This is a genomic window from Nocardiopsis sp. LOL_012 (assembly GCF_048060475.1).
GTDB lineage: Bacteria > Actinomycetota > Actinomycetes > Streptosporangiales > Streptosporangiaceae > Nocardiopsis.
Window position 1 is genome coordinate 1 of record NZ_JBHMIV010000041.1, and the last position, 49676, is coordinate 49676.

Annotated in this window: 50 protein-coding genes and 2 pseudogenes; 28 read left to right on the forward strand and 24 right to left on the reverse strand. The window is 71.9% G+C overall.

The window, feature by feature from the left end; genetic code table 11:
• Together ACFHWE_RS20785 and ACFHWE_RS20790 are read right to left on the reverse strand one after the other, a co-directional pair.
• The coding region (locus tag ACFHWE_RS20785; RefSeq protein ID WP_416603425.1) for a hypothetical protein at positions 1–856 on the reverse strand (856 nt) is incomplete at its 3' end.
• Between the two features lie 599 nt (positions 857–1455).
• A complete protein-coding gene (locus ACFHWE_RS20790) occupies positions 1456–4062 on the reverse strand; it encodes a LuxR C-terminal-related transcriptional regulator (protein ID WP_416603426.1) in 2607 nt (868 codons plus the stop codon).
• A gap of 201 nt (positions 4063–4263) precedes the next feature.
• Here ACFHWE_RS20790 and ACFHWE_RS20795 point away from each other — a divergent pair, with 201 nt between their 5' ends.
• Positions 4264–4908, forward strand: coding sequence for a hypothetical protein (locus ACFHWE_RS20795; RefSeq protein ID WP_416603428.1), 645 nt, complete (start codon positions 4264–4266; stop codon positions 4906–4908).
• Between the two features lie 54 nt (positions 4909–4962).
• A complete protein-coding gene (locus ACFHWE_RS20800; RefSeq protein WP_416603429.1) occupies positions 4963–5520 on the forward strand; it encodes a hypothetical protein in 558 nt (185 codons plus the stop codon).
• A 92-nt stretch (positions 5521–5612) separates the two neighbouring features.
• Here ACFHWE_RS20800 and ACFHWE_RS20805 read toward each other — a convergent pair whose 3' ends face one another.
• Entirely contained in the window at positions 5613–6158 is a 546-nt protein-coding gene (locus ACFHWE_RS20805; RefSeq protein WP_416603430.1) for a type 1 glutamine amidotransferase domain-containing protein, read from the reverse strand.
• Positions 6159–6241: 83 nt separating this feature from the next.
• On the opposite strand from ACFHWE_RS20805, the gene ACFHWE_RS20810 reads away from it, so the two are divergent.
• The 4 genes from ACFHWE_RS20810 (at position 6242) to ACFHWE_RS20825 (ending at position 9213) form a co-directional block, all read left to right on the forward strand.
• Positions 6242–6688, forward strand: coding sequence for a hypothetical protein (locus ACFHWE_RS20810; RefSeq protein WP_416603431.1), 447 nt, complete (start codon positions 6242–6244; stop codon positions 6686–6688).
• A 136-nt stretch (positions 6689–6824) separates the two neighbouring features.
• Positions 6825–7499, forward strand: coding sequence for a haloacid dehalogenase type II (locus ACFHWE_RS20815; RefSeq protein ID WP_416603432.1), 675 nt, complete (start codon positions 6825–6827; stop codon positions 7497–7499).
• A 298-nt stretch (positions 7500–7797) separates the two neighbouring features.
• Positions 7798–8133: a hypothetical protein gene (locus tag ACFHWE_RS20820; protein ID WP_416603434.1), complete on the forward strand. Its 336-nt coding sequence runs from the start codon at positions 7798–7800 to the stop codon at positions 8131–8133.
• Between the two features lie 135 nt (positions 8134–8268).
• Entirely contained in the window at positions 8269–9213 is a 945-nt protein-coding gene (locus ACFHWE_RS20825; protein ID WP_416603435.1) for an NAD-dependent epimerase/dehydratase family protein, read from the forward strand.
• A 355-nt stretch (positions 9214–9568) separates the two neighbouring features.
• Here the strand turns inward: ACFHWE_RS20825 and ACFHWE_RS20830 are convergent, their stop codons facing one another.
• The 3 genes from ACFHWE_RS20830 to ACFHWE_RS20840 all read right to left on the reverse strand — a co-directional run bounded on the left by ACFHWE_RS20830 (position 9569) and on the right by ACFHWE_RS20840 (position 12748).
• The gene (locus ACFHWE_RS20830) at positions 9569–10447 is read right to left on the reverse strand and encodes a sulfite exporter TauE/SafE family protein (protein ID WP_416603436.1); all 879 of its coding nucleotides are present in this window, start codon (positions 10445–10447) and stop codon (positions 9569–9571) included.
• 131 nt (positions 10448–10578) lie between these two features.
• Positions 10579–11994, reverse strand: coding sequence for an MBL fold metallo-hydrolase (locus tag ACFHWE_RS20835; RefSeq protein ID WP_416603438.1), 1416 nt, complete (start codon positions 11992–11994; stop codon positions 10579–10581).
• Positions 11995–12178: 184 nt separating this feature from the next.
• On the reverse strand, positions 12179–12748 hold the full coding sequence (locus ACFHWE_RS20840; protein ID WP_416603439.1) for a rhodanese-like domain-containing protein: 570 nt from the start codon (positions 12746–12748) through the stop codon (positions 12179–12181).
• Between the two features lie 905 nt (positions 12749–13653).
• Here ACFHWE_RS20840 and ACFHWE_RS20845 point away from each other — a divergent pair.
• Complete coding sequence (locus ACFHWE_RS20845) at positions 13654–15009, forward strand: NAD-binding protein (protein ID WP_416603440.1); 1356 nt, start codon at positions 13654–13656, stop codon at positions 15007–15009.
• Positions 15010–15030: 21 nt separating this feature from the next.
• Here the strand turns inward: ACFHWE_RS20845 and ACFHWE_RS20850 are convergent, their stop codons facing one another.
• Positions 15031–15660, reverse strand: a complete 630-nt coding sequence (locus tag ACFHWE_RS20850) for a GyrI-like domain-containing protein (protein ID WP_416603442.1) — start codon at positions 15658–15660, stop codon at positions 15031–15033.
• 84 nt (positions 15661–15744) lie between these two features.
• Between ACFHWE_RS20850 and ACFHWE_RS20855 the strand changes: the two genes are divergently transcribed.
• The 3 genes from ACFHWE_RS20855 (at position 15745) to ACFHWE_RS20865 (ending at position 18483) form a co-directional block, all read left to right on the forward strand.
• Complete coding sequence (locus ACFHWE_RS20855; protein ID WP_416603443.1) at positions 15745–16215, forward strand: HIT family protein; 471 nt, start codon at positions 15745–15747, stop codon at positions 16213–16215.
• Positions 16216–16697: 482 nt separating this feature from the next.
• Entirely contained in the window at positions 16698–17375 is a 678-nt protein-coding gene (locus ACFHWE_RS20860) for a hypothetical protein (protein ID WP_416603445.1), read from the forward strand.
• 10 nt (positions 17376–17385) lie between these two features.
• Positions 17386–18483, forward strand: coding sequence for a thioester reductase domain-containing protein (locus tag ACFHWE_RS20865; RefSeq protein WP_416603446.1), 1098 nt, complete (start codon positions 17386–17388; stop codon positions 18481–18483).
• Positions 18484–18541: 58 nt separating this feature from the next.
• On the opposite strand, the gene ACFHWE_RS20870 is transcribed toward ACFHWE_RS20865, so the two are convergent.
• From ACFHWE_RS20870 to ACFHWE_RS20880, 3 genes are all read right to left on the reverse strand, one after another.
• Positions 18542–19099, reverse strand: a complete 558-nt coding sequence (locus ACFHWE_RS20870; RefSeq protein ID WP_416603448.1) for an EF-hand domain-containing protein — start codon at positions 19097–19099, stop codon at positions 18542–18544.
• A gap of 99 nt (positions 19100–19198) precedes the next feature.
• Complete coding sequence (locus ACFHWE_RS20875; RefSeq protein WP_416603450.1) at positions 19199–20011, reverse strand: sporulation protein; 813 nt, start codon at positions 20009–20011, stop codon at positions 19199–19201.
• A gap of 150 nt (positions 20012–20161) precedes the next feature.
• Entirely contained in the window at positions 20162–21106 is a 945-nt protein-coding gene (locus tag ACFHWE_RS20880) for an alpha/beta hydrolase (RefSeq protein WP_416603452.1), read from the reverse strand.
• Positions 21107–21223: 117 nt separating this feature from the next.
• Between ACFHWE_RS20880 and ACFHWE_RS20885 the strand changes: the two genes are divergently transcribed.
• Positions 21224–21805, forward strand: coding sequence for an AAA family ATPase (locus ACFHWE_RS20885; protein ID WP_416603454.1), 582 nt, complete (start codon positions 21224–21226; stop codon positions 21803–21805).
• Between the two features lie 12 nt (positions 21806–21817).
• Here ACFHWE_RS20885 and ACFHWE_RS20890 read toward each other — a convergent pair whose 3' ends face one another.
• The 5 genes from ACFHWE_RS20890 to ACFHWE_RS20910 form a co-directional block, all read right to left on the reverse strand.
• Complete coding sequence (locus ACFHWE_RS20890; RefSeq protein WP_416603455.1) at positions 21818–22630, reverse strand: ABC transporter ATP-binding protein; 813 nt, start codon at positions 22628–22630, stop codon at positions 21818–21820.
• Positions 22627–23661 (reverse strand): FecCD family ABC transporter permease, encoded by a 1035-nt coding sequence (locus ACFHWE_RS20895; protein ID WP_416603456.1) that lies wholly within the window; start codon positions 23659–23661, stop codon positions 22627–22629. Before ACFHWE_RS20895 ends, ACFHWE_RS20890 begins: the two co-directional genes overlap by 4 nt.
• Positions 23658–24701, reverse strand: a complete 1044-nt coding sequence (locus tag ACFHWE_RS20900) for a FecCD family ABC transporter permease (RefSeq protein WP_416603458.1) — start codon at positions 24699–24701, stop codon at positions 23658–23660. The genes ACFHWE_RS20895 and ACFHWE_RS20900 overlap by 4 nt, the downstream gene beginning before the upstream one ends.
• Positions 24698–25732: an iron-siderophore ABC transporter substrate-binding protein gene (locus ACFHWE_RS20905; protein ID WP_416603459.1), complete on the reverse strand. Its 1035-nt coding sequence runs from the start codon at positions 25730–25732 to the stop codon at positions 24698–24700. The genes ACFHWE_RS20900 and ACFHWE_RS20905 overlap by 4 nt, the downstream gene beginning before the upstream one ends.
• 252 nt (positions 25733–25984) lie before the next feature.
• On the reverse strand, positions 25985–26803 hold the full coding sequence (locus tag ACFHWE_RS20910) for an AraC family transcriptional regulator (protein WP_416603491.1): 819 nt from the start codon (positions 26801–26803) through the stop codon (positions 25985–25987).
• 176 nt (positions 26804–26979) lie between these two features.
• Here ACFHWE_RS20910 and ACFHWE_RS20915 point away from each other — a divergent pair, with 176 nt between their 5' ends.
• On the forward strand, positions 26980–28137 hold the full coding sequence (locus tag ACFHWE_RS20915; RefSeq protein WP_416603460.1) for a DUF3500 domain-containing protein: 1158 nt from the start codon (positions 26980–26982) through the stop codon (positions 28135–28137).
• A gap of 22 nt (positions 28138–28159) precedes the next feature.
• Here ACFHWE_RS20915 and ACFHWE_RS20920 read toward each other — a convergent pair whose 3' ends face one another.
• The 6 genes from ACFHWE_RS20920 to ACFHWE_RS20945 form a co-directional block, all read right to left on the reverse strand.
• The gene (locus ACFHWE_RS20920) at positions 28160–28627 is read right to left on the reverse strand and encodes a PPOX class F420-dependent oxidoreductase (protein WP_416603461.1); all 468 of its coding nucleotides are present in this window, start codon (positions 28625–28627) and stop codon (positions 28160–28162) included.
• A gap of 75 nt (positions 28628–28702) precedes the next feature.
• Entirely contained in the window at positions 28703–29875 is a 1173-nt protein-coding gene (locus tag ACFHWE_RS20925; RefSeq protein WP_416603463.1) for an MFS transporter, read from the reverse strand.
• A 282-nt stretch (positions 29876–30157) separates the two neighbouring features.
• Positions 30158–30364, reverse strand: a complete 207-nt coding sequence (locus ACFHWE_RS20930; RefSeq protein WP_416603464.1) for a hypothetical protein — start codon at positions 30362–30364, stop codon at positions 30158–30160.
• Positions 30361–30597, reverse strand: a complete 237-nt coding sequence (locus tag ACFHWE_RS20935) for a hypothetical protein (protein ID WP_416603466.1) — start codon at positions 30595–30597, stop codon at positions 30361–30363. The genes ACFHWE_RS20930 and ACFHWE_RS20935 overlap by 4 nt, the downstream gene beginning before the upstream one ends.
• Position 30598: 1 nt before the next feature.
• Positions 30599–30868 carry a hypothetical protein gene (locus ACFHWE_RS20940; protein ID WP_416603467.1) on the reverse strand — a complete coding sequence of 90 codons (270 nt, stop codon included), beginning with the start codon at positions 30866–30868 and terminating at the stop codon, positions 30599–30601.
• Complete coding sequence (locus ACFHWE_RS20945) at positions 30865–31050, reverse strand: hypothetical protein (protein ID WP_416603493.1); 186 nt, start codon at positions 31048–31050, stop codon at positions 30865–30867. Before ACFHWE_RS20945 ends, ACFHWE_RS20940 begins: the two co-directional genes overlap by 4 nt.
• A 212-nt stretch (positions 31051–31262) precedes the next feature.
• Between ACFHWE_RS20945 and ACFHWE_RS20950 the strand changes: the two genes are divergently transcribed.
• The 4 genes from ACFHWE_RS20950 (at position 31263) to ACFHWE_RS20965 (ending at position 33724) form a co-directional block, all read left to right on the forward strand.
• A complete protein-coding gene (locus ACFHWE_RS20950) occupies positions 31263–31547 on the forward strand; it encodes a helix-turn-helix domain-containing protein (protein ID WP_416603469.1) in 285 nt (94 codons plus the stop codon).
• A gap of 21 nt (positions 31548–31568) precedes the next feature.
• The gene (locus tag ACFHWE_RS20955) at positions 31569–32111 is read left to right on the forward strand and encodes a DUF5753 domain-containing protein (protein ID WP_416603494.1); all 543 of its coding nucleotides are present in this window, start codon (positions 31569–31571) and stop codon (positions 32109–32111) included.
• Complete coding sequence (locus ACFHWE_RS20960; protein ID WP_416603470.1) at positions 32108–32305, forward strand: DUF397 domain-containing protein; 198 nt, start codon at positions 32108–32110, stop codon at positions 32303–32305. Before ACFHWE_RS20955 ends, ACFHWE_RS20960 begins: the two co-directional genes overlap by 4 nt.
• 621 nt (positions 32306–32926) lie before the next feature.
• Positions 32927–33724, forward strand: a complete 798-nt coding sequence (locus tag ACFHWE_RS20965) for a potassium channel family protein (protein ID WP_416603471.1) — start codon at positions 32927–32929, stop codon at positions 33722–33724.
• Positions 33725–33826: 102 nt separating this feature from the next.
• Here ACFHWE_RS20965 and argG read toward each other — a convergent pair whose 3' ends face one another.
• Complete coding sequence (gene argG, locus ACFHWE_RS20970; RefSeq protein ID WP_416603472.1) at positions 33827–35278, reverse strand: argininosuccinate synthase; 1452 nt, start codon at positions 35276–35278, stop codon at positions 33827–33829.
• Between the two features lie 93 nt (positions 35279–35371).
• Entirely contained in the window at positions 35372–36541 is a 1170-nt protein-coding gene (locus tag ACFHWE_RS20975) for a UDP-N-acetylglucosamine--N-acetylmuramyl-(pentapeptide) pyrophosphoryl-undecaprenol N-acetylglucosamine transferase (protein WP_416603473.1), read from the reverse strand.
• A gap of 292 nt (positions 36542–36833) precedes the next feature.
• On the opposite strand from ACFHWE_RS20975, the gene ACFHWE_RS20980 reads away from it, so the two are divergent.
• Both ACFHWE_RS20980 and ACFHWE_RS20985 read left to right on the forward strand, forming a co-directional pair.
• On the forward strand, positions 36834–37244 hold the full coding sequence (locus tag ACFHWE_RS20980) for an ester cyclase (protein WP_416603474.1): 411 nt from the start codon (positions 36834–36836) through the stop codon (positions 37242–37244).
• A gap of 141 nt (positions 37245–37385) precedes the next feature.
• Positions 37386–39014: a glycoside hydrolase family 10 protein gene (locus tag ACFHWE_RS20985; RefSeq protein WP_416603476.1), complete on the forward strand. Its 1629-nt coding sequence runs from the start codon at positions 37386–37388 to the stop codon at positions 39012–39014.
• A gap of 9 nt (positions 39015–39023) precedes the next feature.
• Here the strand turns inward: ACFHWE_RS20985 and ACFHWE_RS20990 are convergent, their stop codons facing one another.
• Complete coding sequence (locus ACFHWE_RS20990; RefSeq protein WP_416603477.1) at positions 39024–39641, reverse strand: maleylpyruvate isomerase family mycothiol-dependent enzyme; 618 nt, start codon at positions 39639–39641, stop codon at positions 39024–39026.
• Between the two features lie 141 nt (positions 39642–39782).
• Between ACFHWE_RS20990 and ACFHWE_RS20995 the strand changes: the two genes are divergently transcribed.
• From ACFHWE_RS20995 to ACFHWE_RS21040, 10 genes and pseudogenes are all read left to right on the forward strand, one after another.
• On the forward strand, positions 39783–40166 hold the full coding sequence (locus ACFHWE_RS20995) for a MerR family transcriptional regulator (RefSeq protein ID WP_416603478.1): 384 nt from the start codon (positions 39783–39785) through the stop codon (positions 40164–40166).
• Positions 40167–40308: 142 nt separating this feature from the next.
• Positions 40309–41478, forward strand: a complete 1170-nt coding sequence (locus ACFHWE_RS21000) for an MFS transporter (RefSeq protein ID WP_416603495.1) — start codon at positions 40309–40311, stop codon at positions 41476–41478.
• A gap of 251 nt (positions 41479–41729) precedes the next feature.
• The gene (locus ACFHWE_RS21005; RefSeq protein ID WP_416603480.1) at positions 41730–43223 is read left to right on the forward strand and encodes a SulP family inorganic anion transporter; all 1494 of its coding nucleotides are present in this window, start codon (positions 41730–41732) and stop codon (positions 43221–43223) included.
• Positions 43224–43294: 71 nt separating this feature from the next.
• Entirely contained in the window at positions 43295–44098 is an 804-nt protein-coding gene (locus ACFHWE_RS21010) for an SDR family oxidoreductase (protein ID WP_416603481.1), read from the forward strand.
• A 67-nt stretch (positions 44099–44165) separates the two neighbouring features.
• A complete protein-coding gene (locus tag ACFHWE_RS21015; RefSeq protein WP_416603483.1) occupies positions 44166–45395 on the forward strand; it encodes an AAA family ATPase in 1230 nt (409 codons plus the stop codon).
• Positions 45310–45986: pseudogene (locus ACFHWE_RS21020) on the forward strand (DUF4276 family protein). Before ACFHWE_RS21015 ends, ACFHWE_RS21020 begins: the two are co-directional and overlap by 86 nt.
• A gap of 80 nt (positions 45987–46066) precedes the next feature.
• Positions 46067–46509, forward strand: a pseudogene (locus tag ACFHWE_RS21025) (VOC family protein).
• Positions 46510–46580: 71 nt separating this feature from the next.
• Entirely contained in the window at positions 46581–46937 is a 357-nt protein-coding gene (locus ACFHWE_RS21030; protein WP_416603485.1) for an antibiotic biosynthesis monooxygenase family protein, read from the forward strand.
• Between the two features lie 240 nt (positions 46938–47177).
• Positions 47178–47486, forward strand: coding sequence for a lactococcin 972 family bacteriocin (locus tag ACFHWE_RS21035; RefSeq protein WP_416603487.1), 309 nt, complete (start codon positions 47178–47180; stop codon positions 47484–47486).
• A 619-nt stretch (positions 47487–48105) separates the two neighbouring features.
• A complete protein-coding gene (locus ACFHWE_RS21040) occupies positions 48106–49659 on the forward strand; it encodes a hypothetical protein (protein ID WP_416603489.1) in 1554 nt (517 codons plus the stop codon).
• Positions 49660–49676: the final 17 nt, after the last annotated feature.

Here is a 49676-nt window from a genome sequence, read left to right on the forward strand (position 1 = left end):
CCTCCGGCCCCCCGTGCGCGCTCACCCGCAGCTTCCCCTCGGCGTCCCACACCGCCGACACGGTGAGCACGGCCACCGTGACCTCCTGGGCGGCGGAGGCCTGTCCGTTCTTGTGGACGCGCAGGCGCAGGGTGTCCTCGTTCCACATGTAGCTGGGGGGAACACTCGGGTTGAGGAACGAGCCGCCCTGCTGGAAGTCACCGATACTCGCCCACCTGCCGTCCGGCCACTGGGCTTCGAGGTAGGCGACGTCCGGTCCTCCGTGGGCGCTCACCCACAGCTTCCCCTCGAACGTCCACGCGGCCCACACCTCGGCCAGCGGGGGGCGCACCGTGACCTCCTGGTGGGGCGGGAAGGAGAGCCCCTCCCGGTGGACGCGCAGGCGCAGGGTGTCCTCGTCCCACATGTAGCTGGGCGGAACACTCGGGTTGAGGAACGAACCGCCCTGCTGGAAGTCACCGATACTCGCCCACCTGCCGTCCGGCCACTGCGCCTGGAGCCGCGCGCCCTCCGGCCCGCCGTGCGCGCTCACCCACACGCCGCCCTCGAACATCCATGCGGGCGAAATCGCGAGCGCGGGGCTCACCTCGATCTTCTGGATCTCGGAGGCCTGTCCGTTCTTGTGGACACGCAGAATCAGGAGGTCCTTCTCCCACATGTAGGTGGGGGGCACGTTCGGGTTCAGGAACGAGCCGCCCTGCTGGAAGTCACCGATACTCGCCCATGTCCCGTCCGGCCACTGCGCCTGGAGCTGCGCGCCCTCCGGTCCGCCGTGGGCGGTCACCCACAGTTTCCCTTCGGGGGTCCATTCGGCCCACACCTCATCGGCACGGGGCTGCGAACTGTCCGGGGCCATGAAGCCACCACCTTTACGCGAAGAAACACAACGGCATTGCGAAACTGCAGATCAGGCGATCTTGAAGTGCACCGCAGACAACAAAAAGAGTTCCCTGAAGCAATACATCGGAAAACCAGGAAATGAAACCACTCACGAAAGAAGGGGGACTGACAATACGCCCGAGCCCTTCCCTCCCGAGAGGAGACCCCCGAAAACAGAACCGATGAAAAGAACCCGCCGATGCGGCCGGACTGCCGACCCGACTCGAAGACTAGACCCGCCCCGGGATCGATTCAATAGAGCCGCCGAAAGTTGGTACCCGAATGAACAGGGTCCACCTGTGTTTCTCCAGTGAACCGTGATACAGCAAAGACCTTCGACAGAAAATGAAAGCGAATCCCCCACCGAAAACCGGCCAGACGTGATTATCCCCAATCAATCAGACGTTTCGTATCATCCATAACTGCTTCCATTGCCGACCTCCCCGGAGCGTGACGGCGTTCGGCGCCGGCGTGCGCTCCCCTCAGGCTGCTTTCGCGGGGTGGCGGGGAGAACGGGCAGAGGTGCCTGCGGATCCTTGGGGCGCAGAACACCGCCGGACATGCGGTGGCCCACCGTCACCCCTCCCGCGGGTCCCCCTCGGGGGCCAGGACCTCGCGCAGCCCGGCCCTGTCCCGCACGCTCAGTTTGCGGTAGGCGGCGGCGAGCTGGTTGTTGACCGTGTTGGGGGAGCTACCGAGCCGGTGGGCGATCTCCTTGGAGGTCAGACGGTGTGCCGCGAGGAAGGCGACCTCGGACTCCCTGGGGGTGAGCATCGCGGACCGGTCAGGTGCGGCCGACCAGAGGGCGGGCCCCCGCCCGATCCGTGCGGCGCGCGCGTTCCACAGGTCCGCGGTCCGCCGGTCTCCGTCCGCCGAGGACCAGCGGGCCATGGCGAGCGCGGTGTCCGCTGCGGTCGCGCGCAGGCCCAGATCGGTCGCGCGTGCGAACAGGTCCGCCGCCGCCTCGTGGTCGCGGTGCTCCACCGCCGCCGCGTGTTCCTGGATGAAGACGGCGAGGCCACCGCCCGCGGCCTCGGCGGCCTCCGCCACGAGCTTGGCCACCGGCCCGGGGTGGCCGAGTCGCACGGCGCAGTGCGCCAGCATCCCCGCCAGGAACACGTGTCGGGTGTCGATCAGGTACCGGGCGCCCTCCGCCAGGATCGCCGCGGCCTCCTCCGGCCTGCCCGCTGCGCGTTCGTGCCATGCCCGTGCCCATGTCGTCTGCATCCTCACCTTGGGGTCGGCCAGGCTCGCCTCGGCGATGCCACTCCGATGGCTTCCGGCCTGTACCGGTCTGCCCACGGCGGTGCAGGCGGCCGAGGCCAGGGCGAGCGCGGCGGGCAACAGGCCCATGGGGTCCCGCCACCTGAGGTGCCGGACCGCCGATTCGGCCAGTACGCGCGCCTGCTCGGCGTCGTCGGTGAGGAGTTCGGTGAGGCCGAGCGCGTACTCCCAGGTGCCGCGCATCTGCGGGTGCTCCAAAGCGCGGGTACGGAGCTCCTGCTCCAGCGCGGCGCGTGTGGCGATGGTGTCCCCGGTGTAGGACAGGGCCATGAACCCGGCGAGGCGCACCATTTGATCGGCCGCGGGAAGCTGTTCCCGGTGGCCGGGCAGGACCTCCTCCAGTCGCCGCAGGAGCTGCTCCACCTCCTCCAGGGGGCCCGTGATCACCGTCGCCATCACCGTAACCAGCAGGGCGTGGGCGTACGCGGTGTCCTCGGAGTCGGTGATCGGCGGGGCCAGGACGGTGTGCAGGCCGCCGACCATCCGCCACTGGAAGGCGTCGTGCTCCACCCGGACGGTCTCCACCGGATCGCTGATGCGCTCCCCCGCCTCTTGGAGGAGGTGGGCTGCGTCAGCGGCACGGTGGTGGCGTGTGGCCAGATGGTGGGCCTTGGCCCGGGCCGCCGTCGAGGTCTCCGTGTCGGTTCGCGCACGCTCCAGGGCGGAGTCGAGATGGCGGTCGGCAAGGCCGGGGTCACCCAGCGCCGAGGCGCTCCGTCCGGCCACGCTCAACAACCGGACGTCACCGGGTGCGCTCTCCAGCGCACGCGTGGCGATCCGCAGGGCGAGTTCGTGCCTCAGGAGTGCGTGGGCGTGCTCGGCGGTCGCCGCTGCCGCTTCGGCGGAGACGGGCTCGCCGGACTCCACTGCCAGGATCACGGACCGCCTGATCAGGTCGGCGGCCCGCACGGGGGTGGCCGACTCCGCCGCCGAGGCGAGCAGTGAGGCGGCCCGCCTCCGATGTCTTCGCAGGTGGGCGGCGGGGACACGGGCGCGCAGCACCTCGGCGTAGAGGGGGTGGGACAGGCGCAGCCATCCGTCGCTTTGCGCCACGATCCTCTCACCGATGAGGTGGTCCCACTCATGGGGGTCGAGCGCTGACACCGGCAGCTCGCCCGCTGCGGCGAGGACCGAGGCGAGCGCGAGGTCGGGCGCGGGCAGTTCGTGCAGGTGGGAACCGATCAACTGCGTCAGTCGGCTCGTGGGGTGGAGGGGGCCGTTCAGGTCCCACCCGTGGGGGGTGCGCACCAGGGTCCCCTCGGCACGGGAACCGCGCACGAGTTCCCTGATGTGCAGAGGGTTGCCCTCGGCGCGGGCGGCGATCGCCGCGGCGGCGCCGGGTGTGAGGTGCCCTCCCAGGAGCTGTCCGGCCATCCGTACCGACTCCGCCTCCGAGAGCGGGAGCAGTGTGTGCGCGGCCAGACTGCCGTGGTCGTAGAGGTCACGGACCGTCCCAGGGGCCTCGGTGAGCCGCCGGGTCGTGACCACCGTACGCAGGTGCGTGTCGCGGATCAGGTGGGCCGTGACGAACAGCGAGGCCGGGTCCAGTGCGTCGACGTTGTCCACGAGCAGGATCGCGACGGACCTCCGTTGGGCGAAGTACGAGATCATGCGGGCCGCGGGTGATGCCTCCCGTGTGGCCTGCGCCGCCGGGGGTTCGAGACCGGCGAATACCCCCAGGGGGATGTCGGCACCAGCGGTGGAGCCGGTGACGAGGGCAGGCACGAGGCCGACGGTTCGCAACTCCCTGGCCAGGTCGCGGAGCAAGTGGCTCTTGCCGATGCCTCCGGGTCCCTCTACCAGGTGTGCGCGGCGCGTTCCGGTTCGTGACGACAGTGCGGCGACCAGATCCCGCAGTTGGTTTTCGCGCGAGGACCGCGGCTCCGGTCTGTGAGCCATGGCCAGGGAGTTTAACAGCGCTCGCCGCCTTCCAGCTCTTCCCGCACCGGCCCGTAGTCAGGAATTGACCATGGTGGCCCCGGGGTTCGCGTCACTACCTTGTGCCTTCGGCAGGCCGGAAGCGGGAAGGCGGCTGCCCAGCCGCCGCACTCACACTCTGACGATGGAGACACCTTGTCGGCACACACGACCCCATCTCCGGTGAGGCGAGCCCTTTTCCTGCTCTCTGTGCCCTTGCTGGCCCTGGCCACCGGCTGTTTCGGCGCGGAGGAGCCCGTCGGGACGAACGCCTCGGAGGGGGGCGCTCCGTCCGAGAGTGCCGGATCCGTTTCCGGCGGCGATGACGCGGACGGCGCCGAGTCCGGTGCGGCGTTGGACGAACTGTTCGCCGACGCGCTCCACGACGTCGTCTCCGCGGAGGCGGGGACCGCCTACATCGAGGTCGACGGTACACGGTTGGAGTTCGACGAACCCTCCTGCGATCACACGGAAGCGGAGGGGGGCGAACGGCTCAGCGTGCTGGCGACAGGGAATGATGCCGGCCTCGGTCCGATCGAGTTGCGCATGACACGCGAGATCGGTCCGGACCTCGGCTGGAACTGGGAGGACGAGTTCGTCCAGCTCACCCTGATCGGCGGTACCCCTGAACGCGAACTCAACAGCATCTCGATGGTCCAGCACGGGCGCGAGCGGGGCGGTTCGCCCGAATGGCAGCGCGGGAGCGGCCCCTCTCCACTGATCCGGGCCGTGGGCCAGGAGGTGACCGCGACCGGGACCCTCGCCGACGCCCCCATGGCACAGGACCCGCTGTCGGGTGCCTTCACAGCCGCCGCCCACTGCGTTTGACCTCCACCACGGCCCCCTGTTTCCCGAGCCACCCGACAACTTCCGGAGCGCACCATGCACCACCGACGTCTGGCCCCCACCCTGCTCTCGGCCTTCGCCTTCGCTTCGGCGACGAGCGCCTGCTCAGCCTTGAGCACCGGTAGCGGAGACACCGCGTCCCAGGACGGAGAGGCCGCCGCGGAGACCTCCGTGGCGGAGGGCACTCCCGAGGACACCGACCGCGCCGCCGCCGTCCTGGGTACGGTCTCCGTGGACGGGGTGGAGTACGAGATCACCGAAGTACGCAACTGCGTCCCGTTGGAACAGGTCGGGGTGGAGCGGGAACTGGAGTTGCAGGGCCGCGGTGTCTCCAACGGCGAGACGGTCCAGATCGACGCCTACGTCCAGAAGATCGGCGGGATGTCGATGGACAGTGTCTCCTGGTCCGGCCCCGAAGGCGTGTTCGGTTCCAACCAGGGGGCGATGGGCTCAGGGCAGGAGGTGGCTCTGGAGACCTCCGGCGACCAGGTCACCGGCAGCGCCGTCCTGAACGACGCCCTGGAAGGGACCGAGACGGTCTCGGTCGAGTTCACCCTCCCGGTGCCGGGCGAGCTGATCGATTGCCACGTGTGAGCGGGCCCCGGGGCCGCGGTCGGGGCTGACCCGCCACCGACCGCGGCCCCGGGCCTTCCGGTCCCTCACCAGACCATGCGCGGACCCCGCACCTAAGCGTGCTCGATCTCCGCCACGATCCGCTCGCAGAAGGCGGGCAGGTCCCCGGGGTCGCGGCTGGTGGTCACCCCGCGGTCGGTGACGACCTCCTCGTCCACGACCACGGCCCCGGCGTTGCGCAGGTCGGTGCGCAGGCTCGGGTAGGACGTCACCGTGCGGCCCTCGGCCACCCCGGCCTCCAGCAGGGCCCACGGCCCGTGGCAGATGGCGGCGACCGGCTTGCCCCCGTCCGCGAACCCGCGCACGAAGCGCATCGCGTCGCCGTCCCTCCTCAGGTGGTCGGGGCTGACGGTCCCGCCCGGCACCACCAGGGCGTCGTAGCCGTCCGGGTCCGCCTCCGAGACCCGCCGGTCCACGGTGAAGCGGTCGGCGGGCTCGATGTCACCGTTCATCGCCTGGATGGTCCCCTCGTGCAGCGAGACCAGCTCCGTCCGTGCGCCCCTCTCCTCCAGAGCCCTCCTCGGCTCGACGAGTTCGACCTGTTCCACTCCGTCCGCCGCCAGGATCGCGACCCGGCGGCCCGTGAGCACGGCAGCCATGACCTCCCCCTCGTTTCGACTCGCGGACAGCGCGGCGGACGCCGCACAGGGAGCCCTACCCACCGCCCGGCCTCCCCCACCCGGTGGACGCGGTCGCCGCTCCCCGGAAGAGTGACCCCCTGGCCCCCTCGCCGCGTAGGACCGCGGGCACCTGTTCCTTCACAGACCTGCTCGATCCCCGAACGCTAGCGGCGACGCTCGGGGGCGCCAGCGCCAGCGCCAGCGCCGCCGAGCAGGACCTCCACCACCTGCTGCAGGGCCTGCTGGCCATGCACCTGGGCGGCCCCCAGCGGCTCGCCTGGCGCAGGTGGCGTCCGCTGCGCCCCTACGCCGAACCGGTACCAGTGCCGCTGTCCTGCGAGGTGCTCCAGGTGCGGGAACCGGCCTCCCCCAAGGAGAGCGCGCTCGGCGACGTACGCGTTATCGCCTTCCGGACGGACGCACAAACGTGGGAGATGGCCATGGTCACCGTCGACGTTCCCGTCGTCACCACCGCGCTGGCCGTGGCCGGGTCGACCGGGAACGGTTGAGGTCCGTGGCACCGGTGACGGCGCTCCGGTCGGCGGGGACCGTCCGTCCCCGCCTGGACCGTAGCCATGGATTCTTTGCCCACGGCCCCTCTATGGGAACCGATCGGAGCGGGAATCACGGTTCGAGGGAGGTCCCATGTCCACGCGCCCAAGCACCGTAGCCTTCGACGTACTCGAAACCCTGCTGGACCTGGATCCGCTCCGTGCACGGCTGGAGGAGATCGGCCGGCCCGCACGGTTGCTGGAGCCGTGGTTCATGCGCTTCCAGCGCGATTCGATGGCGCTGGCCCTCACAGGGGACTTCGGGGAGTTCGGGTCGGTGGCACGGCAGGCGCTGCGCACCGACACCGGCCACACCGCCTCCGAGGACGCCATCGACCACGTTCTGGAGGGGTTCGGCCATCTGCCCGCACACCCCGACGCCGAACCTGCGCTGCGACGGCTGTCCGAGGCCGGGCTGGGCGTCGGCTGCCTGACCGTCGGCAGTACGGAGAACACGGCGCGCTGTCTGGAGCGGGCGGGCCTGACGCGCTACGTGGACCGGGTGGTCACCGCGGAGCGGGTCGGCACCTGGAAACCCGCACCCTCCGTCTACCGCGCGGCGGCCGAGGAGCTGGGAACGCCGCCGGGTGCCATGGCGCTGGTCGCGGTGCACGCCTGGGACTGCCATGGGGCCAAACGCGCGGGCTGCCTCGCCGGTTGGTGCGCACGGCTGGAAGGCCGCTACGGCGACGTCTTCACGGCACCCGACGTGACCGGCACCGATCTCGTCCAGGTCGCCGAACGCCTGTTGGAGCTGTCCGCCGACTGACCTTCCGTCCGGCCCCGGGGGCCGCTGGCCCCTCCTCCCCGCCGACCGGTGCGGGGCCCGGTGCTCAGGGGGTGATGGGGCCGGTGGGGGCTTCCAGCTTGCGGCGGGCGACGATGTAGGCGTACTCCGGGCTCAGGCACCGGTTGCTGCGGGCCCGGGTACGGCGAGCAGGCTCGCGTCGAGGCGCTCGGCGGTGTCCGGCCGGCTCATCGCGGCCTCGAACCCGCCGGCGCTCGTCGGCGCGGCGCAGCAGCGCGATGAGCGGTCCGGGATCCGAAGCGGACGTAGACGGACTGGCGTGTTGGTCCCCGCGGCGCCGATCACGCTCGTGAACCTGTTCAAGCTCGCGGACACCGCGTGCTACCCGGACGGCTCCGCGGTCGACGGTGGGACGGCGCTTGCCCGCCACAGCGCCGCGGGCGTGTCCGTGCTCGAACGGGTCGGAGGGCGCTTCCTCCCGCTCGAACCGTCGGACGGAGGGCTGGTCGGCGCCGGGGAGGGCTGGGACCTGAACGGCTCGGTCCGGGGGACGCGCCGCCGCCGATGGGTCCGCTGGCCGCGCCGGGGGCCGGCCGTGCCGTCCGCGCCTGGGCCGCCGTGGACCGCCCCGGCCTCCTTCCACCAGCGGTCTTGAAAAACGGAACATCGCTCCGTATATTAAGAGGAGCAACGTTCCGTTTCATTCATGATGACAGACCGCCAGGTCTCGGGCCAGGGCGCGTCCCCGTCCATGGGTGAAGGGACACCCCCACGGAGAAAAGAGCAAGCCATGATCCTTGTCACCGGCGGCCTCGGCTTCATCGGATCCCACACCGTGCGATCGCTGCTCGACCTGGGAGAGGACTGCGTCGTGCTCCAGCGCCGCGCCCGAGCGCTCCCACCCTTCCTCGACCGGGCGCGCGTGGCGGTCGAACAGGCCGACGTCACCGACCGCGAAGCCCTGCTCGCGATCGGCCGCCGCCACGACGTCACGGGCATCGTGCACCTGGCCGGGTCCTACCCCTGGCCCCCCGTCCCCCCTGCACCGGTCGAGGCAACGCGGCGGGCGCTCGACGGGCTGCTGAACACCGTGCAGGCGGCACAGGAGTGGGGCGTGCGGCGCCTGGGTATCGCCAGCACGATCGGGGTCTACTTCGGTGCGCGCGGCGACGGGCCCCTGCGCGAGGACGACCCGCTGCCGATGAGCGCAGCCGTCTCGATCCCCACCTTCAAGAAGGTCGGCGAACTGCTCGGCGGATTCCTCGCCGACACCACCGGCCTGGACATCGTCGACTACCGCATCTCCGGTACCTGGGGGCCACTCGGCCACCTCGACCCGTTCTTCGCCGGGCCAGCCCTCGCCCGCGCCGCCGCCCGGGAAACCGAACCAGACCTCTCCCACCTCATGGAGCCGGCCTTCGCCGAGGACGGGATCGACCTCAACTACGTCAAGGACACCGGACGGGCGATCGCCCTCCTCCAGCTCGCGGACCGGCTGAACCACCGCACCTACAACGTGGGCTCCGGCCGGGCCACCACCAACGCCCACCTCATCGAAGCGATCAGGAAGACGATCCCCGACGCCCGGATCGACCTGCCCACCGGCGGCCGGACACCGCACATGGTCATGGACACCGACCGGCTGCGGGAGGACACCGGCTACCGGCCCGACTACGACACCGAGCGGGCCGCCGCCGACTACATCGCGTGGCTACGCGCGGGCAACGAGGCCTGAGCGGATCGGACGGCGCGCCCGGCCCCGCCTGGGGCGGAAGCCCCCGCGCGGACGGCGCGGCCGGCCCGCTAGGCCGTGTTTTTGAACCTCCGCTGCGCTTCGGCCCTCCCGTCTCCCGCCACCACCCTCAAACGCCGCCTCCAGCGCGGTCCTTTCCCTACCCGTCTCCCGCCACCACCCTCAAACGCCGCCTCCAGCACGGTTCAATCCTGCTCGGGCACCCGGGGAACGGGAACCTTCGGCACCTGCGGCGTGTTCACCCGTTCCTCGCGAACCCGCCTCCGGCACCTCCGCCAGCCCCGTGTGCGCCCTCGCCAACCCCCTGCGGTGCGGCACTACGTTCAAAGAACGGCTCCTAGGCGGCCAGCCGCAGGGACGGCGGCAGCGGACAGTGCGACCCGGCCAGACGGCACAGCAGGACCAGCCCGGCGGGGACGGCGACGGCGATCGCGACGACGGGGCCCCAGGGCGCGGGCAGTTCCTGGGTGAGCACGAGGACGCCCATGGCCAGGACGAAGAAGCCGAAGCCCTTCCGCAGGGCGGCCTCGGGGATCCGCGGGGTGAGGGGCGCGCCGAGGAACGACCCCGCGACGGCGGCGACGGTGACCGCTCCGACCAGGGGCCAGTCCAGGCTCACCGCCGTCATGTAGCCGCCGAGTCCGGCGAAGGACTTCATGGCGATCACCAGCAGCGAGGTACCCACGGCGGCCGGCATGCCGAGGCCGCCGAGCAGGGCCAGGGCCGGTACGACGAGGAAACCGCCGCCGGCGCCGACGAGCCCGGTGACCGCCCCGACGGCCAAGCCGTCGAAGACGATCCTGCCCAGGGGCAGGTCCGTGCCCCGCGCTTCGTCGCCGCCCGCCTGGGTCTTCCCCCTCCCGCGGATCATGGCCACGGCGGTGGCGACCATCATGAGCGCGAAGGCGACCATGAGGACGGTTCCGGGGATGCGGCCGCCCGCCAGGCCGCCGAGGAAGGCGCCGGCCATCCCTGCCGCACCGAAGACCAGACCGGTGCGCCAGCGCACGCTACCCCGGCGCGCGTGGGTGAACACGCTGATCAGCGACGTGGTTCCGACGATGAGCAGGGAGGCGGCGATGGCCTCCTCGGGGGCCATGCCCGCGACGTAGGCGAGCAGCGGGACCATGAGGATGGAACCGCCGCCTCCGAGCAGTCCGAGCGAGAGCCCCACCACCACGGCGAGACCCACGACGAGGATCAGGTACAGGTCCATGCTTCACTCTCTTCGCAGATGGGATCGCGGCCCGGATCGGCATCCGACACGGCCGCTGCGGGCCGGACGGACGGAACGTGGGGCGGCCGGGGCGGCTGCCCGCACGGCGGGAGCCGCCCCGGCCGGGGTGCTCAGGCGGCGGCTCCGACAGCGGAGCCCCGGCCGCGCTCCCACTCGGCCCAACCGGTGTAGCTGCCGTCGAGTTCGACCACGTCGTATCCGGCGCGGCGCAGGGCGCTGGCCGCGACGGAGTTGCGGGCCCCGGCCTGGCAGTAGCTGACGATGGTGCCCTCGGAGGGCAGTTCGTCGAGGCGCCACAGGACCCGTCCGGCGCTGAGCTGGCGGGAGCCGGGGATGTGTCCCGAGGCGTGCTCGGTCTTGTTGCGCACGTCTAGGACGAGCGCCGCGCCGGAGGACTCCAGTTCCGCCGGGGCGATGACCGGCGGCACGGTCACCGGCAGGCCCTCCAGGGTGGCGGTGTAGCCGCTGACGCGGTCGATGCCCACGCGCAGCAGGTGGTCGCGGACCTCCCGGGCGGTATTCCCGTCGGGCGCGAAGAGCACCAGCGGGCGGCTCTCGGTCTCCGGGTCGTAGGCCCAGGCTCCGAAGCTCGCGGCCTTGGCGGGTCCGGGGATGTTCAGTGCCCCGGCCACGGTGCCCTGGTGCACCTCGGTGTGGGGCCTGGTGTCGGCGAAGACGGCCGCGTCCTCGCGCAGCAGCGCGGCGATCTCTCCGACCGCGAGTTCGGCCGGCGCCTCCAGCGGTCCCAGGACCGCGGGCCCCTCCTTGTTCTGGCGCTTCATCCGGGCGAAGTAGGCGTGCGCGTCGGGCTGGCCGTCGAGAAGCTCGTCGATGAAGCCCTTCTCGTCCCCGTCGCGCAGGTAGGGGCCCCACCAGGCGTTGAGGCGCTCGTATCCGACCGTGGTGGCGGGGAGCGCGCCGAGGGCCTTGCCGCAGGCGCTGCCGGAGCCGTGCCCGGGGTAGACCTGGACGTGGTCGGGCAGGGTCAGGAAGGTGTCGCGCAGGCTGGCGTACAGCAGGCGGGCGCCCTCGAAACGGGTGTCCTGGCCGCCCGCGGCCTCGTCGAGCAGATCGGGGCGCCCCAGGTCACCGGCGAAGACGAAGTCGCCGGAGAGCAGGTAGCCCGGGGCCTCGCTGAACGCTCCGTCGGTGACGAGGAACGACAGGTGCTCCGGGGTGTGGCCGGGTGTGTGGCTGGCACGGATCGTGACGTTGCCGATGGTGACGGCGTCGCCGTGGCGGAGCCGTTCGGCGTCGAACCCGTACTGCCAGTCCTGGCCGCCCTCGCCGGAGACGTACACCGTGGCGCCGGTGGCCGCGGCGAGCTCTCGGGTTCCGGAGAGGTAGTCGGCGTGGATGTGGGTCTCGGTCACGGCCACGATCCGCATGTCGTGTGCGCGGGCGAGGTCGAGGTACTGACCGACGTCGCGGCGTGCGTCGACCACGACGGCCTCCCCCTTGGCCTGGCAGCCGATGAAGTAGCCGGCCTGGGCGAGGTCGTCGTCGTAGATGCGTTCCAGCAGCATGGTTTCTCCTTGCGGGTGGTGTGCACCCCCTCCTCTGCATACCCCGGGGAGTATCTTGCGGAGACAAGGGTGCGCCGGGTGTGGGGCTGGTCGGGGCCGCCTCGACCGGGAGGGGCGGGGCTGTCCGGTGTGCGCGGCTGGAGGGAGGGGCCAGGCCGGTCGTTTCCCTCGGATCGGGGCCTGCTCAGCGGCCGACGGCGATCCGGTCGAGGGAGTCCTCGACGTCGACGGCGTTGCGCGGCTGGTTGTAGGGCAGCCGGGTCAGCGCCATGCCCATGGCGCAGGTGTCGGTGACCGCGGCGAAGGTGAGCCCGGCTCCGATGAGCCCGGCGACCGCCACGGCCGGCGGCCACAGCAGGGAGGCCAGCACGGAGACGAGGACGATGCTTCCGGCGACCAGGCGGACCTGGCGCTCCAGCGCCCACCTCTCCCGGCCGCGCACGACCGGGGCGCCCTGGGCCTCCCAGGCGTTCATCCCGCCGCTCATCACGACCGCGCCCCGCAGGCCGGCCGCGGCCAGCCTGTCCTGGCACTGGCGGGCCCGGTTGCCGGACTGGCAGACGATGACGAGGCGCCCCCTGGCGCCGCTGACGATGCGCCCCAGGTGCTGGTCCACCGATTGCAACGGCAGGTTGACCGCACCGGCGATGTGGGAGCTCTCGTACTCGGCGGGTGTGCGCACGTCCACCAGCACGGTGCGGTCGGTCTCGACCAGGCCGCGCACGGCCTGTACGTCGATGGTGTCGTCGGTCATGGGTCTCCTCAACGGTGGTGCGGACTCCCCTTCGATACCCCGGGGTGTATCCGGGAAGCAGGGAGGCCCCTTCTGTGCGGCGCGGGGTGCGGTGCGATCCCCAAAGCCCCCTCACCTATCCGCCAACATACCCCCCGGTGTATATATTCCGCCAGTGCCGTACGTCACTCAGGCACGCGCCCCGGACCCCTGGGGCTGGACCGGCCCACCGGCCGTCCGTGAGGATGGCGGAGAGGGGCCCGGACGAACGCTCCGCGGCCCGTGACGGGAAAGGGACGCCGATGGCGGCGGAGGGCGACGGCCTCGTCTGGTACGCGGGTTACGGGGCCAACACCGACCCGGGCCGGTTCTCCCACTACGTCTCGGGCGGCAGGCCCCAGACGGCAGGCGGGACAACCCGGGGTGCCGTGATCGGACACCGCCGCGGGCCGACAGGGCGGTGCGGCTGCCCGGCGGGGTCTACTTCGCCCTGGAGTCGCCGATGCGGGGCGGCCGGGCACTGGACGGGCGAGCGGGTGGCGGCCCTGCTCACGGGCGGTTGAGGCCTGCGCACCCGGCCCGCCTCCGCGTGCGATCCGGCTCCGCGACATTCGCGCCCCCACCCCGCAGCCACCGCCTACCGCACCGGTCTCTACACTGGTACCCCAAAACGGGTCCCATGCCCCGTTTTCTCGGGTTAGCGCCGCCTTTCCCCCGCAGCGGCGCCGAGGACCACCCACCCCTCGAACCCACGACCGCGCCGCCGACCGGGTCCGGACCGGCCCCGCCCCTGCTACCGGGGATGCGTCCGCGCCTGGTTCATCCGATCATCCCGGCACCGGCGGCCGGTTGCCCCATCCGATTCATCATCCGACCCTCCCCGAAGGGACTGGGCCATCGCGCCCGACCACACGATGAACCGACCCATGGACCACACCAGCCCCCGCGTCCGGCACCGCTCCTTCGTCGTCATCGGCGACACCAACCCCGCACGCGGGGTGTGCGCGTCACTGCGCGAGGACGGCTTCATCGTCCGGCACCTGGCCCGCCCCAACGACGAGGAGCTGCGCGCGGCGATGGCGACCCCCCGCGACGCCGTGGCGGTCCTGCTGCACGAGGACGCCGCCGCGCTGCGCTACGCGCTCGCGGTCGCCCACATGTCCCCCGACGTTCCCATCACCGTGACGATCTTCGACCGGACCGTGGCCGACGAACTGCTCCGGCTGCTGCCGCAGTGCCACGTCACCTCCCCCGCCGACCTGGCCGCCCCCGCGCTGGCCGGGCCGTGCACCGACGCCGGCATCGCCGCGCTGCACGGGGAGGCGTCCGGGGCCGAGGCGGTGCGGCTGGACGGGGAGGGCGTCCCGCGCACCGAGGACTGGTCGCGCGGGCGCGCGGGCTGGAGGTCGTGGTGGGGACGGGTGACCGGACAGCTCCGCTCCTACGACGAGGGCACCCGGCTCATGCTCGGCGGCCTGGCCGGGATCACTGCGGCACTGCTGTGCGACTGGCTGTGGCTGCTCAACCTCGGCCACCCGCCGGCCGAGGCCTTCTTCGACGCGGCCCGGGTCGTCTCCGCTGTCGGCCCGGCCGACGCGGGCCACCACTCGACCGCCTACCAGGTGGCCGCCGCCCTGCTCATGCTCGGCACCATCGTCTTCACCGCCGTGTTCACCGCCGGTCTGATCGAGCGCCTGCTCGGCCCCCGACTGGTGGGTCTGATCGGGACCCGCACCGTCCCCCGGTTCGGACACGTCATCGTCGTCGGCGTGGGCCAGGTCGGGCTGCGATTGTGCTGCGAACTGCGGAGCCTGGGCATCCCCGTCGTGGGTGTGGAGCGGGACCCGCACGCACCGAACGTCCGGATCGCCCGGTCCCTGGGCATCCCGGTCCTGGCCGGGGACGGCGGCGACCGGGCCGTCCTGGAACGGCTGCACCTGCGCCGGGCCCGGGCTCTGGCGGCCGTAGGCTCGGACGACCTCGACAACATCGCCGTGTCCATCGCCGCGCAGGGCATCTCCCCCGGAACCAGGGTCGTCATCCGGGCGGGCGAGCACGAGGCGATCGCCGAGACCCGTTCGCTCCTGCCCCTGGGCACGATCCGCGACGTGACCAGCCTGTGCACCGCCTACGTCCTGGCCCGGCTCACGGGGATGGACGCCACCGGTGTGGTCGAGCACCGGCACGAGGTGTCCGTGCGCCTGTCCGACGGCACCTTCGAACCCTGGCCGCTGGCCACCCGCCGCGGCTGCGCGCACGTGGCCACCGCGGTCCCGGCCTGAGCGGGGCCGTCCGCCCAACGGCTACCCGGCCGGAAGCGCGGTGACCGGCTGCCGGAGGATGGTGCGCAGCTTCTCCGGGGCGGTCCTGCGCAGATCGCTGAGGTAGATCTCGTGGTGCCTGCCGGTCACGCGCAGCGCGTGGCCGGGGATGAATTCGCGGTGCATCCGGTCGAGCGTGTCGGCCTCGTCGTCGAACGCCCCCACGTGCAGCGTCTGTACGCAGCGCCCCTCCGAGAGGGTCTCCAGGCGGACGTCGCCCAGGCGCGCGGGCCTGTTCCTGGCCCCGGCCTTCCCGACGGCGGCGGCGAACATGTCCGGGTCGATCCAGTCCGGGACCATGCTCATCAGGGTCCACTCCCAGCGCGACTTGTCGCGCCCGGTGGTGAAGGCGGCCATGTCCTCGGCCCACCACAGGCCCTCCAGCGGCATGACGACGTAGTCGCGCCCCAGGTCCTGTTTGCTGGCGAACTTGAGCTTGTAGGCCACCGGGTAGAGCGCCTGGACCGCTTCGGTGAAGGCCGGGGAGGTGTTGGGGTCACCGTGGCCGTCGATCATGAGGTACTTGAGGTCCGGGACCTGGACGATCCGGAACCGACCCTGTTCGGCACGGTAGGCGTCGAGGGTCTTCTTGAAGTCGGTCTTGTTCGTCATCGGGTTCCCGGGGGGGGCTCGGGTGGCGCCGCGTCCGCGAAAGGGGGATTCCCCCTCTTCCGGACGCGTGCCAGGATGTCGGACATGGATGGGGACTGGCGTAGGGACCGGATCGGCAGCGCGCTCCGGTGCACGAACCCCACGGTGCTCCGGAGACTGGAGGCGGGGTTCGCGGTGATCGGGGACGTGCAGTTCCTGCCGGGTTACTGCGTGCTCCTGGTGGATGATCCCGCGGTAGGGCGTCTGTCGGACATGGACAAGGATAGACGGACGGCGTTCCTGGCCGACATGGACCTGTTGGGGGAGGCCGTCGAACGCGCCTGTACGCGGCTGGACCCGGACTTCCGGCGGGTCAACCTGGAGATCCTCGGCAACACCGACCCCTACCTGCACGCGCACGTGTGGCCACGCTTCTCCTGGGAGCCCCCCGCGCACGTGGGCCGACCCGTGTGGCTGTACCCGCGCGAGCGGTGGGACGACGAGCGGTACGCGCTCGGCCCCCGGCACGACGGCCTGCGCGCGGCGATCGGGGAGGAGCTGGACCGGCTCGCCTGACGGTCCGCGAGCGCGGAGGCCCAGCGCGGTGGAAGCCCTCCGCATGCGCAAGCGCGCGGGGCCGGCCGTGGTCGACCGGCCCCGCGCGGACGGGTGTGCTCAGGCGGTTCCGCCCAGCACCGCCGTGACCGTGAACGCTATGAGGACGACGAGCGTCCACACGGCCGGGGCGGAGCTCTCCAGGTGGGCGCGGCGGCGGGCCCGCTCGGCCGTCATCTCCCGCCCTCCCGCCCCCGTGCGCGGCGCACGTGTCACGGATGAGCGTAGGCGAGCGGGCCGCGGCCGCGCAGGCCCCTGCCGGGTTCTGTGGACGGACGGGACGGGTTCGGGCCGAAGGGCACGTACCGTTCGGCACGGGCGGGCGGCCGCTCGCCTCCCGGGGTCTGGCCGGTCGGCACTTCTGCGGCCGCCGCCCTTCCTAGGGTCGCCTTGCCCGACGCCGTGTGCACCCCGCACGCGGCCGACCCCAGTGGAGGATTCCCGTGCTCCCGTCGCCCCTGTTCCGTGCCGGTGCCGTGTTCGGTGTGCTCTCCGGCGCCTTCATGGCCCTGCCCGACGCCGTCGAGACCGTGACGGGTGAGATCGTCCTGTCCAGCCTCTTCCTGGGCCTGTCCCCGGCGCTGGCCCTGCCTCTGCTCCTCGCCCTGCACCTGCGGCAGAGCCGTGCCGTGGGAGGGTTCGGCACGGCCGCCTTCCTGGTGAACCTCATCGGCCTCGGCCTGTTCGGCGGCGCCGGGTTCGCCCTGAACATCGTGCTGGTCCACCTCGACGGCGCGCTGGTCGCCGACCTCACGGGCGGCCCCGCCGGGCTGGTGCTGCTCGGCTCCGCCCTCGTCTTCGCGGTCGGATCGGTGCTGTTCGGGATCGCGGTGGTCCGCTCCGGCCGCCACCCGCGCGGCCCCGCCGCCGGGCTGCGGGTCTCCCCCGTGGAGGGCCCCGGCCCCCTCAACCGGGCCCTGGCCCCACTGGAGGGGCTCGACCCGGCGGCCCGTGCCGGGTACGCGCTCACGCGGGTCGAGGCGCTGTCCCGGGAGGAGGCCGCCGCCCTGCTGGGATCGGCCGGCGCGGCCGACCCGGACGGAGCGCTCGACCGGGCGGACGCCGTCCACGCAGAACCGGGTTCGACCGTTTCCCGGACACCTCCGGAGCCGGAGTTCTAACCTGGGGAATATGGGCGATCACGTACTGTTGACCGGCGCGACCGGGTTCCTGGGCGGCTACCTGGCGGGCGAACTACTGACCCGCACCTCCGCGACCGTCCACTGCCTGGTGCGGGGGCGCAGCGGAGGCGGCGGTGAGGCGCGGCTGCTCGCCGGGCTGCGGAGGGTCGGCGCCGATGCCGACGGACGCGTGCGGATGGTGCACGGGAACCTGCGCAAGCCCCGTCTGGGGCTGTCGGACCGGGAGTACGCGCGGCTGGCCGAGCGGATCGGCGCGGTCTACCATTGCGCGGCCTCGGTCAACCTCGCCGCGCACCGCGACAGGCTCGCGCCGACCAACGTGGAGGGCACCCGGGCGGTACTCGCACTGGCGGGCCACGGGGGGCGCCGCACCCCGGTACACCTGGTCTCCACCCAGGGGGTGTTCATCGCCTCCCGCGCCGCGGGGGCGGCGGTCATCGCCGAGGACACCCCGGTCCCCTCCGCCTACGCGGGCGACATCGGCTACACGCGGACCAAGTGGGAGGCCGAGGAGGCGGCGCGGGCCGCCGACGTACCGGTGGCCGTGTACCGTCCGGGGGTCGTCCTCGGCCACAGCGCCACCGGCCACTGCTCCGACAACGACTTCCTGGCCCGCCTACTGCGGGCGGTGGTCCGGGTGGGTGCGGCACCGGACTGCGAGGGCGACATCACTGTGAGCCCGGTCGACCACGTGGCCCGTACCATCGTCGACCTCTCGCAGCGGCCCGACGCGCTGGGCGGGACCTTCCACACCACCCACCCCGAGCACCTGGCCTTCCGCGAGGTCTTCGACCACGCGCGGGCGCTGGGCTATCCGCTGCGCGAGTGCTCGCTGCGGGAGTGGCACGGCCTGCTCCGCGACGACATCGGCTCCTCCGACTCCTTCGTCATGCTGGCGCTGTGGAAGGTGGTCGACCACCTCCTCGCCACCCGGCCGGAGTACCGGATCCCCAGGATCGACAGTTCGGCCACGCTGGCCCGGACCGGTGCCGTGCCCCCCTGGCCGGACCGCGACTTCTTCGGCCGCACCATCGACCACCTGGTGGGCAGGGAGGTCTTGCCTCCGCTGCCGCTGGCCCGGACCTGAGCGGTCCGGACACGGGTGCGGGGCGGCCGCCCCGCACCCGCCCACCTGCGGCGCAGGGTCAGTCGACCCGGCCGAAGAACCAGTTGCCCACCGCCGACTCGTCGGTGCCGGTGTAGAACTGGCGGGCGTTCTCGACGAGTTCGTCCACGCTGAGCGTGCCGTCGCCGTCGGAGTCCAGGCGGGCGAAGGAGAGTTCGGCGTCCTCTGGCGAGGTTCCGAACGCCCGCTGGAAACGCCGCCACTCGTCCGGGCTCACGGAGCCGTCCTCGTCGGTGTCGACCATGGCCAGCGCCCCCACCACGGCGGGCCGGAAACAGCGGTCGAAACCGCCCTCCCGTTCGGCGAAGGCGCCCACCATGCCCTCGCGCCACTCCCGGGGGCTGATACGGCGGTCGCCGTCGAGGTCGATGGCGGCCAGCAGGGCCTGCCAGAAGGTCTCGAAGCCGTCGATCAGTGCCCCGCCCTTGGCGGTTCCGGGGGCTTCCCCGAACAGGTCCATGAGCCGTGCGGCCAGGGCGGTGAGATCGTCGTGCTCGGCGTAACCGTTGCGGTCGACGTCCAGGTGGAAGAAGGCGTGGTCCAGGCGGCGCTCGCGGTGCGCACTGTATGCGGTCATGGCATCACGTTAGGACGCCGGGCCGCTCCTGTCCGGCGATTACGGGAATTCGCCCGCGGTCCGGGGCACGCGCCACAGGCCCCGGACCGGCGGGTGCGATCAGAACAGGCTGCGCTCGCCGGCGACGGCGTCGATCCACTCGTGCAGGCGGCCCGCGATCTCCTCGGCGTCCAGGCTCTCGTGGTCGATGGTCAGGCGCAGGAGGGTGTCGCCGCCCTCGCTGAACAGGATGCCGGGCTTCTTGTCCAGCTCCAGCACGATGTCAACGCCGTCCTCGTCGGTGAAGAAGGTGAGCTCCAGCGAGTTCAGGCCCTCGTACTGCCCGGCGGCGCCGTACTCGAACTCCTGGTAGAAGGGGAGCTTCTGGCGGGTGCCGGCGATCTTGCCCTTCTCCAGGTCGACGCTCTTGAGCTCGAAGCCCAGGGCGGCGACCGCCTCCAGGACGGCGGCGTGGACCGGCAGGGGCTCGACGGCCAGCGGGTCGACGTCGGTGCGGTCCAGGGCCTTGTCCACGTGCAGGCGGGTGTTGACGCCCACGCCCTTCTGGAGGATCTCGCCGTTCACGGCGGTCAGGGGCGCCTCCAAGGGGATGGTCAGCTCGAAGGCGAGCTCGAACTCCTGCTCGGGCTCCAGCTCGAACTCCTCGTCACTGACGACCTGGTCGGCGACGACGACGTCGATGGTGTACTCCCCCGACTGCTCCTCACCCTCCTCGTCGGTGTAGGTGTACTCCTTCTCCACCGTGGCCCGCAGGCCGACGCTGATGCCCTCGACGGTCTGGGCGACGCTGCCGCCGGTGACCTTGAGGGTCCCGGTGACGGTGCCGCCGGGCTGGACGTTCTCGCTGTCCAGGGTGGTCTCCACAGTGGCCCCGCCGATGCCGACACTGGCGAGCATGCGCTTGAAGATCACAGCGTCTCTTTCCTCAGGCCCCTGCCCCCGAGGCGCCGGGAGGGGGCAGTGAACCGGTAGGTGAGGGTGGGTTCCGGCGCCGTGTCTCCTAGGACGCAGCTTTCGCGGAACCGGTTGCCACGCCCAGACATTCCTAGGCTTTTGCCCCGATCAATCCTTCTTGTCTGGAAAGAGTGCGGCGCGCAGTGCGCGCTCCTGTGTCCGGTGGAACTCGTGCGCGAGCGCCGTGCCGCGGAAGGCGGCGTCGAACCCGTGGAAGGCCCCCGGGACCACGGTGACCGCGCAGTCGACCCCCGCCGCGCGCAGGCGCTCGGCGTAGGCCAGGTCCTCGTCGTGGAACAGGTCCACGTCGCCCACCCCGATCCACGCCGGAGGCAGGCCGGACAGGTCCGCCCGCCGCGCGGGTGCCGCGTAGGGGGAGACGTCCTCCCCTCCGGGTTCGCGGCCCAGGTAGGCGCTCCAGGCGTACCGGTTGCTGGCGGGCGTCCACATGCGCACGTCGCGCGCGCCGATGTCGGTCCGCAGCGCCGTGCGGTCGTCCAGCATCGGGTAGACGAGCAGTTGGAAGACCGGGGCCGGCCCGCCACGGTCGTGGCAGGCCAGGGCGAGCGCCGCCGTGAGGCCGCCGCCCGCGCTGGCCCCGCCGATCGCGAGGCGCTCGGAGTCGACGCCCAGCTCGCCGGCGTGCTCGCACACCCAGGACAGGGCCGCGTACACGTCCTCCAGGGCGGCGGGGGCCGGGTGCTGCGGGGCGAGGCGGTAGCCGACGGAGACGACGGTGATCCCCAGTTCGCGGGCGAAGGCGGCGCTGCCCGCCTCGTCCTGGACGGGGCTGCCGATCAGGAAACCGCCGCCGTGGATCCACAGCAGTGCGGGGGCCGTGCCGTCGAGGCGCCTCGGCCGGTAGAGCCGGAGGCGGACCGGCGGGGCGCCCTCGGGGCCGGGGGCCGTGCGCTCCTCGATCCGCACGTCCTCGGGCGCCTTCGGCGGGCGCATCCGCGCGGAGAGCCGCTGGGCCGGCCGCGCGAGCGCCGCGTTGAAGGACACGGGCGGCAGGAACCGGGCGCGGGCCAGTTCCGGGTGCAGGTCCGGCATCGGGTACTCCTCGCGGGGCCGGTGGAACACTGAAAGGGAAATCCTCGCACGACAGGTGTGGTCGATGGCAAGGGTGTTCGACCATCGGACGGACTAAACGGAAGGTACCGCTCCGCTATGCCGGAACACGGCACGCCGACGCTGGTCGCCGTCAGCGGCCCACCGGGGTCGGGCAAGACGACCCTGGCCCACCGCATCGCCCGGGACCTGGGTTGTCCCGCGATCTGCCGCGACGAGATCAAGGAGGGGATGGTCCACGCCCGCCCCGGCTTCGCACCGACCCCCGGAGATCCGCTGGACTTCAGGGCGCTGGACGCCTTCTTCGGCGTACTGCGCCTACTGCTGGAATCGGGGACGACCGTGGTGGCGGAGGCGGCCTTCCAGGACCAACTGTGGCGGCCCGGCCTGGAGCCGCTCACCGGCCTGGCCCGGATCCGCGTCGTCCGTTGCCGGGTGGACGCCGGTACCGCGCGTGCCAGGATCGGCCGCCGGGCCGGGGAGAGCCCCTTGCGCTCGGCGCACGCGGACCGGGACCTGCTCCGCTCCCTGGAGCGCGGGGAGTCCTCACTCGACGCGTGGGTGCCGATCTCCCTGGACGTGCCCGCGATCGAGGTCGACACCTCGGACGGCTACCGGCCGGGGCTGGACGAAGTGGTCCCCTTCGCCGGTGGAGGGGGCCGGGCCCCGCGCGGCCGGTGAGCACTCCCCTGCTCAGGCGTCGACCGGGGCGTGGTGGTGCCTGCCGATGGGCAGCATGAGCGGACGGCCCGACGTGGGGTCGGTGATGACCGAGCTGCGCAGCCCGAACACCGCCTCCACCGTCTGCGGGGTGAGCACCTCCTCGGGGGTGCCCTCGGCGTGCAGGCGGCCGTCGGCGAGCGCGATGAGGTGGTCGGCGTAGCGCGCGGCCAGGTTGAGGTCGTGCAGCACCATGACGATCGTCGTGCCCAGGGACCGGTTGAGGTCGGTGAGCAGGTCGAGGACCTCCACCTGGTGGCTGACGTCGAGGAACGTGGTGGGCTCGTCGAGCAGCAGCAGGTCGGTGCGCTGGGCCAGGGCCATCGCGATCCACACCCGCTGGCGCTGCCCGCCGGAGAGCTCGTCCACCGGCCGGTCGGCCAGCTCCGCGGTCCGGGTGGCCTCCAGCGCCTCGGCGACCGCCGCGTCGTCGGCCCGGCTCCACCGCGACAGCAGCCTCTTGTGCGGGTGGCGGCCCCGGCCGACGAGGTCGCCGACGGTGATCCCCTCGGGAGCGATCGGCGACTGCGGCAGCAGGCCCAGGGTGCGCGCCACCTCCTTGGACGGCAGGCGGTGCACCTCCCTGCCGTCCAGCAGCACGTGCCCGCCCTTGGGCTGGAGCAGGCGCGACATCGAGCGCAGCAGCGTGGACTTGCCGCAGGCGTTGGCACCGACGATCGCGGTGACCCGCCCCGGCGGGAGCGTGAGGTCGAGGGAGGAGACGACGACGCGGTCCTTGTACCCCAGCGTCAGGTCCTCCACGAGGAGCGAATGGGCCGTGGTCACAGGGAGCCTCCCACACGGTTGGTTCTGACGATCAGGTAGATGAGGTAGGGCGCGCCGAGCACGCCGGTGACGACCCCCACCGGGTAGCGGGTACCGAACGCGAACTGGGCGCACAGGTCGGCGACCAGGACCAGCAGCGCCCCCACCAGCGCGGAGGGGATGAGCAGCGAGCCGTTCGGGCCGACCAGGCGCGCTGCGATCGGGCCGGACAGGAACGCCACGAACGCGATCGGCCCGGCGGCGGAGGTGGCGAAGGCGATGAGGCCCACCGCCGCGACGATCGCGACGAGGCGGGTGCGGTCCACGCGCACGCCTAGGGCGGAGGCGGTGTCGTCGCCGAGCTGGAGCGCGGACAGGTTCGCGCCCTGGGACAGCAGCACGGGGGCGCCCACCACCAGCGCGGCCAGGACCGGGACGGCTTCCTCCCACGTGGAGCCGTTGAGGCTGCCGGTCAGCCACCGCATGGCCTCCTGGAGGTCCCACTGGGCGGCCTGGTCGAGCACGTAGGCGGTGACGCTGTCGAGCATGGCGGCGAGGCCGATGCCGATGAGGATGAGCCGGGTGCCCGCGACGCCGTCCTTGAAGGAGAGCACGTACATGAGCAGGGCGACCCCGAGCCCTGCGGCGATCGCGAAGGCGGACACGCCGGTCCGGTCGAGGGAGAGCACGACGATCGCGAAGACGGCGGCGGCGCCCGCACCGGCGCTGATGCCGATGACGTCCGGGCTGGCCAGCGGGTTGCGCAGCATGGTCTGGAACGTGACGCCGCCCAGGCCGAAGCACAGTCCCACGGCGAGCGCGAGCACGGCGCGCGGCAGCCGGAGCCGGCCGACTGTGAAGGAGGCGCCGGGCACGTCGTGGCCGAGGACGACGGCCACGACGTCGCCCGGCGGGTAGAAGGTCCGCCCCACCATGAGGCTCGCGGCGAAGGCGGCGGCGATCGCCGCGGCCAGGACGGCGATCACGGTGTACCGCCTGCGGGCACGGCGGGCGCGCCCCCGGGCGACGGTCAGGGCGGTGCTGGTGCTCACAGTTCGCGAACCTTCTGGCGGCGGACGACGTAGATGAAGAACGGGGCGCCGATCAGGGCGGTGACGATGCCCACCTGGAGTTCGGCGGGGCGGGCGATGATGCGCCCGGCCACGTCGGCGGCGGTCAGCAGGACGGCGCCGCCGAGCGCGGAGAAGGGGATGAGCCACCGGTGGCCTACCCCGACCAGCAGGCGGCACAGGTGTGGGACGACCAGCCCGACGAACCCGATCGGGCCGGTGACGGCGGTGACCGCGCCGCACAGGGCGACGGCCCCGAGGGCGGCGGCGCTCCGTGCCAGGGCCACGCGCTCGCCCAGCCCGGCGGCGAGGTCGTCGCCCAGGGCGAGGAGGTCGAGTCCGCGGGCGGAGAGCACGCAGACGGCGAACCCGGCGGCGAGGAACGGGGCCACCTGGGCGAGGCTGTCGAACGTGCCGCCGCCGACGCCGCCGATCTGCCAGGAGCGGACACTCTCGGCGATGTCACCACGCGGCAGGACCACGGCGGTGATGAACGAGGCCAGGGCGGCGGCGGTCGCCGACCCGGCCAGGGCCAGTTTGAGCGGGGTGGCGCCGCCCCGGCCCAGGGAGCCGATCGCGTAGACGAACACGGCGGTGACAGCGGCTCCGGCGATCGCGGTCCAGATGTGGCCGGTGGCGGTGGTCAGGCCGAAGTAGGCGATACCGGTCACGACGGCGAGCGAGGCGCCCATGTTCACGCCGAGGATGCCCGGGTCGGCGAGGGGGTTGCGGGTGACGCCCTGCATGACCGCGCCGGACACGCCGAGGGCCGCCCCGGCGAGGACGGCGAGCAGGGTGCGGGGGATGCGTTTGGCGACGGCGGCCTGGTCGAACCCCTCGGCCGATCCGCCCAGGGCGGCGGTGACGGCCGACCAGGGGACGTCGCGGGAGCCGATCACGAGGGAGGCGAACATGAGCGCGGCCAGCACGCCGAGGACGGCGAGCAGCCAGAGGGGACGGCCGCGTCCCGGGCGCCGCGCGGGGGCGGCGCCCGGGGCGGGCGGTGCTGCGGTGGCGGTCACTGGTCGCCGTCGGCGGCCGCGGCCAGCAGTTCCAGGTAGTCCTGGAGAACCCAGGAGATGGCCAGCGGGGTGGGGTTGGCGGCGGTGCCCAGGGGCTGGTCACCGGGGAGGTTGACGACGGCTCCGCTTTCCACGGCGGGCATCTGCGACAGCAGCGGGTCGGCCTCCAGGGCCGCCACGAGCTCGTCGCCGCCGTAGGTGACGATGATCTCGACGTCGTTGAAGGCGTCGGCCTGCTCGGCGCTGTAGGTCTGGGAGAACTGGTCGGTCTCGGCGGCGGCGGTGGCGACGCTCTCCGGGGTCGCCAGGCCCAGGTCCTCGAAGAACAGGGCGCGGGTGTCGTGCGGGGTGTAGAAGCTGACCTCGCTGAGGTCGGTGGTGTCCACGTGGGTGAGGAACATCGTGGACTTGCCTTCGAGCTGCGGGTACTCGGCGGCGGAGGCGTCGATCTCGGCCTCCAGGTCGTTGATGAGCTGCTCGCCCTCCTCGGCCATGCCGATGCCCTGGCTGTTGAACGCGATCATGTCCTGCCAGGGGGTGCCCCAGGCGGTCTCGGGGTAGGCGACGACGGGCGCGATCTCGCTGAGGGTGTCGTAGTCCTCCTGGGTGAGCCCGGAGTAGGCGGCGAGGATCACGTCCGGCCGGGTGTCGGCGACCGCCTCGAAGTCGATGCCGTCGGTCTCGTCGAAGAGGACGGGGGTCTCGGCGCCGAGTTCCTCCAGCTTCTCCTCGACCCAGGGCAGGACGCCGTCGCCGTCGTCGTCGCCGAAGTTGGCGGCGGCCATGCCCACGGGGACGACGCCCAGGGCGAGGGGGACCTCGTGGTTGGCCCAGTTGACGGTGGCGACGCGCTCGGGCTCGGCGTCGATCGTGGTGGTGCCGAGGGCGTGCTCGATGGTGATGGGGGTCCAGTCGCCGCTGGAGGCGTCTCCGGCCTCCTCGGCGGCGGGCTCCTCGGAGGAGCAGGCGACGAGGCCGAGGGTGAGGACCGCGGCCGAGGACAGCGCGATCAGGCGTGAAACGCGGGGCATGGGGTTTCCTTCCGGTGTTCGGCCGTGCGGTCCTGTGGCGGTTCCGCGGCCGGTGCTCTCGCGCCGCCGCGCTCCCGGGCGCACGGCTCTGTGCACGGGGTTCGGGCAGACGGGGAGAGGGGCGCCGTGGTGCGCGGATCCGTGCCCGGACCCGTGGCAGCCACAGCGGTTAGGTTTGCCTAACCGAATTTAAAGCCTGCCTGAAAAGTACGCAATCGCTGAGATCTGACATGGTTTGTAGCGAAACGGACATCACTGGTCCCGGAACCGGGCCGGGCTCATCCCCGTGACCCGTCGGAACGCCGCGCCGAACGCGCTCGCCGAGTGGTATCCGACGCTCTCGGCGACCTCCTCGATGCCCTCCCCCCTCGCCAGCATCCCGATCGCCTGCTGCACCCGCGCGGCGGCCAGCCACCGGCTGAACCCGAGCCCGGTCTCGGCGTGGAAGGCCCGCGTGAGCGTGCGGGTGCTCACACCGAGCCGCTCCGCCCACACGGCCAGGGGCGTGCCGTCGGCCGGATCGGCGCGGACCGCCTCGACGATCGGGGCGAGCAGCGGCGACTCGGGGATGCGCAGCAGCAGTTCGTTCTCGGCGGGGGCGAGCAGATCGAGCACCATCGCCTCCGTCCGCGCGCGTTCGGACGGGGTGAGGTCCTCGGCGCCGAGCCGGTCCAGCAGCAGGCGCAGGAGCCGGGTGATCCCCACCGCGACGGGCCGCTCGGAGATCGAGGGCACGGCGTGGATGCCGAACTGGACGGCGCGGTGCCAGGTCCCGGCCGGGGTCCACCCGGAGTGGGGCGCACCCGCCGGGATCCACAGGCCCAGCACGGGCGTGATCGTCCAGACCCGCGCCCCCACGGTGACCGAGGACGAACCCCGCTGGTTCCACAGCAGTTCGTGCGTGGGGTGGGAGTGCTCCTCCCAGAAGGTGTCCCTGGGGATGACCTCCGCCGAGGGCAGAGCGACGAAGGGCACCTCGATCTCACCGGCGGCGTAGCTGGGCAGGCGTCGGCGCTCGGCCGCGCCGCCCTGCGCCCCGGCGGCGCGCGGCGCGGCCCCGGTCGGCCGGATGTCTGGGTCGCTCACCCGGACAAGGCTAATCATCCCTGGTCGGAGCCGTGCTACCACCCCTCCCCTCGGCACGGGGGCAGAAGCGGCCCCGGGGGCCGGCGTGTCCCGGGCGACGGCGGCCACCGCACTGACTAGGTTCGACGTGACGCGGTCCCCTTCTCCTGCCGAGGAGTCCCATGCCCGGTGCGGTCGGACCCCAGCCGGTCCCCACGAGCCGGGCACGCCGCGGCGCCCGAACGCTGTGCTCGGCGGTGCTGGCCGTGTGGGCGGGCGCCGCCACGGGCTGCGAGGTCGACGGCGAGGCCCTCCTCAAGGGGCGGGAGCCGTCACCGGAGACCGAGATCGACGGCAACGCCAACACCGCCGAGGTCGTGGCCGCCGCCGACGCCTTCCTCAGCACCCTGTCCGGGGAGCAGCGGAGCGAGGCCCTGCACGAGTTCCGGGACGAGGCCAAGCGGACCGGCTGGTCCTACGTGCCCTTCGACTACCTCAGGCGCAACGGCCTGGCCCTGGCCGACATGGACGGAGAGCAGAGGGAAGCGGCCCTGAGTGTCATGCGGGCGGCCCTCAGCGAACAGGGGTTCCGCCAACTCCAGGGCATCCGCGCGGCCGACGCCCGCCTCGCGTCGATCCAGGAGTCGCGGGAGGACGAGGACGATGGCGGCGCCTCCCCCGAGGCGGAGGGCCCGGAGTACGGCGCCGACCTGTACGCGATCGCCTTCTTCGGGGAGCCGGACGAGACGAGCGAGTTCATGATCCAGTTCGGCGGCCACCACCTGGCCTACAACCTCACCTACGGCGGCGGCGACGTGAGCATGTCCCCCACCCTGACGGCGGTCGAGCCGGTGGAGTTCGAGTGGGAGGGCCGGTCCTACGCCCCGCTGGCCGACTCCCAGGAGGCCACCCTGTCCGCCGTCGCCGCCCTCACCGGCGCTCAGCGGGCCGCCGCCGAGATCGAGAGCGAGAACGAGGACGCGTTCGACCACCTCACCCTGGGTCCGGGCGACAGCGGCCCCTACCCCGCGCCCAAGGGCATCGTGGTCGCCGAACTCACCGAGGAGCAGCAGGACCTGGTCACCGCGATGGTGCGCACCTGGGTGGACGACATGGACGCCGAGTCCGCCGAACGGCTCGTCGCCAAGTACGTGTCCGAATACGACCGCACCTACCTGGGGTGGAGCGGCGCCACGGACGCCGACGACGTGAAGACCTACGTCCGCCTCCAGGGGCCCTCCGTGTGGATCGAGTACGCCAACCGGCCCGACAGGGTCATGGACGGCGTGCACCCGCACACCGTCTTCCGCGACAGGACCTCCGACTACGGGTGGACCTGAGCCCGGACGGGCCGGGGAGGGCTCACTCGGGGACGCGGTCGGCGGGGAAGCCGCCCGTGGCCACCGGCCCCCAGCGCTCCGGGGTGACGCGCACGAGCGCCTTGCCCTGGCGGCGCATCGCCTCGCGGTACTCGTCCCAGTCCGGGTGCTCCCCCGCGATCACCCGGAAGTACTCGACGAGCGGCTCGACCGCCGCCTGACCGTCGATGACCTCGGCACTCCCGTCGATCTGCACCCAGGGGCCGTCGAAGTCGTCGGAGAGCACGACCACGCTCACCCGCGCGTCCCGGGCCGCGTTGCGCGCCTTGGCCCGCTCCGGGTAGGTGGAGACCACGATCCGCCCCTGCCCGTCCACACCGCACGTGACCGGGGACGCCTGCGGGGAGCCGTCCCGGCGGCGGGTGATGAGCAGGGCCCGGTGCCGGGTCCGGACGAAGTCGATCAGTGCGTTGCGGTCGACCCCGGTGTTGGTGGCGATCTTGGGGCTCATGGTTCCTCGATTCCTCGGTTGCGGAAGGTCGGTCCCAGTAGACCGGCCACGGCCGTCCACACGGGCACGACACAGCTAACGGGCGGCGAAGGAGGCCGCGAACAGGACCGCCGCCGAGACCAGCAGCGCCCCCGGAGCCCCGGCCGAACCCGCGACTCCGGCCGCGGCGGCGGGGATAGCCACCTGGCCGAGCCGGTTCCCCCACATGCGCAGGGCCAGCGCCGCCCCCCGCGCGCCCTCCGGGGCGGCCGTGGCCACCTCCGCCATGGTGAGCGGCTGGCCCAGACCGAACAGGAACCCGCCCGCCGCCAGCACCGAGCCGAGCGCCACCGGGCCGATGCCCGGCACCGCCACCAGGGCCAGGGACAGCCCGGCGACCGCCGTGCTCGCCACGATCAGGCTCCGGCGCGACCAGCGGTTGAGCAGCCACGGCAGGCACAGGCGCGAGATCAGGGAGGTGCCGGCGCGCAGGCTCAGCAGGACCCCGACGAGTACGGGCGAGAGGCCCTGGCTCTCGGCGATCAGCGGCAGGTAGGCGGTGAGGATGTCCACGGCCGACAGCAGCGCCAGGCTGGACAGGAGCGCGGCGGGCATCCAGCGGCGGCTCAGGATCTCGCGCGTGGTCGCGGCGGGTCCGTCCCGGCGCGCGTGGGCGGGGGCGCGCACGGCCATCAGGGGCAGGACCGCCAGCGAGGCCAGTGCGGCCAGGACACCGGCGACTGTCAGGGCGGTGGAGGTGGCCTGGAGCAGGGCGGGACCGGAGGCGTCGGCGAGCAGCCCGCCGGAGATCAGCGGTCCGGCGAGCTGGCCCAGGGAGGCCGCAGCGGTGAACCAGCCGAAGTCGCGGTCCAGGTGCTCGGGGGGCGACAGGCGGGCGATGATGCCCTGTCCGGCGACCATGCACAGCAGGTGGCCCACACCCACCACGGTGCTGGCCAGGGCGATCGAGACCAGGCCGCCGGTGCCCGCCAGCAGGAGGCTTCCGGCGGCGAGGAGGGCGGCGCCCAGCCCGATGATCCAGCCGATCCGGCTGACGCGGTCGGTGGTTCGGCCCACGGAGACCGCGATGAGCAGCGGCACCAGGGCGTAGACGGCGGTGACCAGGCCGACGGCGACGGCGTCGCCGCCCAGGGCGATCGTGCGGTAGGAGATGAGCGGGCGGATGAGGTTGAGGGCGGTGTTGGCGAACACCACGCTCACCAGGAGCGGCAGCAGCCACCCCTGCCCGGTCGGCCCCGTGCGCACCATGGCTCCCCCTCCCCCATCTAGGACACCCGCGACGGCAGAGGATCATCCCACGCGGGGCCACCGGGCCCGCGCACCGCCCCCGCCGGGCGCGCGGAACGGCGGCGGTGGGGGCGGGGCCGCGGCCCCGCCTCACCTCACGGTCGAGGTTCGCTCCAAGGCGAAACTCAGCGCCGAGGTTCGCCCCAGGACGAACCTCGACTACACAACAACGAACCCTGACCCCGCTCGTTGGGCGGAGCCCGCGCGCCCGGAAGGCTTCCAGGGGTCCCGGGCGCGCGGAGACTAGGCGTCCCGTCGGCACCTGTGGGCGAGCCGGGCGCGCAGCGCGGCCGTATCCGGGGCGGTGATCTCCTCGAAGGGGTCACCCGACCCGGACCAGCCGGGCGGGCGGTGGGCCACGTAGGTCACCGTGCCGTCTGCGGCGGTGCGGGTGGTGAGCACCCACGCCCCGCGCTGGATCTGGTCCAGGGCGTGTTCCAGGGCGCTCACGTGGCCCTCTCCTTCCCCAGGTGTTCCAGGGGCGAGGTCCACACCAGCGGCGGCCGGTGCGGGTCGGGCCGGTCGGTGACCGCCACCCGGGTCAGGTGCCCCCGCGTGGCGGCGTAGACCGCCCGCCCCTCCAGGTCCGGGCCGAGGTAGCGCAGCCCGGCGCCGTGCCCGCGCGCCCACGCCGTCAGGTCGGCCAGGGTGGACAGCTCGGCGATGTCGCACACGTGGTTCATGTCAGACCACCCGCCGGATGGAACGCGCCCGCTCGGGCTGCGCCCCGGTGGTGTAGGCCACCGGCAGGCGCGAGAGCGCTCCGTCGACCATGTCCAGCGCCCCGAGCAGGTCCCCCGAATCGGCGGCGTAGCCCAGCGCGCGGCGGGCGGCCGCGCCCCGGTCGCGGACCAGTTCCAGGTAGAGCAGGTGCCCGTCCGCACCGCCGGGCGGGGGCACGTCCAGGACGTCGCGGATGGCCGCGAGCAGGTCGGAAGTGGTGATGTCGATCATGCGGCCGCCCCCCGGTCGAGCAGGAGCCGGATCGCCAGCGCCAGCGGCGCGAGGTCTCCGGCCGGGTGGGAGACGTAGAGCCGCACGCGGGAGGAGCGGTGTCGGCGGCGGGACAGCCGATCGGCGGCGCGGTGGCGGACCACCGCCAGGGCGGACGGGTGCAGGTAGCGCAAAGCGCACACCTCCTGGGTTGGGTGCCGGATGGGAGGTCCGGCGACTGCATTGGGTAATGCCATGATCCATGTTGGCCACTGAATTTGCAATGCCAAAGAAAAACTTTCATGCTGGATATAGCCTCTGGTGGATACAAAAAAGATTGGTGGATGACTAAATGTCCCGTAGTGCGAAGATCGACGTAGGATCAAGCCACAGCCGCACCCGAAGGAGGCCAGACGTGACCGGCAGCCCCACCGTGCGCCGACGGCGCCTCTCGTACCTCCTCCGCGACATGCGCGAGGTGAAGGGCTACACCGCCCAGTACGTGACGGACCAGCTCGGCTGGTCGCGGGGCAAGCTGACACACATCGAGCAGAACCAGTGGAAGCGGCCCAACCGCCGTGACATCGAGGACCTGCTCGACATCTACGAGGTAGAGGACTCAGATCAGCGAGAGGCCGCGCTCGCGCTCGTTCGCCAGGCACGCCAGCGCGGATGGTGGGTGTCCTACTCAGATGTCTAGGGAGGGGGCACGTTCATCGGTCTGGAAGCCGAAGCGAAGTCGATCCGCACGTTCGAAGCCCTCGCCATCCCCGGATTGCTCCAGACCGAGGAGTACGCCCGCGCGGTCGTCCGCTCCGGAGGGATCACCGACGAGGACGACATCGACCGGCGCGTACAGGCCCGCATGATCCGCAAACAGGTCCTCACCGGACCAGACGCTCCTCTGTACTGGGCCATCATCGACGAGGCAGCACTCCACAAGATCGGCCCCGACCTCGCGGAACAGCTCCAATACCTTCTCGATGCACAGTGTCCGACCCTCGGCATCCAGGTACTGCCGCACGAAGCGGGACCACATGCCGCGCTCACCGGGCCGTTCGTGATCCTGGACTTCCCCGAGCCCGATCCGAGCGCGGTCTACGTCGACACGGGTTCCGATGAGCTGTACCTGGAAAAGCCTCCGCACCTCGCGCGATACGAGAGCCTCTGGAGGCACATCCAAGCCACCGCACTCTCGGTGGAGAAATCGCGCCACCTGATCGCGGCGCTACTCAACTCGACGCAGAAGGCACCGAACCCATGAGCATCGCCCACACGAACCCGTCCAACTGGCGTAAGTCCAGCTACAGCAGTTCACATGGCCAGAACTGCGTGGAGGTCGCCGACCTCCCCCACGGTGTGGCCGTGCGCGACACCCAGAACCGGAAGTCCGGACACCTCGCGTTCGGTGCTGAGGCGTGGTCCGCGCTTCTGGGCACTATGCGCACCGGCCGATAGGACGCCAGACACAAGAAGACCCCCGGCACTCCGGGGGCCTTCCGCATGCATTACCCAATGCATATCCCACACCGAGTCTATCGGCCAGGGCGGTGAGCGGCCAGATGCCGAGTCCGTAGGGCTGCGTGCGCGAGCCCAGGGCGATATGGTTGAGGGCAGGCCGCGCAGTCGATGTCACAAGAAGATAAAGCGCTGCGTTGTCCCAGGTCATTTAGTGTGAGCCCCGCGCACGCGGGGATGGACCGCTCCTCCAGTCCCTCCTCCGGACGTTCCAGGCGTGAGCCCCGCGCACGCGGGGATGGACCGCCGACCAGCGCGCCCTGGGCACCAGCCCGGACGTGAGCCCCGCGCACGCGGGGATGGACCGCTCGGTGAGCGCATCGGCCGCGCCGTGGCCGAGTGAGCCCCGCGCACGCGGGGATGGACCCCCGCCCCACATGCTGTCCTTGTCGTAGACGCGGTGAGCCCCGCGCACGCGGGGATGGGGGCGACCCCTGCGCCAGTGCAGGGGCCACCCGCCCGCAAGCACCACTCCCCCGTTATCAACCTCATGCGCCCCTGTGACCAGTCGTTATGCCCTCGTTTACAGACCACGGCATCCGGGATGGTGTCATGGAACGCATGGACCGTCCTGACCAGAACCCGGAGAACCCCACCACCACGGAGCAGTGGCACCGCTGGACCGACTGGCCACTCGTGGCGGCGGCCTTCCTGTTCCTCGGTGCCTACGCCTGGCCGATCCTCGACCCCGCCTTGGGGCATCCGTGGCTGTTCGTCTGCAACACGGCCATGGCCGTCACGTGGGTGGCCTTCGTCGTCGACTACGCCGTCCGCCTGTGGATCGCCCCGAACCGCTGGCGGTTCGTGCGCACGAACCTCGTGGACCTGGCGATCATCACCCTGCCCATCCTGCGCCCGCTGCGCCTCCTGCGCCTGCTCACCGTCCTGACCGTGCTGAACCGCACGCTGTCGGTCACCTTCCGCAGCCGCATCTCCATGTACGCCGCCCTCGGCACGACCCTGCTCATCGTGGTCGCCGCACTGGCCGTGCTCGACGCCGAACGCGGCATGGAGGGCGCCAACATCCAGACCTTCGCGGACGCGCTGTGGTGGGCGCTGGTGACCATCACCACGGTGGGCTACGGCGACTTCTACCCCGTCACCACCGAGGGCCGGTTCATCGCCGTGGGCCTGTTCATCGGCGGTATCGCCCTGGTGGGTGTGGTGACCGGTTCCCTCTCCTCCTGGTTCATCGAGAAGGTGCGCGACAGTTCCGACCGCGACGACGAGCAGGCCGCGATCCGCACGCTCACCGCGGAGGTCCGGGCTCTGCGGCGCGAACTGGACGAGCAGGAGCCGGCCGAGGCCGCCACCGCCGCCTCCGCCGAACCCGGGTCCGCGCCGCCCTCGGCGAACTGACCGCCGCCGACAGCGGATTGACCACGCAGTCGGGGGCCGCTCCCTCCGCTGGAACCCCAGCGCGAGGAGCGGCCCCCGACCTATGTGCGGGCCGTCCGGCCGTCAGTCGTTGCCCGCCTCCAGGGCGGCGTGGTCGAGCAGGTCGCCCTCCTCCGAACCCTGGCCGCGGGAGGCGATCGCCTCGGCGCCGCCCTCGGGCATCGCGCCGATGAGCCCGGTGGCGGCGGCCTGCGCGGCGCCGATCGTGGCGGGCTGGGTGGCGTCGCCCACCAGCCCGAGGCGGGCGTACTCCTCCAGCTTGGCGCGCGAGTCGGCGATGTCGAGGTTGCGCATGGTCAACTGGCCGATGCGGTCGACGGGGCCGAACGCGGAGTCCTCGGTGCGCTCCATGGACAGTTTGTCCGGGTGGTAGCTGAACGCGGGGCCGGTGGTGTCCAGGATCGAGTAGTCCTCGCCGCGCCGCAGGCGCAGGGTCACCTCGCCGGTCACGGCGGTGCCCACCCAGCGCTGGAGGGACTCGCGCATCATGAGGGCCTGCGGCTCCAGCCAGCGCCCCTCGTACATGAGCCGTCCCAGGCGCCGTCCCTCGTTGTGGTAGAGGCTGATGGTGTCCTCGTTGTGGATGGCGTTGACCAGCCGCTCGTAGGCGGTGAACAGCAGTGCCATGCCGGGGGACTCGTAGATGCCGCGGCTCTTGGCCTCGATGATGCGGTTCTCGATCTGGTCGGACATGCCCAGGCCGTGGCGTCCGCCGATCGCGTTGGCCTCCAGGACCAGGTCCACGGCGGAGGGGAAGTGCTTGCCGTTGATGGTGACCGGACGGCCCTGTTCGAACCCGATTGTCACGTCCTCGGCGGCGATCTCCACCTCGGGGTCCCAGAAGCGCACGCCCATGATGGGCTGGACGATCTCGATGCCGGTGTCCAGGTGCTCCAGGGACTTGGCCTCGTGGGTGGCGCCCCAGATGTTGGCGTCGGTGGAGTAGGCCTTCTCCTCGCTGTCCCGGTAGGGCAGGCCTCGCTCGACCAACCACTCCGACATCTCCTTGCGGCCGCCGAGCTCGTTGACGAAGTCGGCGTCGAGCCAGGGCTTGTAGATGCGCAGGGCCGGGTTGGCGAGCAGGCCATAGCGGTAGAACCGCTCGATGTCGTTGCCCTTGTAGGTGGAGCCGTCACCCCAGATCTGCACGCCGTCCTCCAGCATGGCGCGCACCAGCAGGGTGCCGGTGACGGCCCGCCCGAGGGGTGTGGTGTTGAAGTAGGCGCGGCCGCCGGAGCGGATGTGGAACGCGCCGCAGGCCAGGGCCGCGAGTCCCTCCTCCACCAGGGCCGCACGACCGTCGACCAGCCGGGAGACCTCCGCGCCGTACTCGGTGGCGCGGCCGGGCACGGAGGCGATGTCGGGTTCGTCGTACTGGCCGATGTCGGCGGTGTAGGTGCACGGGACGGCGCCCTTCTCGCGCATCCACGCGACCGCCACCGAGGTGTCGAGACCCCCGGAGAAGGCGATCCCGACGCGTTCACCGACGGGCAGAGAGGTGAGTACCTTGGACATGGCAATAAGTATGCATGAATATGCATGCTCATTCAAACCCGGGGGAGCGGTGTGTCGAACGGCACCGCTCCCGGGCCCCTCGGGCGGCTCCGGTCAGGTCCGGGCCGCGGACATGACCACGTCCACCAACCGCTCGGCGGCGTCGGGGCGGCCCGCCTGGCGCGCCCGGTCGGCGATGCGCTCGCGCCGCTCGGGATCGTCCAGCAGTGGCTCGACCGCCTCGCGCAGGCGCTGGGGGTCCACCTCCTCCAGCAGGGCCACCGCCGCGCCCGAGTCCTGGAGGTGGCGGGCGTTGTGCCGCTGCTCGTCCCCTGCCGAGGTGGCCAGCGGGACGAACACGGCGGCCTTGCCGAGCGCGGTGAGTTCGGCGATCGTCCCCGCGCCGCTGCGGGAGACCACCACGTCGGCGAGGGCGAGGACGTCGGGCAGCTCCGGTCCGACGAACGCGGTCAGGTGGTACCGGCCCAGCAGCTCGGGGTCCAGACCGCTCGTGGCCTCGCGGAGCGCCTCCTCGTTGGCCGCGCCGCACTGGTGGACGACGTTGGCCCGGGTGAGCAGCCACGGCAGCAGGTCGCGCACGGTCTCGTTGATCTGCACCGAGCCCTGTGCACCGCCGGTGACGTACACGGTGGGCCGCTCCGGGTCCAGGCCCTCGAACCCGAGCCCGCCGGCGGCCTTGGCGGCGTCACCGGTGAGCACCTCCGGGCGGACCGGGTTGCCGGTCACCACCGCGCGGTCGCGCACCCCGTCGGGCAGCAGTTCGGTGGTGGAGGGCGAGGACACCGCGACACTGGTGGCGAAGCGCGCGAGGACCTTGTTGGCCAGCCCCAGACGCACGGTCTGCTCGTGCACCACCAGCGGCCGGCGGCACACCGCCGTGCCCAGGCCGACCGGGACGGCCACGTAGCCGCCGGTGGCCAACACGGCGTTGGGGGCGAACCGCTTGATGATCCGCCGCGCCTGGGAGACGCCGCGGGGCACGTTGGCCATGTCCCGCATGTTCTCGCCGTTGAGCATCCTCAGGGGGTTGGCCGCGCGGCGGACCTTGCCCACGGCGACCGACTCGAACTCGATGCCGTTGGCGGCGGCCACGCGCTGCTCCAGGCTGTCGGCGGCGCCGATCCACAGGACCCTGAGGGTGCCGCCCCCTTCCTCCCACCGGCTCCTCAGGGCGTTGACGGCGGTCAGGGCGGGGTAGGTGTGCCCTCCCGTCCCTCCGCCGGTCACGACGAGGCGCAGTTCCTGGGCTTGGCTGTTGTGCACGGCGTTCCCATCTGATGGCCCGCGGGAGCCACGGGCGGGGGTTCACAGGTCTCTAGGGGGAATCCGCGGCCTCGACGGGCCGGGGCGGCCCTGACGCGGGTCGCGATAGCACGTTAGCCCCCCTGAGCCCCCGCCGCACACACGTTCCGGCCTTGCGTATCCCCTGACCTGGATCGACACTGATGGGAGAATGGGGCACGGGTTCCCTGACGGGACCCGGACCTTGGGCAGCGGGGACGCCGGTACCCGTCGGCCGGCACGGACCGAGACCGGCACAGGGGGGTGCCGCGCCATGGGCACGGCCGCCGACATCCAACGCGAGTACTTCACCGCGATACGCTCCGGTGACAGCGAGGGGATCCGGCGCATGCTCCACCCCGAGTACGGGTTCACCGACGAGGAGGGCGCCAGTCAGGGCGTCGACGGCCGCCTGATCAGGAACTGGATGTTCAGTCAGGCGTTCCCGGACTGGGAGCTCACGGTCCGCAGGCAGATCGAGGCGGACGGGGTGAGCGTCCTGGAGGGGACCGTCACGGGCACACACCGCGGACCGCTGATCGACGTCCCCGCCAGCGGGCGGCGGATCAGTGTCGACCTGTGCAGTGTGGTGGACGTCCGCGACGGCCTGATCCTGCACGAGCGCGAGTACGTCGACAAGTTCACGCTGCTCCAACAGGTCGGCGGGATGCCCCCCACCTCGTGACCGCACGACCGTCTCCGCTGGGCCGGAGGGGCTTTCCACGATCCAGGTTCATCACTCTAAGTAGTCGGGTAATGACTCCATGAAATCTCCGAGGGCGGGACCGTCCACCGCCGCCACCAAGGAAGACGGAAAGGAACCGCGTTGGCGAACCACAGACGTCCCGCGTCCACCACCCGAACCGCTGTCGCCTGTACCGCCCTGACCACGGCGCTCACCGCGTCCCTGCTCCACGCCCCGCCCGCCGCGGCCGCCGAGGACTCCCGGCGCGCCCCCAGCGTCTGCGAGACCTCCGCCCAGACGCCGCCCAAACGCCAGATGCGCGGCGAGTGGATCGCGGGCGTGCACAACATCGACTGGCCCAGCCGTCAGGGCATGACGGCGCAGGAGCAGCGCGACGAGCTGACCGGGCTCTACGACGAGGCACGCGCCAACGGCCTCAACGCGGTGTTCGTCCAGATCCGCCCCACCGCCGACGCCTTCTGGCCCTCCCCCCACGAACCGTGGTCGCGGTGGCTCACCGGCGAGCAGGGCGGCGACCCCGGCTACGACCCGCTGGAGTTCGCCGTCGAGCAGGCCCACGCCCGCAACCTGGAGTTCCACGGCTGGTTCAACCCCTACCGGGTGGCGCTGCACGACGACCTGGACCGGCTGGCGGCGGACCACCCCGCCCGGCGCAACCCCGACTGGGTGTTCGAGTACGGCGGTCGCCTCTACTACGACCCGGGCGTGCCCGAGGCCCGCGCGTTCGTGATCGAGGCGATGATGCACGCGGTGGACAACTACGACCTGGACGGCGTGCACTTCGACGACTACTTCTACCCCTATCCCGTGAGCGGGGTGCCGGTCCCGGACCAGGACACCTTCGCCGAGCACGGGGCCGGGTTCGAGGACATCGCGAACTGGCGGCGCCACAACGTCGACCTGCTGGTCGAGGGGATGAGCCGGGCCGTGCACGAGGCCAAGCCGCACGTGCGGTTCGGCGTCAGCCCGTTCGGGATCTGGCGCAACGCCTCAAGCGACCCGGACGGCTCGGCCACCCGCGGGTTCGAGTCCTACGACCGCATCTACGCCGACAGCCGCCGGTGGGTGCGCCAGGGGTGGCTGGACTACGTCAACCCGCAGATCTACTGGGAGATCGGGCTCGACGTGGCCGACTACGCCGAACTGGTGGGCTGGTGGGAGCGTGTCACCGCGGGCACCGGCACCCACCTGTACATCGGCCAGGCCGCCTACAAGGTCGGCGACGAGGGCGCCTGGTCCGACCCCGGTGAGCTCTCCGCGCACCTGAACCTGAACCGCGACCACCCCGGCGTGGACGGCGACGTGTTCTTCAGCGCCACGTCCCTGCGCACCAACGCCGCAAAGGCCATGGAGACCGTGGTCGAGGAGCACTACGGCCACCCCGCCCTCATGCCGCTGGACGAGGACCTGGGCGACGCGGCACCCGCTCCGCCCGTGGCCGAGGCGGCCGTGCGGGCGGGCGGGAACGTGCTCATCCCGGTCAGCCCGGGGGAGGGCGCCCCAGGGCTCCCCGCGCCGGCCTCCTACGCCGTCTACGCCTTCGAGGGCGACCTGGACCCGCGCGAGGACCCCTGCCTGCTGGAGGACCCGCGTTCGATCGCGGCCACCGTGCGCGCCGACGCCTACGGCAGGGCCGCCGTCACCGTGCCCGACCCTGGCGAGCGCACCTACTACGTGACGGCGCTGGACCGGTTCCACCGCGAGAGCGCGCCGTCCGCGCCGGTCCGGCCGGCCCGGTCGGATTCCTGAGCGGCGCCGTCAGCAGCGTTCGCGCAGCACCCGCACACCGTCGCCGGTGAGGTCGTCGCAGAACACGCCGCGCCCGGTCATGGCCATGATGAGCGCCAGGGTCGGGCCGGACACGAGCGACCCCTCGCCGGCGGCGAACGGTCCGTCCGCCGCCTCCAGGCGCAGTCCGCCGATGCGCCCCTTGGCGACCACGGCCATGTCGGTGCCGCTGTAGTACTCGGCCAGCTCGGTGAGGACGTCGATCGGGTACCGGCGCGCGATACCCAAAGGGCGGCGGATGTCCTCGCCGTGTACGACGGCCTCGCCGAGGGTGGGCAGGACCGGGAGGGGCGCGGTCGTGCTGGTGACGGCGGCGCGGAAGTTCTCCAGGGTGTCGGCGGGGGTGCGGCCCATCCGCTCGGCCAGGCGCATGGCGACCTGCCTGTCGAAGTCGAACCGGCAGCGGACCACCCCGGCCAGCCACCGCATGCGGCTCAGGGAGGCGCCCGCCGTCATGTGGGCGAGCACCTCGCGGACGGTGAGGCCGGTGCACAGGGACGGGGTGTCCCACTGTGCTTCGGTGAGGTCGGCGAGGTCGGCGGCCAGGGCCGCGCGTTCGGTGTGGGCGGCCGCCCAGAGAGGGTTCATGCGGCGACGGTAGCGGACGGCACCGACACGCGGCGGTCCGGCTAGGAGCGGGGCCGGTCCGCGCCCCGTCGGCGGTGCTCCGCCGCGCCCTCTACCGTGGAACGACGGCGACGGAGAGGGGCCACGGTGGTACAGCACCGGATGCGGATTGGTGAGGTGGCGGAGCGCACGGGGCTGTCCCTGCGCACGATCCGCTACTACGGCGAGGTCGGGCTGGTGGCGCCCTCCGCGCGCTCCCAGGGCGGGTTCCGGCTCTACACCGCCTCCGACGTGGACCGCCTCCAGTTGATCAAGCGGATGAAGCCGCTGGGGTTCAGCCTGGAGGAGACCCGCGACCTGCTGGTGGCCGTCGACGGCCTGGAGTCCGCCGCCACCGGCGAGGACGAGCGCCGGGCCCTGGCCGAGCGGCTGGACCGGTTCGAGGCAGACATCGCCGAGCGGTGCGCCGCGCTGCGCCGCCAGTTGGATATGGCCGAGGAGTTCGGCGAGCGGCTGCGGCGCAAGCAGCGCGACGCCTCAGCCTGACTGGCGCACCGACCGCGCCACAACCCCCGAACGAGGAGCCCCCTTGTCCGCCACCGGCCCCGATACCCCCTCCGCCACCGAGCGCCCCGAACCCGCCGCACGCGGCCGGACCCGGATCGTCGCGGTCTCCTCGCTGCTGCTCATGCTGAGCGGACCCGGGCAGACGGCCGGGATCTCGGTCTTCGTCGACCACGTCATCGCCGACCTGGGCATCGGCCGTTCCGCGGTCTCCCTGGCGTACATGGTCGGCACGCTCTCGGGAGCGCTCGCCCTGCCCTGGATCGGGCGGGCGGTGGACCGGTTCGGGGTGCGCCGGACGCTGGCCGCCGTCGCCCTGGGCTTCGGGGCCTTCCTCGTCGGCCTGGCCTGTGTGCAGGAGGTGGTCGGCCTCACCGCCGGGTTCGTCGGCGTCCGGGCCCTGGGCCAGGGCGGTGTGACACTGGTGGCCACGACCGCCGTCGCCATCACCGTGACACGCAACCGCGGGTTCGCGCTTGGGGTGGTCACCTCCCTGGGGTCCGCGGGGATCTCCCTGTTCCCGCTCATCGCCGAACAGGTGGTCACGCTGGTGGGCTGGCGCTACACCTTCGCTGCCGAGGCTCTGCTCGTCTGGGCCGTCGTGCTGCCCATCGCCTTCTGGGGGCTGCGCGGAGCCGGTCCGGCCGCCGAGGGCTCCACGGGCGGTGAGGGCGCGGTCCGCGGGGAGGCGTCCGCGCCGGCACCGGAGTGGCCGCTGCGGGAGGTGGCGCGCACGTCGGTCTTCTGGGCCATGGCGGCCGGTGTGGCGTGCAGCGGGCTGGTCGCCACCGCCGTGTTCTTCCACCAGATCTCGGTCCTGGGCGAGCGGGGGCTCTCCCCCACCGAGGCCGCGGCCAACTTCCTGCCGCAGACCGTCGCCGGCCTGGGCGCCTCGGTCCTGTTCGGGTGGGCGGCCGACCGGTTCTCCCCCAAGGTGCTGATGTGCGCCTCCATGGCCCTGCACGCGGGGGCGCTCGCCGTGCTGCCGCTGGTCGGCCCCGGTGCGGGCGCGCTCCTGTACGGGGTGGCCCTGGGGTCGGCGGCGGCGGGCGCGCGGGCCGTGGAGGGCGCGGCGCTGCCGTACTACTTCGGAACGGCGAACCTGGGGTCCCTGCGCGGCCTCACCCAGGGGATCGTGGTCGCCGCCACGGCGGTCGGGCCGATCCTGCTGTCGCTGGCACACCAGTGGGCGGGGTCCTACCGTCCGGGGGTGCTGGCCCTGGCGGCGCTGTGCGCGGTGGTCGGGATCGGGGTGTGCTTCGCGCGGCCTCCCAGTCCACGCGTGGTCCCATGATGTGAAGAACCGGGCATTAACTCACATTTCATCACTCTGCGCCATGTGTGAGGGGTATCTCAGTCGCCCACGGTGACGCCAACCCTCACGTAACGGTAGAGTCTGACGCGTCGGGCCGACCTCGGCCCGCCCCCTTCGATCCTCCACCGCGCCCGGCGAGGGCCCCACGCCCCCGGTGCGCCGGTGCCTGCCTTCCGACAGACCGAACACCGCGGTCCGTGCTGTGGACCGCCCGAAACCAGAGGGGTTCCATGGCTCCGCCCGTGAAGACCCGAGCAGGATCGCTCAAGTCCAGGATCCCCGGCGCCGCCCAGCTCCGCGCGGACGTGCTCGCCGGTCTGGTCGTGGCGCTGGCCCTGATCCCCGAGGCCATCGCCTTCTCCATCATCGCCGGGGTCGACCCGCGTGTGGGGCTGTACGCCTCCTTCGTCATGGCCGTCGCCATCTCCTTCCTCGGCGGCCGCCCCGCGATGATCTCCGCCGCCACCGGTGCGATGGCCCTGGTCGCCGCCCCGCTGTCCATGGAGTACGGCGTCGACTACCTCCTGGCCGCCACCATCCTGGCGGGGGCGATCCAGATCATCCTGGGCCTACTCGGGGTGGCCAAGCTCATGCGGTTCGTCCCGCCGAGCGTCATGACCGGGTTCATCAACGCCCTGGCCATCCTCATCTTCCTGTCACAACTGCCCCACCTGAGGGGCGTGGGCTGGCCGGTCTACGCCATGGTCGCCGTCGGCCTGGCCATCATCTTCGGCCTGCCCAGGCTGACCACCGTCGTGCCCGCCCCGCTGGTGGCGATCGTGGTGCTGACCGCCGCGGCCCTCGCCCTGGGCATCCCGGCCAGCACGGTCGGGGACATGGGCGAACTGCCCGACAGTGTCCCCTTCCCGTTCCTGCCGGACGTGCCCCTGACCCTGGAGACCCTGACCCTCATCGCGCCGTTCTCCCTCACGCTGGCGCTGGTGGGGCTGATGGAGTCGCTGATGACCGCGAAGGTCGTCGACGAGCGGACCGAGACCTCCTCGGACCACTCCCGCGAGGCGCGCGGCCAGGGCATCGCCAACGTGATCGTGGGCTTCTTCGGCGGCATGGCCGGGTGCGCGATGATCGGCCAGACGATGATCAACATCTCCTCGGGCGCCCGCACCCGGGTCTCGACCTTCCTGGCCGGGGTGTTCCTGCTGATCCTGTGCGTGGTGCTGGGCGACCTCGTGGGCATGATCCCGATGGCCGCGCTGGTCGCTGTGATGGTCTTCGTGTCGGTGGTGACCTTCGACTGGCACAGCGTCGCCCCCAGGACGGTGCGGCGGCTGCCCTGGACCGAGACGCTGGTCATGGTCACCACGGTCGCGGTGGTGGTCTACACCCACAACCTGGCCATGGGCGTGATCGTCGGCGTGGTCGTGTCGATGGTGCTCTTCGCCCAGAAGGCCGCCACCCAGGCCGACGTCACCAGCGTCCTGGACCCCGAGGGCGGCACCCGCGTCTACTCAGTGCACGGCGAGCTGTTCTTCGCCTCCACCAACCAGTTGGTGGGCCGCTTCGACTACGCCGAGAAGGACCTGTCCAAGGTGGTCGTGGACATGTCGGAGGCCCACGTGTGGGACTCCTCGGCGGTCGCGGCGCTCGACCACGTCTCCGAACACTTCCGCAAGCACGGCGTCGAGGTCGAGATCACCGGCCTCAACGGGCCGAGTCGGCAGTTGCACAAGGAGCTGACCGGTACCCTGGCCGGCGGCCACTGACGGCCCGGGGGTAGGAAGGGGGCACGGGCCGTCAGCGGCCCGCGCCCCCTTCGCCGTCTCCGAGGAGCCCCATGACCGACACCACCGCCAGGACCGCACTCGTGACGGGGGCCTCCTCCGGGATCGGGGCCGCCGTGGCCGCCGCCCTGGTCGGGCGCGGCTACCGCGTCTACGGCACCAGCCGCTCCCCCGGTTCGGTCTCCGAGCCGGTCCCCGGGGTGGAGTACCTGGCACTGGACCTGGCCGACCAGTCATCGATCGAGGCGTGCGCGGCCGCCGCCGGGGCGGTGGACGTGCTGGTCAACAACGCCGGTGAGAGCCAGAGCGGCCCCTTCGAGGAGCTGCCGCCCGAGGCCCTGGAGCGGCTCTTCCGGGTCAACGTGCTCGGACAGGTCCGGCTGACCCAGCTCCTGCTCCCGGGGATGCGCGAACGCGGGTACGGCCGGGTGGTGATGGTGGGCTCCATGCTGGCGAGCTTCCCGCTGGCCTACCGGTCCTCCTACGTGGCGAGCAAGGCGGCGCTCAAGGGGTTCGCCGACGCCCTGCGCCGCGAGGTGTCGCCCTACGGGGTCCGGGTGACGACGGTGGAGCCGGGGTCGATCAACACCGGGATCAGCGAGCGGCGCACCCAGTACCTGAGGGAGGGCTCGCCGTTCACCGAGGAGTACCGCACCATGCTGGGCAGGCTCAACGCCAACGAGGCGGCGGGCATCTCCGCGGAGACCGTCGCCGAGACCGTCCTGCGCGCGGTCGACGCCGACCGACCGCGCCCCCTCTACGCCGTGGGTAGCAACGCGCCGAGGGTGTTCGCCCTGCGCCGCCTGCTGCCGTACGCGACGGTGCTGCGGATGGTCGCCCGCAGGCACGGCCTCTGAGGGGGACCGGGGCGGCGGCCCCGGCGGGCGCACCCCGGGTCGGCCGCCGCCTGGCTAGGGTTGAGGCATGGCACGCCGCAGACTCCGCTCCCTCACCGTCGAAGGACTCACCTCGATCCGTTCGGCCACGGTCGAACTCGGCGACGTGAACGTGCTCATCGGCGCCAACGGCGCGGGCAAGAGCAACTTCGTCTCGGCGCTGGCCATGCTCGGCCGTATCGCCGACGGCGACCTGGGGCTCTTCGTCGGCCTGAACGGCGGGGCGTCAGGGCTGCTGCACCAGGGGCCGGACAGCGCCGCCGAGATCAGGCTGCGGGCCGCGATCGGACCCCACGGGCGGCAGGACCCGTCCGCATGCCGTGATCAGGGGTTCACCTACAAGGCGGCCCTGACAGAGGCTCGCGACGACCGCTTGATCTTCAGCGGCGAAGAGATCACCCGGCCCGCCGACTCGGAACACCCGCTGCGTGTGAAGGGCGGACACGGGGAGAGCGTGCTCTCCGAGGCGCCCGACCCCGCTGTCGCCTCCTCAGACGTAGAGGCTCTCACAGCCATCGCCGACGTCCTTCGCGGCTGCCGTGTCTTCCACTTCCACGACACCGGTTTGAACGCCCCGATGAAGCGCATCGGCTACGCGTCCGACAACCTCACCCTGCACCCCGACGCGGGCAACCTCGCCGCACCGCTCATGCGCTTGCGCGACTCCGAACCACGCGCGTACCGGCGTATCCTCCGCGACATCCGCAAGGTCGCACCGTTCCTCCGGGACTTCGTCCTCGTCGAACGGAACGAACAGCTACAACTGCGCTGGAAGCAGGTGGACAGCGACACCGTGTTCCCCGCAGGCGCCCTGTCCGACGGGACATTGCGCTTCATCTGCCTGGCCACCCTGCTCGGTATGCCGACCCCTCCCAGCATCATCGTCCTGGACGAGCCCGAACTCGGCCTGCACCCGTACGCCATCGTCCAACTCGCCGACATGCTGCGGGCCGCCGGGACTTCCAGCCAGATCGTCATCGCCACCCAGTCGACCACCCTCGTGGACCAGTTCGCGCTGGACGAACTGGTCATCGTCGAACGTGAGCGGGGGGCTCCGAGTTCCGCCGTCCGGCCCCCGGTCCCCTGCGTGTGTGGCTGGACGACTACTCCCTGGGCGAACTGTGGCAGAAGAACCTGCTCGGCGGCCGTCCCCGTTCGGAGCGAAGGTGACCGTGCGCAGGCTCCACATCCTCTGCGAGGGCCAGACCGAGGAACGGCTCACCGAGGACACCCTCGGCCCGTACTTCATCACCCCTGACACCTATGTCAGTTGGTCGGTCATCACCACGAAGCGCACGACGAGCGGGGGTGACGTCAAGGGAGGGGTCGGTAGGTGGGGCACCCTGCACCGTGAGATCCGGAATCTGCTCCATGACTCCTCCATCACCGTCCTCAGCACCCTCATCGACTACTACGGTGTGCCCTCGGACGCTCCGGGTATGGCGACACGCCCGCCGAGCCCGCCCCGGTCACGGGTGGAGCACGTGGAGGCGGCGATGCGGGAGTGCGTCGGCGAACGCGCTTCCTGCCGCACCTGGTGGTGCACGAGACCGAGGCGTGGGTTCTGGCGTGCCCGGAGGTCCTGTCCGAACTCGTCGGCGCACCGAAGATCGCCCGTCGCATCCGCGCCCTCACGGTCGGCTCGGGAGGCCCCGAACTGGTCAATGACGGCCCCGACACCGCTCCGTCCAAACGGTTGCGTTCACTGGTACCCGACTACCGCAAGACCGTGGACGGTCCTGATGCCATCGGCCTCACCGGGGTGGACGCGGTCCGGCGGCAGTGTCCGCACGCCAACGCGTGGTTTCGTGCCGTGGACGAACGGCTGGGGGTCATCCGCCGCCCCTGACACGCCCACGCCGGGTGCGACACGGTCGGCGGGATCCGCCGTGGTGTCGGCGGACCCGGCAAGGATGATGGGACCGCCCCGTGCAACAGCAGGTCCACTTCATCACGCTGGTCACCGCCGACCTGGACGCGGCCCGGCGCTTCTACCGCGACGGGCTCGGCTGGGAGCCGCTGGTGGACGTCCCCAGGGAGATCGTCTTCTTCCAGGTGGCGCCCGGCACGTTCCTGGGGCTGTTCGACGCGGGCAAGTTCGCCGGGGACCTGGGCGGCCCGGACGGCGGCACCGGCGTGCCCGGGGTGTGGGGGGTGACGCTCTCGCACAACGTCGGCGGCCCGGAGGAGGTCGGGGAAACGGCGGCCCTGATGGCCGCCGCCGGGGGGGGACGGTGCTCAAGGAGCCGCAGCCGGGGGAGTTCGGCGGGATCTTCCACGCGCACGTGCGGGACCCCAACGGGGTGGTGTGGGAGGTGGCCCACAACCCGGGGTGGCGGATCGACGAAGACGGGAGGGTCGTCCTCGGCTGAGTCGGACGGAGCCACCGGCGGGAGCGGGTCTAGGTTGGGCGGTGCAGTCCGAATCATGCGAGAGGTGCGCGATGAGCGTCGTCAAGTTCAACGTCCTGACCGTCCCCGAGGGCTCCGGGGCCACGCTGGAGGAGCGCTTCGCCAAGCGCGCGGGCCTGGTGGAGGGCCAGCCCGGCTTCGAGGAGTTCCAGCTCCTGCGCCCGGTCGAGGGCACCGAGAAGTACCTGGTGTACACGCGGTGGACTTCGGAGGAGGACTTCCAGAACTGGGTGAGCGGCCAGGACTTCCAGCGCGGCCACGCCCAGGCGGCCAAGGACGCCGGCCAGGCGGGCCACGGGCACGGCGGGGAGAGCGGCGCCAAGCCCGCCGCGACCGGCAGCGAGCTGTGGGGCTTCGAGGTCGTCCAGCGGGTCTGCGCCCAGGGCTGAGCGCCTCGCAAGGGAGGCGGCCGGTGCGCACCGGCCGCCCCTGTTCAGCTCCCGCCGTGCCGGATGTGGCCACGCCGCACTCAGCAAAGACGAAGACCCAGGTGAGACGCAATACCACGAATGTTGCGGCGTGTTTTTCTACCTATTGTCCGCTTGTCTTCTTCTTTTTTGGGGGGGGTAGTTTCTGCGTCGGTTCACACACAGTGTGCGACCAGAAACAACCCCCTTCGCAGGAGAATCATGGGCAACAACATCAAGCGTGCCGCCGCCACCGCGGCCATCACCGCCGCGCTGGCGGCGGCAGCGGCGGCCCCGGCCTACGCCGTGATCGAGTACGTGGGAGGCGGGGTGTGGGACCACGGTTTCAAGGGCACCTTCGGCGGCACCGTGTATTCGAGCTACTACCACGGCGGTTGCGGTCACAGCGCGACGGCGGTAGGTGATGACGTGGTTCGCGACTACGCTCCGAAGGGCTACACCGCCTACGCCGAAGTCTCTTCCGCAGCGTGGGGCAACGCGACCTACTGGAACCGCTGCGTGAGCTCCTGAACCCGCGAGCACGTCCAGAGGCCGTCAGCGTCCCCGCGCTGACGGCCTCCCGCCGCCGACCAGCCCGGAGCCCCCGTGCTTCACCGAAGCATCCTCTTCATCCACTTGGCGCTGCTGTTCACCGCCGCGTTCTTCTCCTTCCTCACGGTCCGCTCCTACGAGGAGATGACGACCACGGTCCCCGCGGGAGTCGTCTGGGCCAGCAGCAACGACCAGACCGCGGACCGGTCCCAGATCACCGAGACCGTCGAGGGCTTCGCTCGGGAGACGGGGGTCTCCGTGGCACTCCAGGTGCCCGACCTGCGCGATCCCGGTTCGCTGCGCCACCTCTACCTGGCTCCGGGCCAGGAGGGCGCGCTCGCCTCGGACTGGCTGGAGGACGGATATCCGGTGTTCGGGCACACCATGGACACCCGGGTGCACCCCTTCGGGGAACTGGACCGGGACGACCCCCGCGGCTTCTACCTCGTCTTCGGCACCGAAGCGGACACGGCCGCCTTCGAGTCCGCACTGGCCGGTATCGGCCTGCACGACACCAACAGCGAGGGCGGGTACGCCCTCAGGTGGACCGACCTCTTCCGTCTCGGGGGGGGACCTCAGCTTCGCCCTCGTCATCACCGTGCTGTGCGGTATCACCGTCACCGGTTCCGGCGTTCTGCTGAACGCCAGGAACTACGGGGTGCTCCGGCTCCAGGGGTACCCCTACACCAGGATTCTGGCGCGGGACCTGGCGCAGATCGGGCGCTTCCACCTCCTGGCGGGCGGTTGCACGGTCGTGGGGATCACGGCCGCGCTCCTGCTCTACAACGGGCTCGCCCAATTCGTGCTCTTCGCCCGGATCGCGGGGTGGCTGCTGGCCCTGTTCCTGGGCACCGCCCTTCTCACCCATGCCTTCGCCCTGGCACTGTTGCAGGCCACGAGCCTCCTCGACGCGCTCAAGGGAAGGATCCCCGCCAGGCCGGCCACCGCGAGCGCCTACGCCGTCCGGGTCCCCGCCCTGGTCCTGGTCCTGGTCTCGGTGAGCCTGGTCGTCCACTCCGCCCAGAACCTCCGGGAGCACCGGGAGGAGTTCGACGTCTACTCCGAGGCGGGGCAGGCCTCGCGCATCACGCTCTCCGGCAGTGTGGACTTCGCGGAAGTGGGTGAATCCATGGACCCGCTCGTGGGCGGCTGGCTGCGCCAGGCCGACGAGGAAGGCCAGATCATCCTGTCCGTACGGCAGCAGTCCGCCGTCATGGCCCCGCCGGGCGAACCGGCTCCGGGGGCCGACCTGCTCGTGGTCAACGACACCTACCTGGAGCACCAGGAGATACTCTCCCCCGACGGCGAGCGCTACGGCCCCTCCGACACGGTCCGCGTCCTTCTCCCGGAATCCCTCGCCGAGTGGGAGGAGACCGTGGCAAGGTCGGCCGGGGAACGGGCCGCCTCCTGGAACGGCTACGGCCGACCGGCCGGGAGCGATCCCCAGCGGTTCGACACCGAGGTGCTGCCCACCGCAGACGGCCAAGAGGTGTTCACCTACGGATCCGACGGCCCGGTGGGACGGCCCCGGGTCCCCTTCCTCGACGACCCGGTGATCTTCGTCCTGCCCGACGGCGCGGTGCTCTCCGACAAACTCTACGTCGCCTTCGCGACACAGGCCGGGATCGTCTTCCCCGACCCCGAGGAGGTGGAGGAGTCCATCGCCACGCCGCCCTTCTCCACCTACATCAACGGGCTCCAGATGGTCGTCACCAGCCTCGCCGACGACTACGCCGAACAGGTCCGTCACCTGCGACTGCAGTCCTTCAACCTGGCCGCGGCCACGGGGGTGCTGGTGATGACCGCGGTCGCGGTGTGCCTGGTCCACGTCCGCACCCGGGCCCAGACGATCTTCGCCAAGCACATCAGCGGTTGGCGGTTCACCGCCATCCACCGCCGGCTGCTGGTCGCGGAGGGTGCCCTGGCGCTGGCGTTCCTCGGCTGGGCGGCCCTGCGGGCCTTCCGCGTCCTGATCCGCGTCGATGGCCCACCCACCCCGGGCACCCTCGCACCCACCCCCGAGCAGGCCGCCGTCGCCGCCCTGGAACCGCTTCTGGCCATCGCCATCGCGGGTGGCGGTCTCCTGCTCATCGCCGCGATCCTCCTGTACTTCCACCGCCGTATCGTCCGTGAGGGCGCCGCCCAGGCCTGAAAGGGACCCCCGCCGTG

Coding starts and splice junctions, on each gene's coding strand:
- ACFHWE_RS20790 (WP_416603426.1), bottom strand. CDS start 4,062: ATGGCTCACAGACCGGAGCCGCGGTCCTCGCGCGAAAACCAACTGCGG.
- ACFHWE_RS20800 (WP_416603429.1), top strand. CDS start 4,963: ATGCACCACCGACGTCTGGCCCCCACCCTGCTCTCGGCCTTCGCCTTC.
- ACFHWE_RS20805 (WP_416603430.1), bottom strand. CDS start 6,158: ATGGCTGCCGTGCTCACGGGCCGCCGGGTCGCGATCCTGGCGGCGGAC.
- ACFHWE_RS20815 (WP_416603432.1), top strand. CDS start 6,825: ATGTCCACGCGCCCAAGCACCGTAGCCTTCGACGTACTCGAAACCCTG.
- ACFHWE_RS20825 (WP_416603435.1), top strand. CDS start 8,269: ATGATCCTTGTCACCGGCGGCCTCGGCTTCATCGGATCCCACACCGTG.
- ACFHWE_RS20830 (WP_416603436.1), bottom strand. CDS start 10,447: ATGGACCTGTACCTGATCCTCGTCGTGGGTCTCGCCGTGGTGGTGGGG.
- ACFHWE_RS20835 (WP_416603438.1), bottom strand. CDS start 11,994: ATGCTGCTGGAACGCATCTACGACGACGACCTCGCCCAGGCCGGCTAC.
- ACFHWE_RS20840 (WP_416603439.1), bottom strand. CDS start 12,748: ATGACCGACGACACCATCGACGTACAGGCCGTGCGCGGCCTGGTCGAG.
- ACFHWE_RS20845 (WP_416603440.1), top strand. CDS start 13,654: ATGGACCACACCAGCCCCCGCGTCCGGCACCGCTCCTTCGTCGTCATC.
- ACFHWE_RS20850 (WP_416603442.1), bottom strand. CDS start 15,660: ATGACGAACAAGACCGACTTCAAGAAGACCCTCGACGCCTACCGTGCC.
- ACFHWE_RS20855 (WP_416603443.1), top strand. CDS start 15,745: ATGGATGGGGACTGGCGTAGGGACCGGATCGGCAGCGCGCTCCGGTGC.
- ACFHWE_RS20865 (WP_416603446.1), top strand. CDS start 17,386: ATGGGCGATCACGTACTGTTGACCGGCGCGACCGGGTTCCTGGGCGGC.
- ACFHWE_RS20870 (WP_416603448.1), bottom strand. CDS start 19,099: ATGACCGCATACAGTGCGCACCGCGAGCGCCGCCTGGACCACGCCTTC.
- ACFHWE_RS20880 (WP_416603452.1), bottom strand. CDS start 21,106: ATGCCGGACCTGCACCCGGAACTGGCCCGCGCCCGGTTCCTGCCGCCC.
- ACFHWE_RS20885 (WP_416603454.1), top strand. CDS start 21,224: ATGCCGGAACACGGCACGCCGACGCTGGTCGCCGTCAGCGGCCCACCG.
- ACFHWE_RS20905 (WP_416603459.1), bottom strand. CDS start 25,732: ATGCCCCGCGTTTCACGCCTGATCGCGCTGTCCTCGGCCGCGGTCCTC.
- ACFHWE_RS20915 (WP_416603460.1), top strand. CDS start 26,980: ATGCCCGGTGCGGTCGGACCCCAGCCGGTCCCCACGAGCCGGGCACGC.
- ACFHWE_RS20920 (WP_416603461.1), bottom strand. CDS start 28,627: ATGAGCCCCAAGATCGCCACCAACACCGGGGTCGACCGCAACGCACTG.
- ACFHWE_RS20925 (WP_416603463.1), bottom strand. CDS start 29,875: ATGGTGCGCACGGGGCCGACCGGGCAGGGGTGGCTGCTGCCGCTCCTG.
- ACFHWE_RS20935 (WP_416603466.1), bottom strand. CDS start 30,597: ATGAACCACGTGTGCGACATCGCCGAGCTGTCCACCCTGGCCGACCTG.
- ACFHWE_RS20940 (WP_416603467.1), bottom strand. CDS start 30,868: ATGATCGACATCACCACTTCCGACCTGCTCGCGGCCATCCGCGACGTC.
- ACFHWE_RS20960 (WP_416603470.1), top strand. CDS start 32,108: ATGAGCATCGCCCACACGAACCCGTCCAACTGGCGTAAGTCCAGCTAC.
- ACFHWE_RS20965 (WP_416603471.1), top strand. CDS start 32,927: ATGGACCGTCCTGACCAGAACCCGGAGAACCCCACCACCACGGAGCAG.
- argG (WP_416603472.1), bottom strand. CDS start 35,278: ATGTCCAAGGTACTCACCTCTCTGCCCGTCGGTGAACGCGTCGGGATC.
- ACFHWE_RS20980 (WP_416603474.1), top strand. CDS start 36,834: ATGGGCACGGCCGCCGACATCCAACGCGAGTACTTCACCGCGATACGC.
- ACFHWE_RS20990 (WP_416603477.1), bottom strand. CDS start 39,641: ATGAACCCTCTCTGGGCGGCCGCCCACACCGAACGCGCGGCCCTGGCC.
- ACFHWE_RS20995 (WP_416603478.1), top strand. CDS start 39,783: ATGCGGATTGGTGAGGTGGCGGAGCGCACGGGGCTGTCCCTGCGCACG.
- ACFHWE_RS21000 (WP_416603495.1), top strand. CDS start 40,309: ATGCTGAGCGGACCCGGGCAGACGGCCGGGATCTCGGTCTTCGTCGAC.
- ACFHWE_RS21005 (WP_416603480.1), top strand. CDS start 41,730: ATGGCTCCGCCCGTGAAGACCCGAGCAGGATCGCTCAAGTCCAGGATC.
- ACFHWE_RS21010 (WP_416603481.1), top strand. CDS start 43,295: ATGACCGACACCACCGCCAGGACCGCACTCGTGACGGGGGCCTCCTCC.
- ACFHWE_RS21015 (WP_416603483.1), top strand. CDS start 44,166: ATGGCACGCCGCAGACTCCGCTCCCTCACCGTCGAAGGACTCACCTCG.
- ACFHWE_RS21030 (WP_416603485.1), top strand. CDS start 46,581: ATGAGCGTCGTCAAGTTCAACGTCCTGACCGTCCCCGAGGGCTCCGGG.
- ACFHWE_RS21035 (WP_416603487.1), top strand. CDS start 47,178: ATGGGCAACAACATCAAGCGTGCCGCCGCCACCGCGGCCATCACCGCC.